The organism is Bacteroidota bacterium (assembly GCA_020402865.1).
Taxonomy (GTDB): domain Bacteria; phylum Bacteroidota; class Bacteroidia; order Palsa-965; family Palsa-965.
The window spans coordinates 1-43,879 of sequence record JADBYT010000038.1 but is presented as its reverse complement, the minus strand read 5'-3'; the positions used below and the strand labels follow the sequence as shown (position 1 = coordinate 43,879).

Below are 43,879 nucleotides of genomic sequence, written 5' to 3'. Positions count from 1 at the left end.
CTTACCGGCAGTGGCGCAAACACCTACAACTGGATGCCCGGCAACCTCAGCGGTGCCAGTGTAACGGTGAATCCGACTGCAACTACTACCTACACCGTTACCGGAACAAACACAGTAACCGGCTGCAGCAACACACAAACACGCACCATCACTGTAAACACGCTGCCCACCATTACCGCCACTGCATCAAGCACCACAGTTTGTGCAGGCTCTGCTACCACACTTACCGGCGGTGGTGCAAACACCTACAACTGGATGCCCGGCAACCTCAGCGGTGCTAGCGTAACGGTAAACCCGACTGCAACAACAACCTATACCGTTACCGGCACAAACACAGTAACCGGCTGCAGCAATACACAAACACGCACCATTACCGTAAACAACCTGCCTGCCGTTACGGCCACGGCCTCTAACACCACACTCTGCGCCGGCTCAAGCACCACGCTCACCGGCGGAGGTGCTAACACCTACAACTGGATGCCAGGTAACCTCAGCGGTGCTAGCGTAACTGTGAGTCCGACTTCAACCACTACCTACACAGTGACTGGCACAAACACCGTTACAGGCTGCAGCAACACGCAAACGCGCACAATTACTGTAAACGCGCTGCCCAACGTTACCGCTACCGCATCAAGCACAAGCATTTGTACCGGTAACCCCGTAACGCTTTCCGGAACCGGCGCAAACACCTACAACTGGATGCCCGGCAACCTGAGTGGTGCAAACGTAACGGTAAACCCGACAGCCACTACCACCTACACGGTTACCGGCACAAACACCGCAACCGGCTGTACCAACACACAAACTCTTACTGTAACAGTTGGCAGCCAGCCCACCGTAACAGCAAGCAGCAGCAACAGCAGCATTTGCAATGGTGGCAACACCACACTCACCGCAAGCGGCACCAGCACCTACAACTGGATGCCCGGTAACCTGAGCGGCGCAAGTATCACTGTATCGCCCACAAGTACCACTACCTACACGGTTACCGGATCAAACGGCCCGGGATGTCAGAATACAGTAACCGTGCAGGTTACCGTAAATGCACTGCCCAACGTTACTGCCACTTCATCCACAAATGCGGTATGTGCCGGAAGTACGGTAACGCTTAATGCAAGCGGTGCCAGCACTTACACCTGGCAGCCCGGCAACCTGAGCGGCGCTTCGGTATCTGATATGCCTTCGGCAGCTACTACCTACACGGTTACCGGTACTGATGCAAACAATTGCTCGGCTACCTCAACGGTGAGTGTGGCTGTGAATGCACTGCCTTCAGTTTCAGCAACTGCATCAACCACAGCAGTATGTGCCGGAAGTACGGTAACGCTCAACGCAAGCGGTGCAAGCACTTACACCTGGCAACCCGGCAACCTGAGCGGCGCTTCGGTAACTGATATGCCTTCGGCAGCTACTACTTACACGGTTACCGGTACAGATGGAAACAACTGCTCGGCTACCTCAACGGTATCTGTAACAGTAAATGCACTGCCCACAATTACCTCTTCGGGCAATGCGTCAATCTGTACAGGCGGAATCACAACCATCACCGTATCCGGCGCTGCCAGCTACAACTGGATGCCGGGTAACCTGAGCGGCGCAAGTCAGTCGGTTAGCCCCTCCACCACAACAACCTATACCATTACCGGTACCGACGCCAACGGTTGCAGCAACACCACATTGGTAACTGTAACCGTAGGCACACCTCCTGCCACACCGTCAATTACCAACGTGGGCAACGTGCTTACCTCAACCGTAACCGGAGCCTCCTATCAGTGGTATTTAAATGGTAACCCGATTGCAGGCGCTACTTCACAAAGCTTTACAGCCACACAGGCCGGCAGCTACACAGTTGAAGTGTTTGACCCCAACGGATGCTCTTCCGGCCAGTCTGTCCCGATTGTGATTACCAACATAACCACCACTGCGCCTGTGGCCGATTTGTTTCAGGTTACACCTAACCCGAACAACGGTGAGTTTGTAATTACAATTGAAGCTGCCGCCGCCGAAGATTATGTGATTGAAGTTTTCAATTCACTGGGTCAGGTAATTTATGCTGAAAACCTGACAAACTTCTCCGGCCAGTATCGTCATGAAATGCAGGTGCGTGATTTCGGATCGGGTTTATATTCGGTACGCTTACGCAGCAACAAAAGTGAAAACACAATTCGCATTATCGTGAACAACTAATTGCCCCCCGATTCCCTGCAAGAGGAAAAGCCCCGGATGTAATGTCCGGGGTTTTTCTTTTTAATTAATAATCATCATTCAAACATGAAAATGGTCAAAAATATGCCTGTTTCAAAAGGTTTCGCTGTTTTTGATAATTGATTGATCTATTTTGATATTGTTATGGATTTTATGTGTCAATATGCCCCAAATAATGTAAATTTATTTGTGTAAGAAAACATCAGAAAAACGCCTCTTCTGAACAGAGAAAAAGTATAAAACTGTTTTTTTAATAAATAGAAACCGAATTGTCTAACCACTAAAATCAGCAGCTACAAAACAGACATCCGTACATCAACACATTCAACGCTCAACACACCCACATTCTAACACACATCTCATGAAAAAAACACTTCTTTTCGTGCTTGGTATTTCTTTGCTCGGAACTGCGTATGCCCAGTCGCAGCGTATTGTTCTGGTAGAAGAATTTACACAAGCATCATGCGGCCCCTGCGCTTCGCAAAACCCGGCATTTAATGCGCTGCTTGCCCCCAACCTCGGTATCAAGGTGGTGGCTGTGAAATACCAGACCAACTGGCCCGGCGTAGATCCGATGAATACACAAACCCAGACCTGGGTTGGCCCGCGCGTAAATTACTACAACGTTGGCGGGGTTCCCGAAGCCATTATGGATGGCAACGTATATCAAGGTGCGCCAAGCGGTGTTACACAATCGTCAATCAACACCCGATACAATGTGGCTTCGCCGTTTACGCTTAACCTTTCGCACACCATTGCCAATAATCAGATTTCCATCAATCTGGTTATTACGGCTTCACAAAACTTTACCTCAAACGGCACACTGAAAGCACATGTGGCGCTGATTGAAAAAGAAATCAATTTTTCCACGCCTCCCGGATCTAACGGCGAAACCGTTTTTCACGATGTAATGCGCCAGATGATTCCCAACGCCAACGGCACCACACTTGCGTCGTCCTGGACTAACGGGCAAACACAAACGCTTCCGTTCAGCGTGGCTGTGCCCAGTTATATCTATGACATTTCAAAACTTCAGGTGGTTGCCTTTATTCAGAGCGACGGAAACAAGCAGGTGCATCAGGCTGCGCTTTCTTCGCCCCCTATGGCCAATTTTACGGCAAGCACAACAGTTACCTGCACCGGTCAGGGAATCAACTTTTCCGACCAAACCGCGCCTGCAGCAACCAGCTGGAGCTGGTCGTTCCCCGGTGGTACACCGGCTTCTTCTACACAGCAAAACCCAACCGGCATTGTATGGAACAATCCCGGAACCTACACGGTAACGCTTACCGCCAGTTCCGCAAACGGAAGTTCAACACATACACAGGTTATCAATATTCTGGGCGGATCACTGGCTCCTCCGTTGAGCGAAGGTTTTGAAGGCTCTACATTTTTGCCTGCAAACTGGCAGGCCAACAATGCCGGCAGTGCATCGCTTTTCTGGACACGCGCCAATGTAGGCCGCAACAGTTCGTGGAGCGCCAAGTTCGACAACTTCAACAATGATGCCGGTGGCGCACGCGACGAAATGATTACACCAAAAATGACACTCGTTGGCATGCAAAACTGCACACTCACATTTGATGTGGCACACGCACGATACAGTGCTACGTATGTTGACTCGCTTGAAGTACTCGTTTCTACCAACTGCGGCACAACATGGACATCGGTGTATATGAAAGGCGGCACACAGCTGGCTACCGTGCCTGACCAAACCACCACATTTACACCCACCAACACACAGTGGAGAAGTGAAACCGTAAACCTGACACCCTACGTGGGTCAGGCCAATGTGCTGATTGCAATCCGCAACCGCGGACACTATGGCAACAATATTTATGTGGACAATGTGAACCTGCAGGGCACCGTATCGGCCGGTCCGGTATCGGCTTTTACGCCAAGTTCAACCTCGGTTTGTGTGGGCACAACGGTAAACTTTACCAACAACTCATCCGGTAACCCAACCTCTTGGAGCTGGACATTCCCCGGCGGCAGCCCGGCATCATCCACCTCACAAAACCCGGGCGGTGTTGTTTGGAACAGTGCAGGAACTTATACCGTTACGCTTCAGGTAAGCAATGCAAACGGCAACAACACCAGTTCGCAGGTAATTACAGTGAATGCAAATCCGTCTGTCACTTCTTCAGGAAGTACCACAATATGCCCCGGAGGCAACGCCACACTTACCGCGTCCGGAGCAGGCAGCTATGCGTGGCAGCCAGGCAACCTGAGCGGAAGTAGTGTAAACGTAAGCCCCGCAGCCACCACAACCTACACCGTAACCGGAACCAGCAACAATTGCAGCGGCACATCGCAGGTTACGGTAAACGTAAGCACACCGCCGGCAGTACCGTCAATTACCAATGTGGGCAATGTGCTTACCGCATCTGTAAGCGGAACATCGTATCAGTGGTATCTCAATGGCAATCCCATTGCCGGTGCCACCTCACAAAGCTATACCGCTACAATGCCCGGAAGCTATACGGTTGAGGTATTTAACGCCAACAACTGCTCGTCGGGGCAGTCGGCACCTACTGTAATTACGGGAATGGAAACAAATACGCTTACCGCTGGTTTTGCAGTAAACCCAAACCCCAACAACGGTCTGTTTAACGTTTCGTTTGTAAGTGAAACAACCAGCGATTATACCGTAGAGGTATTCAACGCACTCGGACAAATGGTGTACAGCGAAATGATCGCCAATTTCTCCGGCCAGTACAACCGCGAAATGAATCTGTCCGCATTTGGCGCCGGACTCTATACCCTGCGCGTGCGCAGCAATCAGGGAGAAGCAACCCGCCGCATTGTGGTGAAGAATTGATGTGCCTAACCCAGCAACGAAGAAAAGCCCCGGATGTAATGTCCGGGGCTTTTCATGTTACTGGTAATTACCAATCCCACTAACAAGCCCGGTTCTTGATGCTGTTTTGTTTACCCTGCCGCATTTATCCATCCGCAATCCTTAAACATCCGTCTAATAGTCAAAGTTTTACCCCCCTAATCAATTAGTATTTCCGATATTGTGCAGCTCAACAATTGTACACCGATGACAATGAAACAGATTTCCCTGCTGACCACGGGGACATTACTCGCTGCAACACTTACTGCTCAACAGCCAGCGGCCGACAGCTGGCAACAGCAGCGCATGGTGCCCGGCACTAATTTTTATCTTATCCAGCATACGTTCGACTCGGTTTGGGGCGGGCGTGAAGCTGAGATGCTTCGCGAGCGGCACGAACAAACCATCCGCCAAAATAACCATGAAGAGCTGGATGGTTCATGGTTTCAGTATAAACGCTGGGAATGGTTTACCGAACCACGTGTGTTTCCGAGTGGCGACATTACCCTGCCTTCCACCACAAACCAGCGTTTTCAGGAATACCTGATGAATACGCCCGCTGCGCAGCAGCAATACTACGCATCAGTTATGCGCTCGGCATCAAGCACGCCAGCTTGGTCTTTTGTGGGTCCGGTGGGCGCACCAACATTTGGCGGGGCGGGGCGCATCAACTGCGTGCGTTTCGACGGCACAAACACCAACGTGATTTATGCCGGCGCTCCAGCAGGTGGTTTATGGAAAACAACCAACGGCGGACAAAGCTGGACCTGCCTCACCGATTTTCAGGCGCGTATTGGCTGCTCGGATGTAGCCATTGACCCAACCAACCCTAACATTCTCTACCTCGGCACCGGAGATAACGACGCCGGAGATACCTACAGCATCGGTCTTCTCAAATCAACCGACGGCGGTATTACCTGGAGCAGCACCGGACTCACGTTTGCTCCCAGCCAGACACGCCGCATAGCACGCGTGCTTATTGATCCCACCAACACAAACATTGTGTATGTGGCCGCTTCAAACGGTATTTTCAAAACTACCGATGCGGGCACCACATGGCTGCAGGTATCGCAGTTTGGCGCCAAAGACATGGAAATGAAGCCCGGCGACCCCAACACACTTTACATTGCCGGCACACGCTTTTACGCCACCTACAACGGCGGCGCAAACTGGACACAGGTAACAACCGGTTTGCCACAGGCAAATGTGGTTGCCCGTTTGGCCATTGCCGTTACACCTGCCGATCCGAATATGGTGTATGTACTGGCCGGAGCTGCCGGAAGCAATGGCTTTGAAGGTGTGTACCGCTCTACCAACAGCGGACAAAGCTTTACAAACCGCGCTTCATCACCCAACCTGCTTGGCTGGGATCCTTCGGGTGGCGATACCGACGGGCAGGCCTGGTATGATCTCGCCATTGCCGCATCACCGGTTGATCCCGATGTGATTTACACCGGAGGCGTAAACATCTGGCGCTCCGACGATGGTGGCATCAGCTGGAACCTCAATGCACACTGGTATGGCGGCGGCGGTGTGCCGTATGTGCATGCCGATATTCATGATCTTGTGTTTGTGCCCGGAACCAGCGGCACGGTGTATTCCGGCAACGACGGCGGCGTGTTCTTCACCGGCAACGGCGGTAACTCGTGGGACGATCTCAGCGCCAACATGGGCATTGCTCAGATTTACCGCCTCGGTATCTCGGCAAGCAACAGCGGTACACTCATCACCGGCCATCAGGATAATGGCACCAACCTCAAAAACGGCAGCAACTACGAAGAAGTGCTTGGCGGCGACGGTATGGACTGCTTCATCGACCGTACCAACAACAACGTAATGTACGGCGAGCTGTACTACGGCGACTTTAACCGCTCAACAAACGGCGGAAACAACTGGACGGGCATTACCAACGGCCTTACCGGCACCGGCGGCTGGGTTACGCCGTGGATTCAGGATCCCGTGCAGCCCGATGTACTGTATGCCGGCTACAGTCAGGTATTCAAATCAAACAACCGCGGGTCAAACTGGTTTCAGCTGGGTAATATGCCCAATGGTTCTGACCTTACCGATGTACAAGTTGCCCCGTCCAACACGCTTTACATTTATGCCACCAACGGAAGCTCTATTTTCCGAAGCATCAATGGTGGTCAGACCTGGAGCAATATTACCGGCTCACTCATTACCGGCGGCGCGTCTATTTCGCGCATTATTGTGGATCCGCATAACGAGCAGCGCATCTGGCTTACTTTCTCGGGCTACAATGCGGCTCAAAAAGTAATGGTAAGCACCGATGCGGGCACAACCTATACAAATATTTCAAATGGTTTGCCCAACCTGCCGGCCAACTGCGGAGCTGCTGTTCCTGATGCCGGAAACGGACTGGTGTTTATTGGTTGTGATGTGGGTGTGTATTACCGCACCGACAACACCGGCACCTGGATGCCTTACTTCACTGCATTACCGCACGCTCCGGTAAGCGACATGGAAGTGTTTGAGCCTACCCAAACGCTGCGTATTTCCACATACGGCCGCGGGGTTTGGGAATGTGCCATCGAAGGTTCGCTGCTGGCTCCGCTGGCCAACTTTGGTGTTAGTGCACAACAAATATGCCCCGGCACCAACGTGCAGTTTACCGATTTATCGTCGCACAATCCCACTGCATGGAGCTGGTCATTTCCCGGAGGAACACCGTCCTCTTCAACGGCACAGAATCCATCGGTTTCCTATCCCGCACCGGGTGTGTATGCGGTTACGCTCACCGCTACAAATGCTGTGGGCAATTCAACGGCAGTTCGCAGCGGCTACATCGTGGTAAGCGGCGCACAACCGCTGCCCTATACGGAAAGCTTTGTTTCGCCTGCTTTTTTACCGGCCGGTATGAGTGTGGTAAACGGCGGCAACCCTTCGCTCAGCTGGGCGTATAATGCGGCCGGCAACACCAACAGCGGCAGCGCCGTGTTTTACAATTTCAACAGCAATGCCGCCGGCGATCAGGACGAAATTCAGTTGCCCGGCTTTGATTTTACCGGAGTTACCTCGCCCCAGCTTTCGTTCGATGTGGCTTACGCACGTTACAGCTCATCGCGCAGCGATACATTAGAAGTGCTTGTGTCAACCGATTGCGGTGCTACCTGGACACAGGAATTCATCAAAGGCGGCAACACACTTTCTACCGCTTCGCAGCAAACCTCGGCCTTTGTGCCCACCGCAGCGCAGTGGCGCAACGAAGTGGTTACGCTTAGCAGCTATGCCGGCAATGCCTCGGTAATGATCCGCTTCCGCAACCGTGGCCGCAACGGCAACAACCTGTATCTCGACAACATTAACATTGCTGCCACGCCTGCTGCGGCTCCGGTTGCCGCATTCACTTCGCAAACCGTGTGTGCCGGCAGCCCGGCGTTGTTTGCCAATGCCTCGGCCCCGGCAGCAACTTCGTTTGCATGGACGTTTGCCGGCGCAACTCCTGCTGCCGCCACCACGCCGCAGGCAAGCGTTACATGGAATACGCCCGGCACCTACACCGTTGAGCTTATCGCCTCCAACAGTTTCGGCAGCGATACCGTGCAGCAAACCATAACCGTGCTTGGCAATCCCGCCATCACAGCCTCGGCCGACACGGCAGTGTGCGACAATTCGTGGATTCAGCTCTCGGCCAGCGGCGGCACACAATACGTATGGAGCCCCGGCGCCGGACTCAGCGACAGCACCGTGGCCATGCCCTCGCTGTTGCTTACCACCACCACCACATTCACCGTAACGGCCACCAACGGCCTCGGCTGCAGCAGTACCGACACCGTTACAGCCACCGCGCTTGCATTGCCCTCATTTGCCATTGCCCCCACATCCTCCATCTGCCTCGGCGATACGGTTGTGCTGGCCACCAACAACAGCAGCTACAGCTACAACTGGCAACCGCAGCAGCAACTCCTCGCCTTCGCGGCCGACGACAGTGTACAGGTGTTCCCCACTTTCACCACCACTTACTCTGTAACCGCAACCGACGCGGCCGGATGCAGCACCACACAAACACGCGCGGTAAACGTATATCCGCCGTTACTTACACCCACAATTATTGTGAGTGGTTTCACGCTTACCTCTTCGGTAACAGCACAGTTTTATCAGTGGTACCTGAATGGTGTGGCCATTGCCGGCGCTACTTCGCAAACCTATCAGGCCACTACGGTGGGCATGTACACCGTAATTCTCAGCAACACGCTTGGCTGTAGTTCGGAAGAGTCGCAGCCTGTGCTTGTAAATGGTATTGCAGAAGCAGCACCGCGCTTCTTCTTCATCCAGCCCAACCCGAACAACGGTGTGTTTGAACTCCTGTTTGATGTGGAGAATAACGATGATTATGTGCTCAGCATCTACTCGGCCGATGGGAAGCGGGTGTATGAAGAACAGCTCACCAATTTCACCGGACGCTATCAGCAGGTTATTAATCTTACCACAAACGGATCAGGCACGTACATGATTCGTTTAACCGGTAAGCAGTCGCAAACCGTGCGGCAGCTGGTGGTGTTTTAACCGCAAAAATCCAATTATTGCAAAGGGTTGTTTCTCACCGGAACAGCCCTTTGTATTTTTCCTGATAATCGCACCGGCTCCTTACCTTTACACACATGCTGCACCCTTCCGCCATCAACAAATCGTGGACCCTCTTTCTCGACCGCGACGGCGTAATAAACCGCCGTTTGCCGGATGATTATGTAAAACATCCCGGCGAGTTTGAAATGCTCCCCGGCGCAGCACAGGCCGTGGCCAAACTGTCAAAACACTTCGGCCGCATTGTGGTGGTCACCAACCAGCAGGGCATTGGCAAAGGGCTTTACAGCGAGGCTGATCTTGCTGCCGTACACGAAAAAATGCACGCCGCTTTTGCCGAAGCCGGTGTAAAAATTGATGCGGTGTATTTTGCACCCCAACTCAGCCACGAAAATTCGCCCATGCGCAAACCCGGTATCGGCATGGCGTTGAAAGCAAAAGAAGATTTTCCCGAAATTGATTTTTCACTCGCACTCATGGTTGGCGATTCGGCCAGCGACCTGCGTTTTGCTTCCAACGCAGACATGTTTGCCATCTTTATCGGCGATAAAATTCCGGAGGGAGAAACGGCAATTTTTGCAATGCCCGATTTAACCGGAGTGGCAAATTGGGTTAACAATTACTAATCTCATTGGGTTTTGGAGCGAACTTACCGGTGCTATTAAAAACCGTCTGGCTCCTGCCTTCCGCTGCAATGCAGCCGCAAAAAACAACAACCAGTTCAACCTTCCGAGGTCTTAAAACCTCGGAAGGTTAGCAACCAACTATTTTTTGCGGCTGCATTTCCGCTACAGTCAGGGCTAGGCACCCATTCCTCCTGTATTCCAAAAAACCAATAAAAATCCTGCACCGTTCACAATCAATCCCTACCTTTGCTTTACACCATGAAACGCATTGCAGCCTGGCTTTTACTTTTTGTCTTCCTCAGCGGCACTACTGAGGCGCATGAGTTATTGAAGCTGCCCATGCTTTTCTCGCATTATGCCGAACACAGCAGCGAACAACCCGCACTCTCCTTTTCCAATTTCCTGCTCGATCATTACTTCGGCAATTCCGAACACTCGCATTCGCACGACCAGCTTCCCTTTCAGGGCAACCACCACAACCACGTGGTAGAAGCGCCTATTGATCAGCCGCTCATCCAGCACTTCTCGTTTATCATTCCCGTAGTGTATGCACACTACAGCATTCCTGTCCAAACCTTCATTCCCGAAGGTTGTCACACCGCCATCTGGCAGCCACCCAAAGCTTAAACTGTTTTTTGTTTCCCGCTTCGCCCGTGCGCAGCGGTATTCCACAGTTTAACTTATTCCCATTTTTATGCTAAACGCAGTTATCCGCTTTTCCATGCGGAACAAACTGGTAATCGGGCTTTTTGTGCTTGCACTTATTGCCTGGGGAACCTGGTCGCTTACGCGGCTGCCGGTCGATGCGGTTCCCGATATTACCAACAACCAGGCGCAGGTAATTACCGTTACCCCTTCGCTCGCCGCGCAGGAAGTAGAGCGCCTTATTACCTTCCCGGTCGAACAAACCATGGCCACCATTCCGGGCATTACCGAAATACGTTCCATTTCGCGCTTCGGGCTTTCGGTGGTCACCATTGTGTTCTCCGAATCGACCGATATTTACTGGGCACGCCAGCAAATAAGCGAGCGCCTTCCTGCCGCCCGCTCGGCCATTCCGCCCGGCAGCGGCTCGCCCGAACTTGCGCCTGTGACCACCGGGCTTGGCGAAATTTATCAATACACCCTGCGTGTAAAGCCCGGCTACGAAGGCCGCTACAATGCTACCGAACTCCGCACCCTGCAAGACTGGCAGGTGCGTCGCCAGCTTATCGGTGTAGAAGGTGTGGCCGAAGTAAGCAGCTTTGGCGGTCACCTCAAACAATACGAAATAGCCGTAAACCCCGATAAGCTGCGCGCCATGAATGTGTCGTTCAACGATATTTTCACCGCGCTCGAACGCAACAACCAGAACACCGGCGGCGCCTACATCGACAAAGAACCAAAAGCCTGGTTCATTCGCAGCGAAGGACTTTTCGGCAGCACCGATGATATTGCCAGTGTGGTTATCCGCCTCAACGAAAACGGTACACCACTGCTGCTGCGCGATGTGGCCACCGTTACCTTCGGCAGCGCCACACGCTACGGCGCCATGACCATCGACGGAAAAGGCGAAGCCGTAGGCGCTGTAGTAATGATGCTCAAGGGCGCCAACTCCTCGCAGGTAATCGAAGCAGTAAAAACACGCATCGCACAAATCAACAAAACCCTGCCCGAAGGCGTAACCGTTGCACCTTTCCTCGACCGCACGGCACTTGTAAATAAATCGGTAAGCACGGTTACCACCAACCTGCTCGAAGGGGCGTTGATTGTAATTTTTGTGCTGGTGTTGTTTCTCGGCAACCTGCGTGCAGGGCTGGTAGTGGCCTCTGTTATTCCGCTTTCGCTGCTGTTTGCCATTGGCATGATGGTGCTTACCGGCGTATCGGGCAACCTGATGAGTTTGGGTGCAATTGATTTCGGTTTAATTGTAGATGGTGCGGTAATTATTGTGGAAGCCACGCTGCATCATTTGCATTTGCGGCAACCCGGCCGTTTGCTTCAGTCTGAAATGAATATAGAAGTGGAGTCGTCGGCCAAACGGCTCATGCGTTCGGCGGTGTTTGGTGAGTTGATTATTCTGATTGTGTATCTGCCCATTCTGGCGCTGTCTGGTGTAGAAGGAAAAATGTTTCGCCCCATGGCCGAAACGGTAGCGTATGCCATTCTCGGCGCGTTCCTGCTTTCGCTTACCTATGTGCCGGTCATTTCATCGCTGCTGCTCAGCAAAAAAATTAGCGGCAGGGTTACATTGTCTGATAAAATGATTGGCGTCGTGCGTAAAGCCTTTCTGCCTTTGCTTGACCGTGCCTTGCGCAGACCGGTGCTCATTATTTCCTCGGCCGTAACCTTGCTGGTGGGCGCCGTGCTGTTGTTTGGCACATTGGGCGGCGAATTTATTCCTACGCTTGAAGAAGGCGATTTTGCGGTGGAAATGCGTTTGCTTAAAGGAAGCTCATTGCAGCAAACCATCAACACATCAAACGAAGCTGCAAAAATTATCCGCAACAACTTCCCCGAAGTAAAACATGTGGTAGCCAAAATCGGCAGCAGCGAAGTGCCCACCGATCCCATGCCCATCGAATCAGGCGATCTGATTATTACACTCAGGGATCGCAGCGAATGGACATCGGCTGAAACGCGTGAAGAACTTGCCGAAAAAATGGGCGAAGCACTAAGCGTTATTCCCGGCGTTACATTTGGTTTTCAGCAGCCGATACAAATGCGTTTTAACGAACTCATGACCGGTGCAAGGCAGGATGTGGCCGTGAAAATTTTTGGCGAAGACCTCGACTCACTCACTGCCGTGGCTGCACGCATTGCGCATCTCGTGCCGGGCATTGACGGTTGCAGCGATTTGTATGTGGAAGAAGTATCTGGGCTGGAGCAAATTGTGGTACGTGTGCAGCGCGAAAAACTGGCCGTGTTTGGTTTGCATGTGGATGATGTGAACCGAACGCTGCAAACCGCTTTTGCCGGTGCCACTGCCGGGCAGGTGTTTGAAGGCGAACGCCGCTTTGACCTTGTGGTGCGTCTTGATGCGGAGCATCGTAATAACATCAATGATGTGCGCGCATTGTACGTAACCACACCCGGCGGACAGCAAGTTCCGATTACGCAGGTGGCCGAAGTAAAAACCGAAACCGGTGCCAACCAGATTCAGCGCGAGGATGCCAAACGCCGCCTCACCATTGGCTTCAACGTGCGCGGACGCGATGTGGAATCGGTGGTAAATGAACTGCGCGGAAAAATTGATGCGCAGGTAAAAATGCCGCCGGGCTTTTATGTTACTTATGGCGGACAGTTTGAAAACCTCGTGGAAGCGCGCAGCCGTTTGGCTGTGGCCGTGCCTGTAGCCTTGCTGCTTATTTTACTGTTGTTATTTTTCAACTTCGGCAATGTGCGGCATTCGCTGCTCATTTTCTCGGCTATTCCGTTTTCGGCTGTGGGCGGCATTGTGGCGCTCTGGCTGCGCGATATGCCGTTCAGCATTTCGGCCGGCGTGGGCTTTATTGCCCTGTTTGGTGTGGCGGTGCTCAACGGCATTGTGCTGGTAGCCGAGTTTAACCGCCTGCAAAGCGAAGAACTGCCCGACGATTTGCTGAATGTAATACGCCGTGGCATAGCCGTGCGCTTACGTCCGGTGTTGATGACGGCCACCGTAGCCTCACTCGGCTTTTTGCCCATGGCTGTTTCAAACGGCGCCGGAGCCGAAGTGCAAAAGCCGCTGGCTACGGTGGTTATCGGCGGACTCATCAGCGCCACTTTGCTTACGTTGCTGGTGCTGCCGGTGTTGTATCTGCTCATCGAACAAAAACATCTTATACGCATGAAAACCAAACACGCTGCCGCATTGCTTGTGGCTGTGCTGTTGCTCTCCGGCAGCACAAACCTGAGCGCACAAACCGCATTGCCGCTCGACTCGTGTGTGCAGATGGCGCTGCGGCAAAGTCCGAAAATGCGCGCCGCCAATGCCGCCGTGGCCCAGCAGCAGGCACTGGTGCGCGCCACATTCACGCCCGGCACCACGCAGGCCGAGTACACGCAGGGAAACATCAACAGTCCGCTGCGCGATAATATGATCAGTGTATCGCAAAGCATTGTGTCGCCCGCACTGCTCATCAGCAACCGTCATCTGGCGCAGGCGCAGGTACTGCAGCAGCAGGCATCGCAGCAGCTTACGCAGCAGCAGCTTGTGCTCGAGGTAAAACAAACCTGGCTGCTGCTGGCCGCCATGAAAGCGCAGGAAATCTTGTTGCGCCGCCACGACAGCCTGCTTCAGCTCAACGAAAATGCCGCGCAGCGCCGCTATACTGCCGGTGATGCCACCCTGCTCGAAGCCACCGTGGCCCGCAGCGAACGCATGCTGGCTGCACAACAGCTCATGCAGCATCAGGCCGAAATACGCAGCACCGAACAAATGCTGCAACTCCTCACCGGCTCTTCCTCGCCGGTAACCACGCCCCCGGGCAGCGAATTAACGCCGGTAACCTGGCCGGTATATGATTCGCTCAAACTTGCCACAGCACCGCAGCTTGTGCTGGCGCAGCAAACCACAGCCGTTGCCGCACTGGCTGCACGCAGCGAAAAAGCACGGCTCATGCCTGAGCTTACTGCCGGCTATTTCAACCAGAGCATTACCGGCTACCAGATTATTAACGGGCAGGAAGTGTTTATCGGCAACGACCAGCGTTTTGATGGTTTCCGCGTGGGTGTGAGTTTTCCGCTCGGCACCGGTGCACAGGCAGCCCGCATCAAAGCGGCAAAGCTCGGGCAGAACGTGGCTCAGGAACAGGAGGCCCAGCAGCGTCTCGAACTTCAAATGCAGCTGCTGCGCCTTGAACAGGAGCGGCAAAGCCTCAAAACCATGCTGGCGCTCTACACCTCGCAACTCCTGCCACAGGCCCAATTGCAGGAGAAACAGGCGCTCGCTGCCCGGCAAAGCGGCAGCATCAGTCAAACCGAATACCTGCAGGCCATGGCACAAGTGCTCAGCATTCGCCTTCGCCATCAGCAACTCATTCAGTCCAACAATCAGCTTGCTCTGGAATTTAATTTCCTCTGCGGCACACTATAAAATTTTTTGCCATGAAAACCATTTTATTGTCTGCATACTTTCTTCTGGCAATAATTGCCACATCGTGCAAATCAAAACCAGCAGAAGAAACACAAACTGCCGCTCCTTCGGTAAAGGAAATTACGCTCACTGCCGACCAACTCAAAACCGCCGGCATTGAAACAGGCACATTACAAACCGCCAGCATGGGCAGCAGCATACGCTGCAACGGCATGGTGGATGCTCCGCCGCAAAATCTTGTATCGGTATCGGTGCCGGTGGGCGGTATTGTAAAAAGCACGGAAATGCTGCAGGGCATGCGCATACGCAAAGGCGATGTGCTGGCCGTGCTTGAGCATCCCGACTACATTAAACTGCAACAAAGCTACCTCGAGGATTTTGCGGCGCTTACGCTGGCCGAGTCGGAGTACAGGCGGCAGCAGGAACTCAGCAGCGGCAACATCAACGCCCGCCGCGATATGGAAAAAGCCGAAGCCGCCATGCTTACCGCCAAAGCCCGCAGCAGTGCCGGAGCCGCACAGCTTCAGCTGCTCGGCCTCTCGCCCGAAAGCATCCGCACAAACGGTATTGCAAAAAGCATTCGTCTCACCGCATCCATAAGCGGTTACGTAACCAAAGTGAATATAAACGTGGGGAAATTTGCCGCACCAAACGATGTGCTTTTTGAATTGGTGGACACTGAGCACCTGCACGTAGAGCTTACGGTTTATGAAACCGATTTGCCCTACATCAAAGAAGGACAGGCGGTGCGCGTCATCATTCAGGGGCAGGACGATTCGGTGCGCACGGCAACAGTATTCCTCATCGGCCGCGAAATTCATGCCGACCGCACGGTGCGCATACACGGGCATTTAGACAAGGAAGATCCGCACCTGTTGCCCGGCATGTTTGTAAAAGCCGAAATCGAAACCGGCGCGCACCAAACCACCGTACTGCCCAACAATGCCGTGGTTAGCTACGGCGGCAAGGCGTATGTATTCACTGCCGATGGCAGCAACCGCTTTACACCAGTAGAAATAACCACCGGCACCACCGCAAACGGCCTCACCGAAGTGCGCCTGCCCGAAGGTGTGAGCCGCGATGCGAAGTTTGTTACATCGGGCGCGTATGCCTTGCTGGGCGTGATGTTTAATGCAGAGGAGGAAGAGTAAGCGAAAAAGGGCATAATTTCATTTTGGCCATAAGTAGTGTTTTAGATATATTTATGGCCAAAATGAAATTATGGTTGGGAGAACTGCTGAACGAAAAATTCTGGAAGAACGGCTGGCTTCAAAGCGGTCGGAATTTATTGCTTTATATGGACGGCGACGTGTTGGGAAAACATTCCTTGTACGAAACGTACTGGAAAAATCTTTTACGTTTTCTATTACCGGCCTTAGCAAGGCCACACTGGCAAATCAACTCAACAACTTTAATCTCACAATTAAACAACAGAATAAAAAAGTAAAATTCAAGCCGGCGACCAGCTGGCTTGATGCCTTTGAACAGATTGGTGTTTTAATTGAGCGCTCTAAACAAAAAAAGAAAGTTGTTTTTATTGACGAGCTCCCCTGGTTTGATACGCCGCATTCTGGTTTTATTTCTGCTTTAGAACATTTCTGGAACGACTGGGCAACAAAGAGGAAGGATGTTTTATTGGTGGTCTGTGGCTCTGCTGCCTCCTGGATGATTAATAAACTGATTAATAACAAGGGAGGCCTTCATAATAGGGTTACACAACGAATACGGGTAGAGCCTTTTACTTTACAAGAATGTAAAGCATTAATGGAAAGTAAATCTATTCGTCTGGATCATTATCAGTTGGTGCAGCTATATATGGTGTTGGGGGGAATTCCGTTTTACTGGGATGAAATTAAAAAAGGACAAAGTGCTTCACAAAACATAGACAGAATTTGCTTTTCTCCGAACGGATTACTGCTAAACGAGTTTGATAATTTATATAAATCGCTTTTCGATAATGCTGGCCGCCACGAAACAATAGTTAATGCCCTTGCCAAAAAAGCGGCCGGACTTACTCGTGATGAGATAAGCCATTTAAGTAAATTGCCAACCGGCGGAAGTTTAACCCGACTGCTGGACGAACTTGAAGAAAGCGGTTTTATCAGACGTTATATTCCTTTTGAGAAAAAATCAAGAAATACACTGTACCAGCTTTGCGACTTCTTTTCGCTATTTCATCTTCGTTTTATCAAAGGAGTAAAGCATTTTGACAAGAATCACTGGTTAAAACTTATTGACAGCCCTAAACACCGCACGTGGATCGGATATGCATTTGAACAGGTATGCCTTGCACACATTGATCAAATTAAAAAAGAGCTGGGTATCAGTGGCATAGAAACACAATGTTCATCGTGGAGAAGCAAAAGACAGATAGACGGCGCTCAAATTGATTTATTAATTGATCGAAGAGATGGTGTAATTAATCTGTGTGAAATGAAGTTTTCTGTAGGTGTTTTTGTGATAGATAAAAAATACGACGCTGCGTTGCGAAATAAAAAAAGTGCTTTTATTTCCGAAACAGCTACAAAAAAATCTGTGTCAATTACCATGATTACTACATACGATATACAAACAAACATCTACTCAGGGAATGTACAAAACAGCATAAGTATGGATGCCCTTTTTACATAAATTCATTTTCAAATAGTCATCAAGAAGTTCTCATATAATAAAAAAGCAAAACACACAAACAACTGATTATCTGATCATTGTGATATATTTTGTTTTTTCATTTTGGCCATAAGTGTCAAAAAAACACACTTATGGCCAAAATGAACTAACTAATTTTCCGCTAAAAAATGATTTGTAAGAAGGGGCGTTTTAAACAATACTGCGTCAAAAAAGTAAAAACTAAGCTGGCTTCTCCTTTGTTTTTTATTGATGCGGCCAAGCCATAAATCTCTTTGAAAATACACACTCAGACAGCTCCTGCCTCACGTCTTTATATCGCTTGTTAAATTCCTCCGCCTGATGTTACTGATCGCTTTCGAAACAAAATATTGGTTTTTTTGCACAAAATTTTTACACGCCCTGCTTTATGGATTTCTCAGGAGAAAGCCGCCCAGTTTTCAGGTTTCTGCGAAAGGCCCAACCGTTAAACATCTCTTTTTATCCCCAAAATCCCCCAATTCACCCCCATCCCCCGATCTTCCGTCCACGAACCCCCAATTTTCATCCCTACCTCATTTTAGGTATGGATTATTCCTGTATTTTTACGCCCGCCCGGGAAAAGTGCCAGTGCGGCCCTCCGGGCTTATGAACAAGTTGCTAACCATTGTTGTTGCATTCTAAAACACGGTTATGACAGGCACTGCCCGCGATTATTTACCCATCATCTTCACGTTTATCGTGGCTGGCGGGTTTGTGGCTACCACGCTGGTAGTTACGCACTTACTCGGACCCAAGCGCAAAACCAAAAAGAAACTCGACACGTTTGAGTGCGGTATTGAGATACAGGGCAATGCCCGTGTTCCCTTTTCGGTGAAGTACTTTATTGCCGCTATTTTGTTTGTGCTGTTCGACGTGGAGGTGATTTTCATGTACCCTTGGGCGGTGAATTTCAAAAAACTCGGACTGGTAGGCATGATCGAGATGTTCTCGTTTATGGCCTGTTTCATGATCGGATTCTACTACATCATTAAACGCGGTGCGCTGAAGTGGGAAGATTAATTCCCGCCCGTACCATAAAAATGACTAAGCGATGAGCGAACTGGAAGTGAAGCGGACAAAGCTGGAAATGGCCAAAGCCCCCGAAGGCATGGAAGGCCCGGGGTTCTTTGTAACCTCGCTGGAAAAAGTAGTGGGCATGGCCCGCAAAAACTCACTCTGGCCTTTGCCTTTTGCCACCTCGTGCTGTGGTATTGAGTTTATGGCCACCATGGCCTCGCACTACGACCTGGGCCGCTTTGGCTCGGAGCGGTTGAGTTTTTCGCCGCGCCAGGCCGACCTGCTGATGGTAATGGGTACCATTTCGAAAAAAATGGGGCCGGTACTCAAGCAGGTGTACGAACAAATGGCCGAGCCGCGCTGGGTCCTTTCGGTGGGTGCCTGCGCATCGAGCGGTGGTATTTTCGACACCTACAGCGTACTTCAGGGCATCGACCGCATTATTCCGGTAGATGTATATGTGCCCGGCTGCCCGCCGCGTCCGGAACAGATTCTCGACGGTGTGCTGAAAATTCAGGAACTGGTAGAGAACGAGTCGTTCCGCCGCCGCGATTCGGCCGAGTACAAAGCCCTGCTTAATTCATACGGAATAGAATAAAACGGCCACATCGGTTGCGCCGTTGGGTGCAGCCGGGCATTGCCAAACGCCAAAATGAATACTGCACAACACGTTCAAGCACTCAACCAGCAAGCACAGCCCCTGCACGACACCGTGCTGACACGCCTTACCGGAAAATTCGGCGAGGCTGTGCTGGGTTCGCGCATCGACTATGATTTCCCCGTGTTCGAAATTAAACGCGAGGCCATTTACGACGTGCTGAAGTTCCTTAAGGAAGACGAGCAACTCAACTTCCACTTCCTCACCACCGCCTGCGGCCTGCATTTCCCCGACCACCACGGCCGTGAAATGGGCATGATGTACCAGCTGCACAACTGGCCGGCCAATACACGCATCCGCATACTGGTGCATTTCCCTGAGCAGGACGCCGTAATGCCCACCATGACCACCCTTTGGCCAGCCGCCAACTGGATGGAACGCGAGGCTTACGATTTCTTCGGCATCAGCTTTAAAGGTCATCCCAACCTCAAGCGCATCCTCAACATGGAAGACATTACCTTCTTCCCGCTGCGCAAGGAATTCCAGCTCGAAGACCCTACACGCGAAGACAAAGACGACACCATGTTCGGCCGCTGAGCCGCTTAAACGTATAAAGCTGAAAACAGCATGAGCAATCACGACATCGGCAAACTCGCAGAACCCGAAGAAAAGGTGTACACCACCCTTAACCTCGGGCCCACACACCCCGCCACGCACGGCATTTTCCAAAACGTGCTGAAAATGGACGGTGAAATTATCGTGGACGCCGAACCGACCATTGGCTACATTCACCGCGCGTTTGAAAAACTCGCCGAACGACGCCCCTTCAACCAGATTACGCCTATCACCGACCGCCTCAACTACTGCTCATCACCCATCAACAACATGGGCTGGCACATGACAGTAGAAAAACTCATCGGCGCCGAACTCCCCAAGCGTGTAGAATATATGCGCGTGGTGGTGATGGAGCTGGCCCGCATTGCCGACCATATCATCTGCAATTCGGTAATTGGCGTGGATACCGGAGCCATGACCGGCTTTCTCTACATCTTCCAGTGGCGCGAAAAAATTTACGACATCTACGAAGCAATTTGCGGAGCGCGCCTTACTACCAACATTGGCCGTATTGGCGGCTTTGAGCGTAACTTCTCGGATAAGGTCTGGGAACTGATTGATGATTTTGTGCGCGATTTCCCGAAGGGCCTCACTGAATTTTCCAATCTGCTTGAACGCAACCGCATTTTCATGGACCGCACGATCAATGCCGGTCCTGTATCGCAGAAAATGGCGCTGGAATACAGCTTTACCGGCCCCAACCTGCGCGCCGCCGGTATTGACCACGATGTGCGGGTAATGAATCCGTACTCTTCCTATCAGGATTTTGATTTCACTATTCCGATTGGTACACAGGGCGATGTATATGACCGCTTCATGGTACGCCAGCAGGAAATGTGGGAGAGTCTCAGCATCATTAAACAGGCACTCAAAAACATCGACCGCAAAGACAAGAAGTTCAGCGCCGATGTGCCCGAGTTTGTGTTGCCCGAGAAAGCCGAAGTGTACAACAACATGGAAGCGCTCATCTATCACTTCAAAATCATTATGGGCGAAACGGAGGTTCCCGCCGGTGAAGTGTACCACAGCGTAGAAGGCGGAAACGGCGAGCTTGGTTACTACCTCATCAGCGACGGAGGCCGCACACCGTATCGTTTACACATGCGCCGTCCGTGCTTCATTTACTATCAGGCTTATCCCGAAATCATTAAAGGAAGCATGCTTTCCGACGCCATCCTTACCATGTCGAGCATGAACGTGATTGCGGGCGAACTGGATGCCTAATTTTTGAAAAACGTTTGCTCCGGCAAACAACAGCATACACAATGAGTACAGAAAATCCTCAATTCTCGCCCGAAACGCTGGCACTGGTGCACAAAATCATTGTGCGTTATCCCGAAGGCCGCCAGAAATCGGCATTGCTGCCGTTGCTGCACCTGGCACAGATGGAATTCGACGGCTGGCTGAGCGTGCCCGCAATGGATTACGTAGCCGGCCTGCTCAATATTAAACCCATTGAGGTTTACGAGGTAGCTTCGTTTTACACGATGTTCAACCTCAAACCGGTGGGCAAATGCCTCATCGAGGTGTGCCGCACCGGTCCGTGCTGGCTGCTGGGCGCCGAAGACATTGTGCGTCACATCGAGAAACGTCTCGGTATCAAAGACGGCGAAACCACGCCCGACGGCATGTTTACACTGAAAACCGTAGAATGCCTCGCCGCCTGCGGAACCGCACCTGTAATTCAGATCGGCGAAACCTACTACGAAAATCAAACCTGCGAATCGGTTGACGCCGTGCTGAGCGATCTTCGAAGCAAAGGCGAACGCAAAACGCATTTCGATAAAAAACACATCAACGCATAAACGCGGCTGACTATGGGCAAACAACTCCTGCTCGAACACATTAACGTTCCCGGCCTCGACCGGATCGACGTGTATCGTGCCAACGGCGGCTACAAGGCGCTGGAAAAAGCGCTGAAAATGAAACCCGAAGAGGTGGTGGAAGAAGTGAAGAAATCGGGGCTGCGCGGCCGTGGCGGCGCGGGCTTTCCCACCGGCATGAAGTGGAGCTTTCTGGCCAAGCCCGAAGGCGTTCCGCGTCATCTGGTGTGTAACGCCGACGAATCGGAGCCGGGTACATTCAAAGACCGTTTCCTGATGCAGCGCAATCCGCACATTCTCGTAGAAGGCATGATCCTTTCGAGCTTTGCGCTGGGTGCAAACACGTCGTACATCTACATCCGCGGCGAGCTGCTGTATGTGTATCACATTCTTGAGAAAGCGATCGCAGAAGCATATGCAGCCGGTTTTCTGGGTAAGAACATCATGGGTACGGGTTTTGATCTCGACCTGTATGTGCAGCCCGGCGGCGGCGCTTACATCTGCGGCGAAGAAACCGCGCTTATCGAATCGCTCGAAGGCAAACGCGGCAACCCGCGCATTAAACCTCCGTTCCCGGCCGTGGCCGGTGTGTGGGGCCGCCCCACCGTGGTAAACAACGTGGAAACCATTGCGGCCACCGTGCCCATCATTAACATGGGCGGCGAGGAATATGCAAAAATCGGTATCGGTAAAAGCACCGGAACCAAACTCATCTCGGCCTGCGGCCACATCAACAAGCCGGGTGTTTATGAAATCGAACTCGGCCTGCCGGTGGAGGAATTCATATATTCCGAACAGTACTGCGGCGGCATCCGTAACGGTAAAAAGCTGAAAGCTGTGGTGGCCGGTGGCTCGTCAGTTCCCATTCTGCCCGCCAACCTAATCCTCAAAACCGCCAAAGACGAGCCCCGTCTGATGAGCTACGAATCGCTTGCCGATGGTGGTTTTGCCACCGGCACCATGCTGGGTTCGGGCGGATTTATTGTGATGGACGAAACAGCCAGCATTGTGAAAAACCTGTGGAATTTCACCCGTTTCTACCACCACGAAAGCTGCGGCCAGTGTTCGCCCTGCCGCGAAGGCACCGGCTGGATGGAAAAAGTGCTGCACCGCATTGTGGAAGGCCACGGCAAGAAGGAAGATGTGGATCTGCTGTGGGACATACAGAGCAAGATCGACGGTAAAACCATTTGCCCGCTTGGCGATGCGGCCTCGTGGCCGGTAGCTTCGGCTATCCGTCACTTCCGCGCCGAATTTGAGGAATACATCAACAATCCCTCGTCGATCAAAGACGAAAAACACTACTACAACCTGCGCAATGAGAAAGCGCCGGTTGCCTAACTGAAAATGACAATGGGAATGGTTTATGCCAATATCAAGCTCACAAATCCGCGCAATGCGGAACTCCAGCCTATGGAGGTAAGTGCGCTTGTGGATACCGGAGCATACTGGCTTTGCATTCCTGAACATGTGCAGTTGCAGCTTGAACTGACGGAGTTGGAAAAGCGCGAAGTAACACTGGCCGATGGCAAGAAACAGATTGTTCCCTACGTAGGACCGGTGCAGATCAATTTCGAAAACCGGATGTGCTTTACCGGCGCACTGGTGCTTGGAAATACGGTTCTGCTTGGTGCAATTCCAATGGAGGATATGGATGTACTTGTACATCCGCTGAAACAAAAATTAATAGTCAATCCCGAGAGCCCGAATATTGCGGCGGGTCTCGTTATGTAAATACATCATGCCTAAAGTAACCATAGACGGACACGAGATCGAAGTACCGAAAGGCACTACGATTTTGCAGGCAGCACGGATGATCGGACCCGAAGTGGCTCCGCCCGCCATGTGCTACTACACCAAGCTGAAAACCAGCGGCGGCTATTGCCGTACCTGCATTGTGAAAGTAACCAAAGGCTCGGCCCAGAACCCGAATCCCATGCCCAAACCGGTGGCCTCGTGCCGCACCGAAGTTATGGACGGCATGGAAGTGGTAAACTTCACCTCGCCCGATGTACTCGAAGCCCGCAAAGGCGTGGTGGAATTTCTGCTCATTAACCACCCGCTCGATTGCCCCGTGTGCGACCAGGCCGGCGAATGCCACCTGCAGGATCTCGGCTACGAGCATGGTGCGGCAAAAACGCGCTACGACTTTGAGCGCCGCACGTTTGAGAAAATCGACATCGGCGACAAGATCCAGCTGCACATGACGCGCTGCATTCTCTGCTACCGCTGCGTGAAAACAGCCGATCAGGTTACCGATGGCCGCGTGCACGGCGTAATTAACCGCGGCGATGTGGCCGAAATCAGCACCTACATTGAGAATGCAATCGACAACGATTTCTCCGGCAACGTTATTGACGTGTGCCCGGTGGGGGCGCTTACCGATAAAACATTCCGCTTCAAGAGCCGCGTATGGTTTACCAAACCGGTTGATGCACACCGCAACTGCACCACCGACAAGTGCAGCGGCAAAGTGCGCCTCTGGTTCAAAGGCAGCGAAGTACTGCGCGTAACTGCACGCAAAGACCAGTGGGGCGAAGTGGAAGACTGGATCTGCAATACCTGCCGTTTCGATAAAAAACAGCTCAGCGACTGGACCATTGAAGGCCCGAGCAAAATCGACCGCCACTCGGTAATTTCGCAGGGGCATTATGAACTGGCCAAACTGAAATTAGACACCGGCAAAAAGCTTAAGGAGCTTCACGGAGGTAAATAATAAGCACACCAACAAAGTATGACACTCTCTATCGTATTGGTCACATTTGCCGGCTTCTGGTTTCCGCTCATTATGGCGGGGCTGGTGTTTGCCGTATCGCTGGGTGTGGCGGCTTACTCGACTTACATCGAGCGTAAGTTTGCCGCTTTTCTGCAAGACCGCCTCGGCCCCAGCCGCGCGGGTCCGTGGGGCATATTGCAGCCCCTGGCCGACGGCGTGAAAATGGTAATGAAAGAGGAAATCATTCCCAACGTTTCAAACAAGTTCCTCTTCATCCTTGGTCCGGCTATTGCCATGCTTACCGCGCTGATGACAGGCGCTGTAATTCCGTGGGGCCCGAAGGTGAACATCGGCGGCGAATGGTTTTCGCTGCAGGTGGCCGATGTGAACATTGGCGTGCTTTACCTGCTGGGCGTGGTTTCCATTGGTGTGTATGGCATTATGATTGGCGGCTGGGCCTCCAACAACAAATACGCGCTGCTGGGTGCGCTGCGCGCTTCGTCGCAAATGATCAGCTACGAAATTGCCATGGGTGTTTCTGTAATCACGCTGATCATGCTCACCGGCACGCTGCAAACTTCTGAAATTGCTGCCCAGCAGCACGGTTTCTGGGAAGATGGCTGGTTTACATGGAACTTCTTCAAGAACCCGCTTACCTTCCTCATCTTCTTCATTTGCGCACTGGCCGAAACCAACCGTACACCGTTTGACCTGCCCGAGTGCGAAACAGAACTTGTGGGTGGTTATCACACCGAATACAGCTCCATGAAGCTGGGCTTCTACCTGTTTGCAGAATACGTAAACATGTTTGTTTCCTCGGCAGTAATGTCGCTGTTCTTCTTTGGCGGGTACAATTTCCCGTTCATGGACGAACTCAAAGACCACCCCAACCTGGTTGCCGCTATTGGCGCAGGATCTATGCTGGTAAAAACGCTGTTCTTTGTAATGGTGTTTATGTGGATCCGCTGGACAATCCCGCGTTTCCGCTACGATCAGCTCATGAACCTCGGTTGGAAAATCTTGATACCTTTGTCGCTCGCAAACCTTGTGGCGACGGGCATTACGATGTGGGGAACCGGTAAAATTGGTTAATTATTCGTATTAAAAACGACACGAAAATGCAGTCGCTGACCAATCGATCTAAAGTGGTAGTGAAGAAGGAAATGTCCTTCGCCGAGAAGTTGTATTTACCTGCGGTGGCCAAAGGGATGATGATCACGATGAGTCACCTTTTCAAGAAGAAGGTAACCATCAACTATCCCGAAGTGGAGCGCCCGCGTGCCGAAGTATATCGCGGCCAGCATGTGCTGAAGCGCGATGAGAACGGCGCCGAACGCTGCACCGCCTGCGGCCTTTGTGCAGTAGCCTGCCCGGCCGAAGCCATTACCATGGAAGCGGCCGAGCGCAAAAAAGGCGAAGAAGGCCTGTACCGCGAAGAGAAATATGCCGCAGTGTATGAAATCAATATGCTGCGCTGCATTTTCTGCGGCCTTTGCGAAGAAGCCTGCCCGAAAGAAGCCATCTTCCTCACCGACCGCATTGTGCCCACCGAGTTTGAGCGCGAAGATTTTGTGTACGGAAAAGATAAACTCGTAGAGCCAAACGAAAAAAACGAACGCGTAAACATCGCTCCGCGTCAGGCTCAGTCAACCATCGACTTCAAAAAGAATCCGGAATACGCCCACAACCAGCTCTGGGATCCGAATAAAAAAATCGGCCCCAAGAAAGGTCACTAATCTTTTCCCGAACCCGCACACGAAATATGACAACCACGGAAATTCTGTTTTTCATCCTCACCGGCATCGCCTTTTTCAGCGGCGCTATGGTGGTGATGAGCCGTAACCCGGTTTACAGCGTGCTTTACCTCATCACCATGTTCTTTGCCATTGCAGGCCACTACATCCTGCTCAATGCACAGTTCCTGGCGGTGGTGCACATCATTGTTTACGCCGGAGCCATTATGGTACTCTTCCTTTTCGTAATTATGATGCTCAACCTGAACAAGGAAACCGAGCCGCACAATCCGCCCTGGGTAAAAATTGCCGCAGTTGTTGCCGGTGGCATGATGATGGCCACACTGGTGGGCGCACTCAAGCAGGCCAGCGGACCGCTTACAAAAACCAATTACGACACCACCATCGGAACCGTAGAACGCCTTGGCAATGTGCTGTTCTCCGATTTCCTCATTCCGTTCGAACTTTCATCGGCCCTGTTCCTTGCCGCTATGGTGGGCGCAGTAATGCTGGGTAAGAAAAACATTCACTAAACCACCGCACACAGAACTATGTCTGCAATTGAAATAATTCCGCTTCAGTGGTACATTACGCTAAGTGCGCTGCTCTTCGGGCTGGGTGTGCTGGGTGTGTTGTTCCGCCGCAATGCCATTGTTATTCTGATGTGCATTGAAATGATGCTTAATGCGGTAAACCTGCTGCTGGTTGCCTTCTCGGCCCACCACAGCGATCCGCACGCTCAGGTGTTTGTGTTTTTTGTAATGGCGGTAGCCGCGGCAGAAGTGGCTGTGGGGCTCGCCATTCTCATTGCCATTTACCGCAACACACGCACCACAGATATTGATTTCCTGAACCAGCTCAAACACTAAGCTGCACCGAACCTCAGAAATAAACGCACTATGATTCAACTTGCCTGGCTGATTCCGTTATTGCCGCTGATCGGATTTGCGATCATTGGCCTGGGCGGAAAAAAACTCTCCAAAGGGCTTATCAGCATAATCGGCTGCGGCACTGTGCTCGCCGCTTTCGGGCTTTCGCTCGGTATCTTCCTCGAACTGCACGGACAGTCGCACACAGTTAAAATGTTCGACTGGATCAACACCGGAAACCTCAAGGTGGATTTCTCCTTCCTTGTGGATCCGCTTTCGGGCCTGTTCCTGCTGATCATTACCGGTATCGGATTTCTGATCCATGTGTATTCGGTAGGTTATATGCACGATGATGACGGTTTCCACCGTTTCTTCGCCTACCTCAACCTGTTTGTGTTTTTTATGCTGCTGCTGGTGCTTGGCAGCAACTACCTCATCATGTTTGTGGGCTGGGAGGGTGTAGGACTTTGTTCGTACCTGCTCATCGGCTTCTGGTTCAAAAACACCGATTACAACAACGCGGCCAAAAAGGCCTTCATCATTAACCGCGTAGGCGACCTCGGTTTCCTGCTGGGCATTCTGCTCATTTATGTGCTGTTTGAAAGCGTGAGCTTTGCCACCATTGGCACCATGAGCGGCAATGCAGAATACCGTCAGTATGCCGATGTAATTGGCATTCTGCTTTTCATCGGTGCCTGCGGTAAAAGCGCGCAAATTCCGCTTTACACCTGGCTGCCCGATGCGATGGCGGGTCCCACACCGGTTTCGGCACTTATTCACGCCGCAACCATGGTTACCGCCGGTATTTACATGATTGCCCGCTCAAGCTTCATATTCGATTACGCGCACCTCACCAACGAAGTAATTGCCACCGTGGGCGTAATTACCGCGTTGTTTGCCGCCACCATCGGCATTTTCCAGAACGACATCAAAAAAGTGCTCGCCTACTCTACCGTGAGCCAGCTTGGCCTGATGTTTCTTGGCTTGGGTGTGGGCGCAACTACCGGTGCAGTGTTCCATGTAACCACGCACGCCTTCTTCAAGGCGCTGCTGTTCCTCGGCGCGGGCAGTGTAATTCACGCCATGAGCGGTGAGCAGGATATCCGTAAAATGGGCGGCCTGCGCAAGCACCTTCCCGTTACGCACCTCACCTTCCTGCTGGGCACTATTGCCATAAGCGGTATTCCGCCGTTCTCGGGCTTCTTCTCGAAAGACGAAATTCTGGCCGGCGCATTTGAAGAACACAAGCTGCACTGGGTGCTTGGCCTTGTGGCTTCAATGATGACCGCCTTTTATATGTTCCGTCTGTACTTCCTCACCTTCAGCGGAAAATTCCGAGGCACAGAAGCACAGCACCATCACCTGCACGAATCGCCCAAGAGCATGACCATTCCGCTTATCGTGCTGGCCATTCTCTCTGTGGTAGGTGGTTTCATCGGCATCCCCGGTTCTCACCTGCTTGATCATTTCCTGAACCCGGGCAGCACAGGCCATCATGTGGACTGGGCACACGAAATTATGCTTATGGGTCTGGCTACAGTACTTGCGCTGGTTTCCATTTTAGCGGCCTATACGGTTTATGTAAAACGCAACACCCTGCCGGCCGCAAAAGAAGAAGACATGAGCCGCATACAACGTATCATTTACCACAAATACTATGTGGATGAATTTTACGATGCCATTATCCGCAAACCGCTCGATTTCATTTCCTCCATCACTTACCGCTTTATAGAATTGCCGGTAATTGACGGACTTGTAAATGGCGTAGGAAGCGGTGTTAAATGGCTGGGCAGCACGGTACGTCTGCTTCAGAGCGGCTATGTAGGTTTCTACATTTTTGCCATGACCCTGGCCGCCCTCGCAATGGTTTATTTCACCCTCATTAACTGACCCGGCTGAACAAGAGACACTATGATAACCGCATCACTCATCGGACTGCCACTTGTTTTCGGACTGCTTCTGCTCTTTACCCGGGGAGAAGGCGTGAAACGCGTGGCGCTGGCCGCCTCTGTAATTACCTTCCTATTTGCGCTTTTCGCATGCTGGACACTGCAGCAAAATCCGGCTGATCCCAACCTCGAAACCAATTCGGTGTGGATCGCTTCCATTGGCGTTAACTTTCACGTAGCTATGGGCGGCATCAGCATGATTCTTGTGCTGCTTACCTGTTTGCTCACTCCGCTCATTATCCTGAGCAGCTTCCGCAACCAGTACGAAAACCCGTCAACCTTCTACGCGCTTATTTCGTTTATGCAGATGGCGCTGATCGGTGTGTTTGTAGCACAAGACGGATTTCTGTTCTACATCTTCTGGGAACTTGCACTGATTCCGATTTACTTCATCTGCCTGCTTTGGGGAGGGGAAAACCGGGGTGCAATTACCTTCAAGTTTTTTGTGTACACCCTGTTTGGCAGCTTGTTTATGCTGGCTGCGCTTATCATGCTGTACATTCATACACCCGCCAACGAAGCCGGTGTACACAGCTTTGATCTGATGAGCCTTTACGGCGCACACGAGACCATGACTGCCGCTCAGCAGGGCTGGGTATTCTGGGGGCTGTTTCTTGCTTTTGCGATTAAAATGCCGGTGTTCCCTTTCCACACCTGGCAGCCTGATACCTACGTAACTGCGCCCACACCCGGCACGATGCTGCTTTCGGGCATTATGCTGAAAATGGGTACGTATGGCTTAATTGTGTGGCTGTTGCCCATGGTACCCGATGCGCTTGAAGCGTGGGGCCCGCTGGCTGTTACACTCAGCGTAATCAGCGTGGTGTATGCTTCGGGCATGGCCATTGTGCAGCAGGATTTCAAACGCCTTATTGCCTACTCGTCAATTGCACACGTAGGCCTGATTGCGGCAGGCATTATGGCTTACACGCCCGGCAAAACCGGCACCGAAGGCATTGCCGGCGCGGTAATGCAAATGTTCAGCCACGGTATTAACGTGGTGGGGCTTTTCTTCATTGCCGACATTCTGTTGAAGCGCACCGGTACACGCGAACTGAGCAAGCTTGGCGGTATCCGCAATGTAAATCCGCAGTTTGCCGTACTGTTCCTCATTATACTGCTTGGTTCAGTAGCACTGCCGCTTACCAATGGTTTTGTGGGCGAATTCCTGCTCATGAACGGTGTGTACCAGTACAGCGCAACAGCAGCAGTGTTTGCCGGTCTCACCATTATTCTCGGAGCCGTTTACATGCTGCGCAGCTACCAGAGTATTATGCTTGGCGAAAGCAACTCCGTTACAGCAAGCTTCGGCGCGCTGAGCGGCAGTGAAAAAGCCTTGCTGCTGATTATATGCGCCGCCGTTATCATCTTCGGCGTATATCCCAAACCTTTGCTTGATCTCATTCAGACCGACCTGCGCAGCCTTACGCTGCTGATGGCTCCGGCTGCCAACTAAACCGCGCACCTTAGACACGCTATGAAACCAATTCTCGTACTAACCGGCCTGGGCATTCTTACACTGCTAGCGGAACTCTTCCGCTTCAGAAAAGCCCTGTTTCCGCTGGTGATCATCGGTTTGCTGGGCGCTCTGGCCGCCACCATTTCTTATGCCTGGTATGACGACGGCGCTATGGGCACGTTCATAAACGGCATGCTGCGTTTCGGCAGCAAGGAGGCTGTTTCGTTCCCGATGATTACCTCGGCCATCATTATCACCACTGCTTTGTTGTGGTATCTGATGCAGAAGGATTTCCTGAGCGACGAAACCAACGAAACCGACCACACTGCGCTGGTTATGTTTATGCTGGCGGGTGCCATTATTCTTACCTGCTTCTCCAACCTCACCATGCTGTTCCTCGGCGTGGAAATTCTCTCCATTCCGCTGTATGTAATGGCCGGAAGCCGCAAAAACGATCTGCACTCCAATGAGTCGGCATTCAAGTACTTCCTTACAGGTTCTTTCGCTTCAGGTTTCCTGCTGTTCGGCATCACCCTTATTTACGGTGCGGTGGGTTCATTTGATATGAATGTAATTGGCGAAGTAATGATGGATACCGCCAAAGCTCAGCCTTCATTCCTCTATGCCGGTGTGGTATTGCTGCTGGTGGGTATGTTGTTTAAAGTGTCTGCTGCTCCGTTTCATTTCTGGGCTCCTGATGTGTATCAGGGTGCGCCCACACCGGTTACGGCGCTCATGTCAACAGTAGTAAAAACGGCCGCCATTGTAGCCATCGCAAACCTCTTCCTTTCAAAAGTGCTTGGTCCGCTGGCTTCATTCTGGGCTCCGGTGCTGGCGGTGTGCGCTGCGCTTACATTGCTCATTGGCAATATTTCGGCGGTTATGCAGACTTCGGTAAAACGTATGCTGGCCTTTTCGAGTATTTCGCATGCCGGTTTCCTTGTAATGGCTGTGGCCGCAGTAGGAAGCAGCATGGCGCCGAAAGCCATTTACTTCTACACCGCCGCCTACTCGATTGCTTCTATCACCGCATTTACCGTGCTGCTCAACGTAATTAAAGCACACCGCAACGATAATGTGGACAGCTTCAACGGGCTTGCCAAAAAGAATCCGCTGCTGGCCGTAACCATGACCATCGGTTTGCTTTCGCTGGCGGGTATTCCGCCCACGGCCGGTTTCTTTGGTAAGTATTTCATTTTTGCGGCCGCGTTTACATCAGGCTATGGCTGGCTGGCGGTTATTGGTATTCTGGCTTCGCTGGTGGGTGTGTATTATTACTTCCGCATCATTATAGCCATGTATTTCCGCCCGGCCGATGAAACCGCAGTTACTGTGAGCAGCCTGCATCAGGTGCTGCTGTTTGTTACGGCTGTGCTCACCATCGTACTCGGCCTGTTGCCTGATTTGCTGCTGAATATTTCGGCAATGGCAGAAGGGAAGTAGGCTGTCTTTTCTCGACACCGCTCGAAATGACTGCAAAGAGTGACGCCGCTCGAAATGACTGCGGCTTACATTGAGACAGATTGTTTGCCTCGTGTAGTCAATAACTTGCAAAAAATAATAGCGTAGTCCTTACCATCACAGGCAGAAAAACCAGCCCATATCATCGCGAGCAAAGTCGAGCGGGACAAGGGCTGGTTTTTATTTGTTACTTTCAGCATCGAATTGACGCGCATGAAGAAATTACTCTCCAATCTTTCTTCCTGGATTTTTCTGGGCCTTGTGCTGGGCGTGGTGGCCGGCGTAATGTGGCATAATCACCTGTTTGATATTATTGCCTCAAACGGACTTGATACACTTAAAACCGATGCACAAAAAGCCTTTGCGGGTAAGTTTGTGTACGGATTCAAATTGTTCAGCGAAATTTTTCTGAATCTGGTAAAGGTAATTGTGGCGCCGCTGGTGTTTTCGCTGCTGCTGGTTGGTCTGGCCAATACGGGTGGTTTTAAAGCCATGGGGCGTATAGGTGCAAAAACCCTCATCTATTTCACCTTTGCCACGCTTATTGCGCTGGTAATGGGTTTGGTTATTGTAAACCTGTTTGAGCCGGGCAAGGCGCTGAATGTAGCTTCTGCAACCGGTATCATCACAAAACCGCAGCCTTTCAACCTTACTAATTTTGTGCTGCACATTTTCCCGAAGAACATTATTGATGCCATGGCGCACAATGATATTCTGCCCATTATTGTGTTCGTGCTGTTTTTCGCGGCGGCCACATCGGCCATTGGTGAGAAGGGGAAAGTGGTAATAAAGTTCTTTGATGCCGTGGCGCACATCATGCTCAAGATGACGGGCTATATCATGTACTTTGCGCCGCTTGCGGTGTTTGGTGCGGTGGCCGCTGTAATTTCGGTGCATGGCGTGGGTGTGCTGATGGGATACATCAAACTCATTGCCTGCTTCTTTGGCGGACTGGCCGGATTCATTTTTGTGGTGTTGCCGCTCATTTGCGCGGTACTGCGCATTGAGTACTGGAAACTGCTCAAGTATATCCGCGACCCCATGCTGCTGGCCTTTGGCACGTCAAGCTCGGAAGCGGCCATGCCAAAAACCATTAACGCACTGGAACGATTTGGCTGCCCCGACCGCATTATTGGTTTTGTGCTGCCGCTGGGTTATTCGTTTAACCTCGACGGCTCGATTATGTACATGACCTTTGCCACGGTAGCCATTGCACAGGCCTACGGAATTGATCTCACCATTGGCGAACAGCTTACCATGATGGGCATGCTGCTGGTTACGAGCAAAGGCATGGCCGGGGTGCCGCGCGCCTCGCTGGTGGTAATTGCGGGTATGCTCGATGCGTTTCATATTCCGGCCGAAGGGCTTTCTGTAATCATTGCCATCGACTGGCTGCTTGACATGGGGCGCTCAGCTACAAACGTGGCGGGCAATGCAGTGGCTACAGCAGTAATCAGCAAACTGGAAAATGCGCTGGGGCAGCCCGGCATTGAAAACGACGCAGCAGAAACCGAAAAACAGGCGTAAACGCAGGCAATGGAGTGGCTTGATTTCTTCAAACAGCTTACCGACCCGCAATCCATCATTGAGTATGGAGGCCTGGCGCTGCTGCTGTTTGTGGTTTTCGCCGAAACCGGTCTCATGGTAGGCTTTTTCCTGCCCGGCGATTCGCTCATGTTCATTTCAGGCCTCATTTGCCGCACCCGACCCGAACTGCTGGATGTACACATAGCCGTGCTGCTTTCGTCAATAATGGCTGCCGCCGTGCTGGGCAATATGGCCGGCTACTGGTTTGGCTACCGCGTGGGCCCTGCGCTTTTCAAACGCAACGACTCGCTCATTTTCAAAAAGCGCTACCTTGATGTCACGCAGGATTTTTACACCCGCTACGGCGGCAGGGCACTGATTATGGGACGGTTTATGCCCATTGTGCGCACCTTTGCTCCCATTCTGGCCGGGGTAATCCGTGTGCATTTCGGCCGGTTTATGTTTTATAATGTAATTGGGGCTGTGGCCTGGGTAGGCTCTTTGGGGCTGGCTGGCTATTTTCTTGGGAAAATTGAGTGGGTGGAGAAAAATATCGGCTATATCGTGCTTTTCCTCATAGTGGTTACGCTTATTCCCATTGTCATTACATGGCGCAAGGAAAAAGCCCGCGCCCGCGAAAGCCAGCCCAAAGCCGGAAGTTAAGCGCCGCCATTTATCCCGCAACTTGAGCCGCCTGCACCGGTTGCTGCCCCACTTGCCAAAACGCTTGCCTCCAACGCACAAAACACTGTTTTTTTGCGTTCCTGAGTGGTGAATAAACGGTTAAAAACCTACTGTTAAAATTCGTAAACCGATTGGAATTTACTATGTTTGAAACCTTTTATTCGGCAGAGATGAGAAAATAACCATTGCACAACATTTGTTTGGGCAGTTTTCAGTATTCTTGCCAGCCAAAAGAACTCTATTTCTAACCAAAATCAATACCAACCAAACACAATTTGCTATGAGCAACAAGAAGTCCACCAACTTCCAGGCTTATTTCACCGTCGGAATCATCATTGTACTTTACGTAGTATCGTACATCATTTTTGACAAGGTAATGGGTGCTCCTCACCTGTTTGAAAACAACGACCGTATCAAAGGCCATCCGGTTGACGGTAATATCCTCGGAACCATTTACAAAGGCGGCTTCATTGTGCCGATTCTGATGACCATTAACCTCATCATCCTCACCTTCACCATTGAGCGTGCCATTACTATTCTCCGCGCCCGTGGCACAGGCAACGTAGCCAACTTTATCCGCAACATCCGTCAGCTTATCGAGAACAACCGTATGGACGAGGCTCTTGCTGCCTGCGACCGTCAGAAAGGTTCTATCGGTAACGTAGTTCGCGCTGGTCTTACCAAATACCGCATGGTAGAGCACGACAGCGAGCTCGACAAAGAGCAGAAACTGGCTGCTATTCAGAAAGACCTTGAAGAAACCACCGCGCTCGAACTGCCGATGCTTTCCAAAAACCTCGTTATCCTTTCTACCTGCGCTTCTATCGCTACTCTCGTAGGTCTGATCGGTACCGTACTTGGTATGATCCGTGCGTTCTCGGCCCTCGCTTCTTCAGGCGCTCCCGACTCAAACGCGCTTGCTACCGGTATCTCTGAAGCGCTTATCAATACAGCTTTCGGTATTACAGGTTCTGCTATTGCTATTATCGTGTACAATATGTACACCACGCTCATCGACCGTATCACCTACGGCATCGACGAAGCCAACTTCAGCATCCTGCAGACCTTCTCTTCAAAGAAGCATAACTAATCCGGCTTCTGCCGATTCACATCAGTTCACGTAAACGCTGAACAACAGATGCCGAAAATTAAAGCACCTCGCAGCGCGCCGTCGCTTGACATGACGCCCATGGTGGACCTTGCGTTCCTCCTGGTAACGTTCTTCATGCTCACGGCCACCATGCGTGCTCCGGAACCGGTAACGATTGACACACCAAGTTCAATCGACTCCGACACCATTCCGAAGAACGTAATGCTTATTACGATTGACACTGCAGGCCGCGTGTTTTACAACATCGAAAATCCGATTGTAAGACGCAAAACCCTCGAAGACATGATGACCCAGTTCAAAGACGTGAAATTCACCGAAGAACAGATCGTCAAGTTTTCAAACATGCAGTCAATCGGGGTGCCGATCAAAGATCTTCCCGAATACATTGATGGCGATGCCAGCAAGCGCAAAGCCATGGATGCTTCAAGCAAGGGAATTCCGATTGATACGGCCAACTTCGAAAAGAACGAATTTGCGTTCTGGGTAAACAACGGCCGCGTGGAAGCCCTGCGCTACCGCAAGGAAAATCCTGATCTGAAACTCAATGAGCTTCGCATCGCGATTAAGGCCGACAGTAAATCAGCGTATAAGAAGATCGACTTCATTCTCGACGTGTTCAAGAAACAGAAGGTGTACAACTTCAACCTGATTACGGACCTCGAAGCCAATCCGAACGAAAGACGTTAACGCTTTTCACAATGGCCGACGTACAACAAAACAACCAGCCCGAAAACCGCCGCCGCCGCAGACCAACACTGCAGGCGCCCCGCATCGACATGACGCCGATGGTGGATCTGGCGTTTTTGCTGCTCACGTTTTTTGTACTTACGGCCGAACTCAACAAACAGAAAGCCATTTCACTGGCCTTTCCCGCTGAGGGAGAATCCATGAAGGTGAACGGGCTGACTGTGCTTGTGGGTAAGCATCCGGAAAAAATTTTCTGGTACCGTGGTGAATTCACTCCCGGAATGCATCTTGATGTTACAACACCCGGCAAAGATGGTCTTCGCAAGGTGCTGGCAGACGCAAACCGCACGGTCTTTGAAAATCTGAACGTCATTAACAGGCAGTACCAGCTTGGCCTGCTCAACGAAACTGCGTACAACGAAAAACGCAGCACACTTCGGGCAAGCAAATCTGTACCTTTTGTGGTGATCAAGTGGACCGACGACGCCTCCTATGGCCGCATAGTGGACGTAATCGACGAACTGAACCGGACAGCCAATTCGAAATACGCCGTGGTGAAAGCCTCGGAAGCCGAACGGGCGCTTATCCGCTGAATTGCTTCAACAATAACCAACGCCAATAACAATAAACTAAAATGGCAGACGTAAATACCGGTGATGGTGGTGGTGGTGGGAAACACCAGAAGAAAGGCCGAAAATCGTCAGGAACACCGCGAATCGACATGACTCCGATGGTCGATCTCGCCTTCCTCCTGCTTACCTTCTTCGTACTTACCTCGCAGCTCAACAAGCCGAAAGCCACGGAGCTTATCGTGCCCAAGCCGCTGGAAAAGAACGATACCAACACCACAAAAATTCCCGACGAACTGGCTGTAACCGTACTGCTGGATGGAAATAAAGACAAGAAAATTTATTTCTACGAAGGCAAGCTCCCCGCCGAAACCGGCAAAATTCAGGAGCGCACCATGGATCCGCAGAAAGGTTTCCGCCGCTATGTACTTGAGCGAAACAGCAAGGTTATTGCCGCCATGAACCAGTTACGCAATGATTACCGCGCTAACAAGGTTAATAAACAGGCTTTTGATACCCTGCCCCGTACAGACAAGTACCAGAACCAGAAAGATGCACCGTTTTTCATTGTAAAATGGGGAGGCGATGCAACCTATGGCGATGTGATTGACGTGATAGATGAACTCAAGATCGGCGATGTGTCGCGCTATGCACTGACCAAAATTTCGCAGCCCGAGTACGAAGTGCTTTCTGCGAAAACTGGTATCAAGTACAAAGACATGCTTCCGCCGGGATCAGAAAAATAACGAACTCAAAACAACCTGAAAAATGGTGAAGGAAACACAACCCGTACCACAGCGTTCAGACATGGACGAACTGGTGTTTGAGAAACGCAACCGCTCTTACGGTGCGTACATAATCCGTCGCGGGTACTCCCGCGTGGTAATGATCTCGACCGGTATTTCCATTGTTACGTTCCTGTTCATTTTCTTCCTGTTCTCTGTAACGCAGGAAGAAGCTCCGCCGCCGCCGCCCAAACTCAAGGTGACCAACGTGGAGCTGGTGGCGCCGCCGCCGGTGAACCCAAACACACCACCTCCCCCGCCCCCGCCGCCGCCCCCGCCGCCGCTGCAGGAGCAGGTAAAATTTACAGAACCCGAGGTTACTGAGGAAGATGTAAACGAAATCGTTGACCAAAGCCAGCTGAAAGAAACACAGGTAGGTGAAAAAACACAGGATGGTGATGGCGACGAAGTGGTAGAAACCATTACCGAACAGCAGGCCGAGGTAGTACAGGAAGCTCCCGAACAGGCGCTCCAGTTTGCCGAAGAAATGCCCACGTTCCCCGGTGGTGAAGCCGCGCTGATGGCTTATCTGCAGCAGAACATCCGCTACCCGCTTATGGAAAAAGAAGCCGGCAAGCAGGGAACCGTGTACATCTACTTTGAAGTGGACAAAAACGGCGAAATCAGCAACGTGCGCGAAACCAAAGGCGTGGCCGGCGCTCCCGGTCTTACCAAAGAAGCTATCCGCGTAATCAACTCGATGCCGCGCTGGGCTCCCGGTAAAATGAACGGCCGCGCAGTGAAGGTGCAGATGAACCTGCCCGTTCGCTTCGTGCTCAAATAAGGTTCTTTACACATTGAAACACAACCCGGGGTCATTCGTTTCTCTGCTGCTGGCTGGTCTGGTAGCGTTGATCGCAGTAAGCCTGGGTTGTGTTTTTTTATTTACAACTGTCTGGATCGAAGATTTCCCGAACAACCGCCCGCTGGCCGGCGCGCTGTTTGTGGCCTACGGTCTTTACCGCGCTTTCATGGGATGGCGGCGACATAAAGCCGCACAACAGGAAACCAATGATGAAGAATAAGCGCCTTTTTGTATTGCTGCTGATCCCGGCTCTTCTGCTTGCGGCATGTGGTAACCCCAAACCGCAGGGCGAAGAACTTGACACGCCCACTTCGGGCACCATTCCGCTGGCTATTGATGATGTAATCTTGCCGCTGGCCGAACAGCTTACGGTTTCCTTCGTGGCGCGGTATCCGAAAGCACACCTCATTCCGCGCGTGGCACCGGAAAAAGATGCAGCACTCATGCTCATCAACGACTCCGTGCGCAATGCACTGCTCACACGCAAACTTAGTCAGGAAGAAGAAGCCTTCTTCAAGGCAAAAAAATTCGGCCTTGAGCAGGTTCTCCTGGCCACAGATGCGGTAGCCTTCGTGGTAAATAAAAACAATACCGACAGCGTCTTCACAAAAGACCAGATACGCCGCATTCTGCTTGGGCAGGATACGCTCTGGAGCCAGATACAGCCGGGCAACACCCTGGGCCGAATCCGCGTGGTTTTTGATAATCCCGGCTCCTCAAACATCCGCTACCTGAGCGATACGCTGCTCAACAAACAGCCGCTTTCAAACAGTTGCTTTGCCGTGCAAACCAATCAGGCCGTAATCGAATACGTAAATGAACACCCCGAAGCCATTGGCGTGGTAGGCCTGAACTGGATTGGCGACAAAGACAATGAAGAAGACATGAGCCGTAAAAAAATGATTGTGCTGGCCGCCGTGGGCGACAGCCTCGCTACGGCTCAAACGCCCCACCAGAGCGCACTTGCGCTGCATACCTACCCGTTTTGCCGCGAAGTGTGGTTTGTGAAAATTGGTAAACGCCCCGGACTTGGCACGGGCTTTGCCTCCTTTGCATACAGCGAGGTGGGACAGCTGATTGTTCAGAAAGCCGGACTCCTTGCCGCAAAACCCGCCGAAAGGCGAATCGAATTGAAAGTAAACTAAGTGCTATTTTTGTAAAATGAAAACGCATCTCCGCATTACAGCCGCAGCCTTTGCCACACTCAGCATGAGTGCTGCCGGTTACGCTCAAACACTTGCCGACGCTATCCGCCAGTCGGATAATGAACAATACGAAAAAGCAAAGGCCTCGCTGCGCCAGCTGCTGGTGAAAGAGCCTACCAACGGCGACCTGTATTTCTACATGGGCGACGTGTATATGAAGCAAGACATGCCCGACTCTGCGGGAATGTATTTCACCAAAGGCGCTTCTGTAAACCCAACCAACCCGCTTGCGCTGGTTGGTAAGGGCCGCTACCTGCTTTACACCGGTAAACAGGAAGATGGCAAAAAAGCGTTTGCCGAAGCCAATGCACTTATTACTACGCAAAAGAACCTGCCCAAGGAGCGCATTGTAGCGGCTTACCTTGAAATGGCCGAAAGCTATACGTTTGCGCCGGTGCCTGAGTATGATGCCGCAATCATCCTTACTCAGCGTGCGCAGAAAACCGATGAGAAAAACGCGGAGGTATTCCTCGTGCGTGGTGATGCCCTGGGCAAACAGGATCCGGTAAACGGTTCGCCGGCCATTGAATGCTACAAGCAGGCCGCCAACCTCGACCCGAAATCATGCAAAGCCAACCTGCGTATCGGCCAGCTTTACTTTGGCGGACAGAACTACGACGGTGCCCTTGAGTATTTCGAAAAGGCTACGGCTGTTGACCCCAACTTTGCCCCCGCATGGCGTGCAAAAGGTGAGGCTTACTTCCAGAAAGGCCAGTTCGAAAAAGGGGCTGAATGCTACCGCAAATACCTCGAACTGAACGACGATCCCTTTGCCCGATACCGCTATGTAGCCAACCTCTACCTGAGCAAACAATACGGCGATGTGGTTACACAGTCTGAACAAACTATGCAGAAAGACAGCACCCTGCTGTTCCTCTACCGCCTTAACGCATACAGCAACTATGAGCTTGGCAACTACGATCCGGCACTGGTAAACATTAACAAGTTCATGACCAAAGCCACCGAAAAAGGCAGCCCGAAAGTGCTTTCTAAAGACTATGAGTACCGTGGCAAAATGTACCTGAAAAAGAACATGGACTCTTTGGCCATGCTTGATTTCGAAATGGCTTACCAGATGGACACCAGCCGCAAAGAGCTTTTCAGCGACCTCGGTGCCGGCTGTCTCAAACTCAAACGCTACGGCGATGCCGCCAAATGGTACAAAATGAAAGGCGAGTCTTTCGGCTGGAAAAGCATTAATGACCTGAATACATACGGCCGTGCTTTATTCCTCAATAAAGAATATAACCGCGCCGACAGTGTATATGCCATCATGATGCAGCGCGACCCGAAAGGCGTAACTGCATACTACTGGCGCGGCCGCTGCTACTCCGCTCAAAACACCGACCCTGCTGTGAGCGCAAAAGCACGTCCGTTCTACGAGCAGTTTGTTTCGCTTGCCGTGGCTGATAAAGCCAAAAACAAAAAAGACCTCATCGTGGCCCTCAAATGGCTCGGCGATCACTACATCGGTCTCAAAAACTTTGCCTGCGCTAAAGCCTGCTACGAGCTCATCAAAGAACTTGAGCCCGAAAACGCAACGGCCAAAACAGCACTTGAAGACAAACAAATCAGCGCAGCCACTGCGGCCGATATCAATACCTGCTTCATGCAGCCCATGCTGCTCCAAACCTCTACCGAGCAGCCCCAGCAAAACGGCGGCGGTCAGTAAGCAGCTCTAACCAAAGCATCAATTTCGCAGGCGCAATCTCCGCAAAGAGGTTGCGCCTGTTGCTTTATGCCGCTTCAAATAAAGGATTTCTTCATGCTTACATACACACCATTTCTGCATACTATACCGGAAGCAAACTATCACAAATCAGGCTGTATCAATAAGCTTTCTTAATCTGGTAAAACGTAATGAAAAAGAGACTGCCCTTTTGAGACAGTCTCTTTTTGCAGCGAAACATGCTGTACCCGCTTATTCTTCGTCTTTAATTATTTCTACCGGGAAAGATGCTTTGCCGGATGTTGCATTGTCAGACAAAATCACAATCTCATCAATGCAATATTCGATCACAATATTCTTATCGCCTACAAACTGGTTTTCCTCATCGCGCGTAGTGAGACTAAACTCGCGTGTTTTACAAGAGCACGGATGTAAACAATCGAATGAAATAAAGCGATCGGGAACAATCCTTGCCTGATAGGGTTTGCCCGGCGCAGGATCAAAGCTTACACTGGTTATGCGGAAGCCTTTGAATTCTACGTCACTGAACGGATTACATGCGGTGATATAGAAGATTTCGTTATCGTGATTTTCGATCACATCGCGCTTGCTGTCGCCCCAATGCAAATAGAATACAGGTGCCAGCGTTGCATTTTCTCTGATAATCGTAGCACAGCTCATTGGCGTAAACGGGCTGTCATGGCCTTTTGGATTTGCCGGAACAATATTGGTTTTTACTTTGGCCCGCTCCATGAGTTCTTTGTCCTGCTCATCGGCATTTTCATTACACCCATTACAACCACAATCGCAGTCATCATGCGAATCTGTGGGCTCATCAGGTCTGTTAAAGCTGGTTATGATGTTGGGCAATCCCATAATACCCTGCGTATCTTTGGCTAACTCCACATAGTTCAAATCAAAGGTTGGCGTGGCATCATCCGGATTGATAATTGCCGCTAAAGTTGATTCAAACGGTTTTACCGCATAAATCACATTATCAGGCCCTATCTGAAGTGCCGCTAACGAAAAGTCCCAGATTGTTGCCGGCGATGACGCGTTGTAAGTGGTCGTTGCAGTATAAGTGGCAATCGTAGTAATTTGACCCGTACTGAACTCGTAGCGTTGAATATTGGCTGTAGTATATGTAGCCAAAGTGGTATAATACAAATAGCTGGAGTTTGGAGAAAACTCAACTCCGTATGTATTGGCATTATCCGTGATTACAATTTCATTACTGATTGTGCCGGCCTGCTTATCGAAAGAATATACAGTAACCGATCTTAAATGGTGGTTGGCAAGCGCAAGCATCGTTCCATCTATGTTTGCTTTCATGTAGCCCACATTATCAATGTTACGATCTGTTCCTCTTGAGTCTTTCAAATCAATGTCGCTATGATGGGTTACACCCGTAGCTGTTACAAGAAAAACGCGAAGTGTACCCGCCCCGTTCCAGTCGCCATTCCTTTGCAATGCACCAATTACCCAGTAATCTTGCCCATTGGCATGACGAATGGCTGTAATTTTTTCTGTCGGAATGTAGCCCTTCGCTTTATCACCAGCCTTGAGCGATTGAAAAACGGCAGGAACTGTGTATGACCAGCTTGGCGTAGCTGTGTCCATCTGGATTGCCGAAATTGGCTTAATCGTATTTATAAGGTTTGTGTTACGGTCTGGCGTACCGCTCAATCCATCCGCACTGAACACATAAAACTTAGTCGGATTACTTGGGTTCGAGTCGGCCGGATCGGGGAATAAAATTCCGGATTGTGTTGACGAGTGATGCCCGTTTAACACATTGTTGTGCTTTAAATTGTGCTGCCCGTCCCAGATGTGTTGACCATTGGTATAGAAAAGCAAATTTCCTTGTGCATCTGCAATAGAAGCACATCCTTCATTAGTCCTCATTCTGCTCCCGGAAATGGCGGTAGGTTTGTTGCCATTTGTTGCGGTACTGAAGTCCAGTCCGGCATTGTTGCCGAAAATCCATTTTGTGTTAAACATTACAATGTTGTTTAGGTTCGTAATTGGGTTATTTAAGTGTATTACGGTTAGCTAACGTGTTGCAAACATTGCTTTGTTTTATTTATCTCAATATTCATAATTCGTATATTCAAAAAACGGGTTTGCAAAGTGGACTTTACAGTAAGGAGATGAAAAGCAAGTTTTTGAGCCTGTTTATGATTTTATTTATGCTTTGTTTGTGAGGGATTTTTTCGGACTCCGCTGATGCAGATCGGATCAACTTAGCTACATAAGCGTTTTATTTACAGATGCTTAGAAAGAAGTGTTGCAGGTAAAGAGCAATAAAAAGAATCAAATTCTTTAAAAAGAAATGTTGCTTAACCGAATTTTCAATCCGGAAGCATATTGAAAAAAAGCGGCGGCCTCAAAAGAGGCCGCCGCTTTGCGTGATAAGTATGCTATGGCTTATCGCTGCAGCACAATACGCTGTGTGGCCACACCATCGGTAGTGATGATGCGAAGCACATACACGCCGCTTTCGGCTGTGCTAAGGTCAAGCTGCTCGCGGTAGCTCAGTACGCTCTCCGCGCGCTGCTCGGCTACTTTGCGGCCCTGTACATCAAGCACTTCTACGTGTACATCTTTCGCACTGCTCAGCTCAAACTGTACCGTAAACAAGCCGCCGGTCGGGTTCGGATACACCTGAAGCGTGTTT

35 protein-coding genes are annotated in these 43,879 nt (G+C 51.2%); 33 read left to right on the top strand and 2 right to left on the bottom strand.

Features of this window, described 5'->3' with window-relative positions; translation table 11 throughout:
• The 33 genes from IM638_19430 to IM638_19270 form a co-directional block, all read left to right on the top strand.
• On the top strand, window positions 1-2,187 hold a 2,187-nt coding region (locus tag IM638_19430; GenBank protein MCA6365213.1), incomplete at its 5' end, for a T9SS type A sorting domain-containing protein.
• A gap of 379 nt (window positions 2,188-2,566) precedes the next feature.
• Entirely contained in the window at window positions 2,567-5,026 is a 2,460-nt protein-coding gene (locus tag IM638_19425) for a PKD domain-containing protein (GenBank protein ID MCA6365212.1), read from the top strand.
• A gap of 231 nt (window positions 5,027-5,257) precedes the next feature.
• Entirely contained in the window at window positions 5,258-9,571 is a 4,314-nt protein-coding gene (locus tag IM638_19420) for a PKD domain-containing protein (protein MCA6365211.1), read from the top strand.
• A 95-nt stretch (window positions 9,572-9,666) separates the two neighbouring features.
• A complete protein-coding gene (locus IM638_19415; protein MCA6365210.1) occupies window positions 9,667-10,215 on the top strand; it encodes an HAD family hydrolase in 549 nt (182 codons plus the stop codon).
• Window positions 10,216-10,473: 258 nt separating this feature from the next.
• On the top strand, window positions 10,474-10,842 hold the full coding sequence (locus IM638_19410) for a hypothetical protein (GenBank protein ID MCA6365209.1): 369 nt from the start codon (window positions 10,474-10,476) through the stop codon (window positions 10,840-10,842).
• Between the two features lie 67 nt (window positions 10,843-10,909).
• Window positions 10,910-15,271, top strand: a complete 4,362-nt coding sequence (locus IM638_19405; GenBank protein ID MCA6365208.1) for a CusA/CzcA family heavy metal efflux RND transporter — start codon at window positions 10,910-10,912, stop codon at window positions 15,269-15,271.
• An 11-nt stretch (window positions 15,272-15,282) separates the two neighbouring features.
• Window positions 15,283-16,422, top strand: a complete 1,140-nt coding sequence (locus IM638_19400; protein ID MCA6365207.1) for an efflux RND transporter periplasmic adaptor subunit — start codon at window positions 15,283-15,285, stop codon at window positions 16,420-16,422.
• A gap of 70 nt (window positions 16,423-16,492) precedes the next feature.
• The gene (locus tag IM638_19395; GenBank protein MCA6365206.1) at window positions 16,493-17,902 is read left to right on the top strand and encodes an AAA family ATPase; all 1,410 of its coding nucleotides are present in this window, start codon (window positions 16,493-16,495) and stop codon (window positions 17,900-17,902) included.
• A 669-nt stretch (window positions 17,903-18,571) separates the two neighbouring features.
• The gene (locus IM638_19390) at window positions 18,572-18,940 is read left to right on the top strand and encodes an NADH-quinone oxidoreductase subunit A (protein ID MCA6365205.1); all 369 of its coding nucleotides are present in this window, start codon (window positions 18,572-18,574) and stop codon (window positions 18,938-18,940) included.
• A gap of 67 nt (window positions 18,941-19,007) precedes the next feature.
• Complete coding sequence (locus tag IM638_19385) at window positions 19,008-19,535, top strand: NADH-quinone oxidoreductase subunit B (protein ID MCA6365204.1); 528 nt, start codon at window positions 19,008-19,010, stop codon at window positions 19,533-19,535.
• A gap of 54 nt (window positions 19,536-19,589) precedes the next feature.
• Window positions 19,590-20,132 (top strand): NADH-quinone oxidoreductase subunit C, encoded by a 543-nt coding sequence (locus IM638_19380; protein MCA6365203.1) that lies wholly within the window; start codon window positions 19,590-19,592, stop codon window positions 20,130-20,132.
• 30 nt (window positions 20,133-20,162) lie between these two features.
• Window positions 20,163-21,374 carry an NADH-quinone oxidoreductase subunit D gene (locus tag IM638_19375; GenBank protein ID MCA6365202.1) on the top strand — a complete coding sequence of 404 codons (1,212 nt, stop codon included), beginning with the start codon at window positions 20,163-20,165 and terminating at the stop codon, window positions 21,372-21,374.
• A gap of 41 nt (window positions 21,375-21,415) precedes the next feature.
• Complete coding sequence (locus tag IM638_19370; GenBank protein ID MCA6365201.1) at window positions 21,416-21,955, top strand: NAD(P)H-dependent oxidoreductase subunit E; 540 nt, start codon at window positions 21,416-21,418, stop codon at window positions 21,953-21,955.
• 12 nt (window positions 21,956-21,967) lie between these two features.
• Window positions 21,968-23,314 carry an NADH-quinone oxidoreductase subunit NuoF gene (gene nuoF / locus IM638_19365; protein ID MCA6365200.1) on the top strand — a complete coding sequence of 449 codons (1,347 nt, stop codon included), beginning with the start codon at window positions 21,968-21,970 and terminating at the stop codon, window positions 23,312-23,314.
• 12 nt (window positions 23,315-23,326) lie between these two features.
• On the top strand, window positions 23,327-23,707 hold the full coding sequence (locus IM638_19360) for a clan AA aspartic protease (protein ID MCA6365199.1): 381 nt from the start codon (window positions 23,327-23,329) through the stop codon (window positions 23,705-23,707).
• 7 nt (window positions 23,708-23,714) lie between these two features.
• Window positions 23,715-24,689 (top strand): (2Fe-2S)-binding protein, encoded by a 975-nt coding sequence (locus IM638_19355; protein ID MCA6365198.1) that lies wholly within the window; start codon window positions 23,715-23,717, stop codon window positions 24,687-24,689.
• Between the two features lie 18 nt (window positions 24,690-24,707).
• Window positions 24,708-25,781, top strand: a complete 1,074-nt coding sequence (nuoH, locus tag IM638_19350; protein MCA6365197.1) for an NADH-quinone oxidoreductase subunit NuoH — start codon at window positions 24,708-24,710, stop codon at window positions 25,779-25,781.
• 26 nt (window positions 25,782-25,807) lie between these two features.
• On the top strand, window positions 25,808-26,425 hold the full coding sequence (gene nuoI, locus IM638_19345; protein MCA6365196.1) for an NADH-quinone oxidoreductase subunit NuoI: 618 nt from the start codon (window positions 25,808-25,810) through the stop codon (window positions 26,423-26,425).
• A gap of 26 nt (window positions 26,426-26,451) precedes the next feature.
• On the top strand, window positions 26,452-26,955 hold the full coding sequence (locus IM638_19340; GenBank protein ID MCA6365195.1) for an NADH-quinone oxidoreductase subunit J: 504 nt from the start codon (window positions 26,452-26,454) through the stop codon (window positions 26,953-26,955).
• A gap of 36 nt (window positions 26,956-26,991) precedes the next feature.
• Window positions 26,992-27,291, top strand: a complete 300-nt coding sequence (nuoK, locus tag IM638_19335; GenBank protein MCA6365194.1) for an NADH-quinone oxidoreductase subunit NuoK — start codon at window positions 26,992-26,994, stop codon at window positions 27,289-27,291.
• Window positions 27,292-27,321: 30 nt separating this feature from the next.
• Window positions 27,322-29,181 (top strand): NADH-quinone oxidoreductase subunit L, encoded by a 1,860-nt coding sequence (gene nuoL / locus IM638_19330; GenBank protein ID MCA6365193.1) that lies wholly within the window; start codon window positions 27,322-27,324, stop codon window positions 29,179-29,181.
• Between the two features lie 21 nt (window positions 29,182-29,202).
• Window positions 29,203-30,696, top strand: coding sequence for an NADH-quinone oxidoreductase subunit M (locus tag IM638_19325; protein ID MCA6365192.1), 1,494 nt, complete (start codon window positions 29,203-29,205; stop codon window positions 30,694-30,696).
• 21 nt (window positions 30,697-30,717) lie between these two features.
• Complete coding sequence (locus IM638_19320; GenBank protein ID MCA6365191.1) at window positions 30,718-32,142, top strand: NADH-quinone oxidoreductase subunit N; 1,425 nt, start codon at window positions 30,718-30,720, stop codon at window positions 32,140-32,142.
• A gap of 231 nt (window positions 32,143-32,373) precedes the next feature.
• On the top strand, window positions 32,374-33,687 hold the full coding sequence (locus IM638_19315; protein ID MCA6365190.1) for a dicarboxylate/amino acid:cation symporter: 1,314 nt from the start codon (window positions 32,374-32,376) through the stop codon (window positions 33,685-33,687).
• A gap of 9 nt (window positions 33,688-33,696) precedes the next feature.
• Window positions 33,697-34,350 carry a VTT domain-containing protein gene (locus IM638_19310; GenBank protein MCA6365189.1) on the top strand — a complete coding sequence of 218 codons (654 nt, stop codon included), beginning with the start codon at window positions 33,697-33,699 and terminating at the stop codon, window positions 34,348-34,350.
• A gap of 301 nt (window positions 34,351-34,651) precedes the next feature.
• Entirely contained in the window at window positions 34,652-35,461 is an 810-nt protein-coding gene (locus IM638_19305) for a MotA/TolQ/ExbB proton channel family protein (protein MCA6365188.1), read from the top strand.
• Between the two features lie 48 nt (window positions 35,462-35,509).
• Window positions 35,510-36,169 carry a biopolymer transporter ExbD gene (locus tag IM638_19300; protein ID MCA6365187.1) on the top strand — a complete coding sequence of 220 codons (660 nt, stop codon included), beginning with the start codon at window positions 35,510-35,512 and terminating at the stop codon, window positions 36,167-36,169.
• An 11-nt stretch (window positions 36,170-36,180) separates the two neighbouring features.
• On the top strand, window positions 36,181-36,762 hold the full coding sequence (locus IM638_19295; protein ID MCA6365186.1) for a biopolymer transporter ExbD: 582 nt from the start codon (window positions 36,181-36,183) through the stop codon (window positions 36,760-36,762).
• Between the two features lie 41 nt (window positions 36,763-36,803).
• Window positions 36,804-37,484 carry a biopolymer transporter ExbD gene (locus IM638_19290; GenBank protein MCA6365185.1) on the top strand — a complete coding sequence of 227 codons (681 nt, stop codon included), beginning with the start codon at window positions 36,804-36,806 and terminating at the stop codon, window positions 37,482-37,484.
• Window positions 37,485-37,506: 22 nt separating this feature from the next.
• A complete protein-coding gene (locus tag IM638_19285; GenBank protein MCA6365184.1) occupies window positions 37,507-38,307 on the top strand; it encodes a TonB family protein in 801 nt (266 codons plus the stop codon).
• 13 nt (window positions 38,308-38,320) lie between these two features.
• The gene (locus IM638_19280; protein MCA6365183.1) at window positions 38,321-38,548 is read left to right on the top strand and encodes a hypothetical protein; all 228 of its coding nucleotides are present in this window, start codon (window positions 38,321-38,323) and stop codon (window positions 38,546-38,548) included.
• Window positions 38,535-39,473: a substrate-binding domain-containing protein gene (locus IM638_19275; GenBank protein ID MCA6365182.1), complete on the top strand. Its 939-nt coding sequence runs from the start codon at window positions 38,535-38,537 to the stop codon at window positions 39,471-39,473. Before IM638_19280 ends, IM638_19275 begins: the two co-directional genes overlap by 14 nt.
• A gap of 16 nt (window positions 39,474-39,489) precedes the next feature.
• Window positions 39,490-41,205 (top strand): tetratricopeptide repeat protein, encoded by a 1,716-nt coding sequence (locus tag IM638_19270; GenBank protein ID MCA6365181.1) that lies wholly within the window; start codon window positions 39,490-39,492, stop codon window positions 41,203-41,205.
• A gap of 249 nt (window positions 41,206-41,454) precedes the next feature.
• Here the strand turns inward: IM638_19270 and IM638_19265 are convergent, their stop codons facing one another.
• Window positions 41,455-43,203: a hypothetical protein gene (locus IM638_19265; protein ID MCA6365180.1), complete on the bottom strand. Its 1,749-nt coding sequence runs from the start codon at window positions 43,201-43,203 to the stop codon at window positions 41,455-41,457.
• A gap of 426 nt (window positions 43,204-43,629) precedes the next feature.
• On the bottom strand, window positions 43,630-43,879 hold a 250-nt coding region (locus IM638_19260; protein ID MCA6365179.1), incomplete at its 5' end, for a T9SS type A sorting domain-containing protein.

Coding starts and splice junctions, on each gene's coding strand:
- IM638_19425 (MCA6365212.1), top strand. CDS start 2,567: ATGAAAAAAACACTTCTTTTCGTGCTTGGTATTTCTTTGCTCGGAACT.
- IM638_19420 (MCA6365211.1), top strand. CDS start 5,258: ATGAAACAGATTTCCCTGCTGACCACGGGGACATTACTCGCTGCAACA.
- IM638_19415 (MCA6365210.1), top strand. CDS start 9,667: ATGCTGCACCCTTCCGCCATCAACAAATCGTGGACCCTCTTTCTCGAC.
- IM638_19410 (MCA6365209.1), top strand. CDS start 10,474: ATGAAACGCATTGCAGCCTGGCTTTTACTTTTTGTCTTCCTCAGCGGC.
- IM638_19405 (MCA6365208.1), top strand. CDS start 10,910: ATGCTAAACGCAGTTATCCGCTTTTCCATGCGGAACAAACTGGTAATC.
- IM638_19400 (MCA6365207.1), top strand. CDS start 15,283: ATGAAAACCATTTTATTGTCTGCATACTTTCTTCTGGCAATAATTGCC.
- IM638_19395 (MCA6365206.1), top strand. CDS start 16,493: ATGGTTGGGAGAACTGCTGAACGAAAAATTCTGGAAGAACGGCTGGCT.
- IM638_19390 (MCA6365205.1), top strand. CDS start 18,572: ATGACAGGCACTGCCCGCGATTATTTACCCATCATCTTCACGTTTATC.
- IM638_19385 (MCA6365204.1), top strand. CDS start 19,008: ATGGCCAAAGCCCCCGAAGGCATGGAAGGCCCGGGGTTCTTTGTAACC.
- IM638_19380 (MCA6365203.1), top strand. CDS start 19,590: ATGAATACTGCACAACACGTTCAAGCACTCAACCAGCAAGCACAGCCC.
- IM638_19375 (MCA6365202.1), top strand. CDS start 20,163: ATGAGCAATCACGACATCGGCAAACTCGCAGAACCCGAAGAAAAGGTG.
- IM638_19370 (MCA6365201.1), top strand. CDS start 21,416: ATGAGTACAGAAAATCCTCAATTCTCGCCCGAAACGCTGGCACTGGTG.
- nuoF (MCA6365200.1), top strand. CDS start 21,968: ATGGGCAAACAACTCCTGCTCGAACACATTAACGTTCCCGGCCTCGAC.
- IM638_19360 (MCA6365199.1), top strand. CDS start 23,327: ATGGGAATGGTTTATGCCAATATCAAGCTCACAAATCCGCGCAATGCG.
- IM638_19355 (MCA6365198.1), top strand. CDS start 23,715: ATGCCTAAAGTAACCATAGACGGACACGAGATCGAAGTACCGAAAGGC.
- nuoH (MCA6365197.1), top strand. CDS start 24,708: ATGACACTCTCTATCGTATTGGTCACATTTGCCGGCTTCTGGTTTCCG.
- nuoI (MCA6365196.1), top strand. CDS start 25,808: ATGCAGTCGCTGACCAATCGATCTAAAGTGGTAGTGAAGAAGGAAATG.
- IM638_19340 (MCA6365195.1), top strand. CDS start 26,452: ATGACAACCACGGAAATTCTGTTTTTCATCCTCACCGGCATCGCCTTT.
- nuoL (MCA6365193.1), top strand. CDS start 27,322: ATGATTCAACTTGCCTGGCTGATTCCGTTATTGCCGCTGATCGGATTT.
- IM638_19325 (MCA6365192.1), top strand. CDS start 29,203: ATGATAACCGCATCACTCATCGGACTGCCACTTGTTTTCGGACTGCTT.
- IM638_19320 (MCA6365191.1), top strand. CDS start 30,718: ATGAAACCAATTCTCGTACTAACCGGCCTGGGCATTCTTACACTGCTA.
- IM638_19315 (MCA6365190.1), top strand. CDS start 32,374: ATGAAGAAATTACTCTCCAATCTTTCTTCCTGGATTTTTCTGGGCCTT.
- IM638_19310 (MCA6365189.1), top strand. CDS start 33,697: ATGGAGTGGCTTGATTTCTTCAAACAGCTTACCGACCCGCAATCCATC.
- IM638_19305 (MCA6365188.1), top strand. CDS start 34,652: ATGAGCAACAAGAAGTCCACCAACTTCCAGGCTTATTTCACCGTCGGA.
- IM638_19300 (MCA6365187.1), top strand. CDS start 35,510: ATGCCGAAAATTAAAGCACCTCGCAGCGCGCCGTCGCTTGACATGACG.
- IM638_19295 (MCA6365186.1), top strand. CDS start 36,181: ATGGCCGACGTACAACAAAACAACCAGCCCGAAAACCGCCGCCGCCGC.
- IM638_19290 (MCA6365185.1), top strand. CDS start 36,804: ATGGCAGACGTAAATACCGGTGATGGTGGTGGTGGTGGGAAACACCAG.
- IM638_19285 (MCA6365184.1), top strand. CDS start 37,507: ATGGTGAAGGAAACACAACCCGTACCACAGCGTTCAGACATGGACGAA.
- IM638_19275 (MCA6365182.1), top strand. CDS start 38,535: ATGATGAAGAATAAGCGCCTTTTTGTATTGCTGCTGATCCCGGCTCTT.
- IM638_19270 (MCA6365181.1), top strand. CDS start 39,490: ATGAAAACGCATCTCCGCATTACAGCCGCAGCCTTTGCCACACTCAGC.
- IM638_19265 (MCA6365180.1), bottom strand. CDS start 43,203: ATGTTTAACACAAAATGGATTTTCGGCAACAATGCCGGACTGGACTTC.